The organism is Kribbella kalugense (genome assembly GCF_004365875.1).
Lineage (GTDB): Bacteria > Actinomycetota > Actinomycetes > Propionibacteriales > Kribbellaceae > Kribbella > Kribbella kalugense.
Genome location: NZ_SODF01000003.1, coordinates 1 through 56,282 on the forward strand (window position 1 = coordinate 1; position 56,282 = coordinate 56,282).

Sequence of the window (56,282 nt, forward strand, 5' to 3'; positions counted from 1 at the left end):
GTGTGTGTCAAGTGTCGAAGATCCCGCAGGGACGCCGAAGGCGCACTTGACTCACACCGCCACGACTAGCACCCTCACGCAGCCCGGAGACGCAATCACACCCCATCCAAAGGCCCCACCGCACCACAGCAGACCCGAAGGCCCACGCGCTACAGCAACCCGAAGGCCCGGCGAACCGCAGTACTTCCAGAACCCGCTCGACCAGAGTCCCTATCCCTCCGGTCTGTGGATGGTTCCGGTGGAGCCGTTCATTGTGATGGGGGTGTCGTTGGGGAGGTCGGTTGTGGCGTTGGGTACGGCGACTATTGCGGGGATGCCGCGTTCGCGGGCGACGATGGCGGCGTGCGACAGGATCCCGCCGGTCTCGGTGATGACGCCGGCCGCGATCCCGAGAAGAGGCGTCCAGGCCGGGTCGGTGAAGCGGCACACGAGGATGTCGCCGGGACGAACCCGACCGAAGTCGGCCGGCCCGAGAACGATTCTGACGGGACCGCTCGCCGTACCGTGGCTGGCCGGTGCGCCGGTCAGGACTCGGCCACGAAGACCGCCAACAACGGGCTGACCAGCGCTGCCGGGGACGCCGCTTCGGAGACCGCTGGCGGCGGCCTGACCGACACTGGCCGGGACGCCGCTTCGGAGACTGCTAGCGGCGGGCTGACCGGCGCTGCTGGGTGACGCGGTTGGGGGTTGGGCGGTGATTGGGCGGGACTGTAGGAGCCAGAGGTGGTCTGCGGTGAGCGCCCACTCGATGTCCTGGGCGTTGCCTAGGACGGCGGTGACCTCTTGGCCGAGTTGCGCCAGGCGTGTGGCGGTTGCATCGGTGAGGGTGGCTTGAGTACGCCGGCTGGTGGGTACGGCGTGTGATCCGTGGCGGTCGAGCGACGTTGGCTTGTCCGCGATCGTGCGGGTGACGGAGCCGTCCGCGGTGACCCAGTACCGGTCGGGAGTCACTCGACCCTCGACGACGCTTGGCCCGAGCCCCCAGGACGCCTCGATGACCGTCGTACCGGTGGCATCGGCGGGTGTGAACATGACCCCGGATACCTCGGAATCCACCTGGCGCTGGACGATCACGGCCATCGACGCGTCACCACCTGAGGCGTCCCGGTAGGCGGTCGCGCGGTCGGACCAGAGGGACGCCCAGCAGGCACGTACGGCGGCCTCGACCGCCGCGACCCCTTGTACTCCGAGGAAGCTGTCGTGCTGCCCAGCAGCCGATGCGGAAGCGGTGTCCTCGTTCGCAGCCGACGATCGCACTGCAACGACCGGATCGCCGACGCTGTCGAGCCACCGCCCCAGTTCCTCAGTCAACTCGACGCTCTCGAGCCGGCTCAGGTCCTCAGTCAGCACCTTCGGTGGGCGGTGTTCGCCGCGCGCGACTCGGCGGGCGAGGAGCGGGTGAGCGTCGTGCGTCGGGAACGGTACGACGACTCCCTCGGGGACCGGGAGGTTGGCTCGGATCAGGGCGCCGAGTGCGGCGGCCTTGCCGCCGCATAGGTCTGCGGTCGCTGCCGCTAGCGGCACCAGCATGCGATCCTCCTATCAACACAACGTTGACAACAAAACGTTGATGATCCACTGTATGCGGATGCGACGCAAGCAAGACGCGAATCAGGCCCAGGCCGAGCGTCAGCACGAGGCCCGTGAGCAACTTCTCGACCGAGGCGCGAAGGACCTGGCCCGGCGACCGTGGCGGCCGGCGCCGATCCCGTTGTCGGCGGTGGATCTCACTCAGTTCGCGGTCTGGCGATCCGCAGACCTGACCAACGACGACCTGCTGGCCGCGCTCGTGCTGTTGCCGGCCGCGCGAGCCGAGGTCGAGGAGGTCGAGTCCGGCCTGCTGTTCCTGGCCAGGAGTTCGGGGCTGACCTGGGCGGAGATGGCCGACGCGATGGGGTTCAGCTCTCCGCAGGCCTGTCAGCAGCGGTTCAACCGGCTGACTTCCCGGCACGACTCATGATGCTCCTCGTGCTGCACGCCGTACGGCTGAAGGGATTCGCCGACACCACGGCGATCGCTGAGCGTTTCAACCTCCAGCAAGGACAAACGGAGGAAGCGTTGCACGACGCCGAGGCCCGAGGATGGACGACCTACACCGAGTTCGCAGGTACGGCGGGATGGTCGCTGACCGAGAGCGGTCGCGCGGAGAACGAGCGCCTGCTCGCACAAGAGCTCGACAACACCGACGTCGTCCGCAAGGTGTACGACGACTTCCTGCCGCTCAACACCCTTCTGCAACAGGCCTGCACCGACTGGCAACTGCGGCCGGTCGGTGCGGATCCGTTGGCAGCAAATGATCACACTGACGCTGCCTGGGATGCCGGGGTGTTGCATGAACTCAAGGTGATCGAGCGGGCGCTCGGAAGCATCGCGCGGCGGTTGACAGCGGTGCTGCCGCGGTTCGGCGGGTATGACCTGCGGTTCTCACGGGCGCTCACCAACGCCACCGCAGGCGAGTCAGCCTGGGTCGACCGCAGCGAGGTCGACTCCTGCCACCGCGTCTGGTTCGAGCTCCACGAAGACCTGCTCGCCACCCTCAACCTGCACCGCGGCGACTAGTTGCCTATGGCATCCAGATAGGCAGCACCTCGGGGCGTGAGCCGGTAGCCGACCTCGAGACTGTAGGTCAGACCAAGGTTCTTCAGCTTGCGGACATCCAACTTGAACGGCGCGGTCTGACGCCCCACGGACGCGGCGAGATCGCCCGCCCGGGTGGCGGGACTGGTCTGGATGAGCCGGAGAGTCTCGGTTGTCCACGAGCCGTGGTGGCTGGAGTTGTCGAAGGCGGCCAGCCGGGCGCGGAGGTCGGCCAGGTCAGCCTCGCTGAGCTCGGTCTGCGCGGCCAGCTGCTCGCGCGGATCCGGCTCGTCGACCAGGTGGAAGCGGATCAGGAACGTCGGCATCGAATCGTCGCCACGGAGCCGGCGCCGTACGTCCTTGGCGTTCTGGCGGTCGGCGAGGGCGACGTCGGCGTCGGTGTCCGCGATCAGCTCGGGGTTGACCTCGCGGATGCTCTCGATCTCGATCCGGCCCGCGTTCGTGCGGTAGATCCGCCCCTCGACCACTCGCGACTCGGCCCATCGCCGATACGCCACGGTGATCTTTCCGTCCGCGACCCCGTCGCGATCCGATCCGGCAAACAACATGACTAACTCCCCAACGCCTTCGCCACCATCGGCGCCAGGGTGCGAAGTGCCTTGCCCCGGTGGCTGATGGCGTCTTTTTCTTCGATCGACAGTTCGGCCGTGGTGCGGTCGTACCCCTCGGCCTGGAACAGTACGTCGTACCCGAATCCGCCGGTGCCACGCAACGAGCGGATCACCGACCCGCGCATCTCGCCGATCACGATCTCGTCCTCGGCATCCGGCCGTACGAACGCCACCGCAGCCACGAACGACGCACCGCGCCGCTCGTCCGGCACGTCCTCCAGCTGGCCGAGCAGCAGCACGTTGTTGGCGTGGTTGTCCTTCGCCGGCCCGGACCAGCGCGCCGACAGCACGCCCGGCATCCCGTTCAGCGCGTCGACGCAGATCCCGCTGTCGTCCGCGATCGACGGCAGCCCGGTCGCGGCCAGCGCGGCGTGCGCCTTCAGCAGCGCGTTCCCCTCGAACGTCGGCTCCGTCTCGGCCGGTTCGTCGTACGCCGGTACGTCGCCGAGCCCGAGCACCTCGATCCCGGGCACGATCGGGGTCAGGATCCGCCGCAGCTCCTCGAGCTTCTTCTTGTTGTTCGATGCCAGTAAGACTCGACTCACGCCAGCGCCTCCTGCTGCAGCTTCGCGAGGTCGGCGCAGCCGGAAATACCCAGCTCCAGCAGGCTGTCCAGCTCGGTGCGGTCGAACGGCGCGCCCTCAGCCGTGCCCTGCACCTCGATGAACTTCCCGTCGCCGGTGATCACCAGGTTCATGTCCGTCTCGGCCCGGACGTCCTCCTCGTAGCAGAGGTCGAGCATCGGCGTCCCGTCGATGATCCCGACCGAGACCGCGGACACCGTCCCGGTCAGCGGCTCGCTCTTCAGCAGCTTCCGCTCCCGCAGGAACGACACCGCGTCCGCCAACGCGACGTACGCGCCGGTGATCGCCGCCGTCCGGGTGCCACCATCGGCCTGCAGTACGTCGCAGTCGAGCACGATCGTGTTCTCGCCGAGCGCCTTGTAGTCGATCACGGCCCGCAGCGAGCGCCCGATCAGCCGGGAGATCTCGTGGGTCCGGCCACCGATCTTGCCCTTGACCGACTCCCGGTCCGAGCGGGTGTTGGTCGCCCGCGGCAGCATCGCGTACTCCGCGCTGACCCAGCCGAGCCCGCTGCCCTTGCGCCAGCGCGGCACGCCCTCGGTCACGCTCGCCGCGCACAGCACCCGGGTCCGCCCGAACTCGACCAGCACCGAGCCCTCGGCGTGGTCGAGCCAGTTCCTGGTGATCGTCACCGGGCGGAGCTGGTCAGTGGTACGTCCATCGATACGGGCCATGAATCAGACCCTATGCCTCCAGACGCTGCACCTCCGCATTGGACGACGGCGGAAGAGCGATAGGCGAGGGCGGCAAGGCGAGCGGTCCGGACGGCCGGACCTGCGTGACCGCCATCCGCGCTGCCCACGGCAGCAGGTCGTTGGCCCGGCGCCCGACCCACGGGATGCCTTCCTTGACCAGCCAGACCGCGTCGGCCCACTTGCCCGGCGACCGATAGGCACAGTCCAGCTCCGGCCGTACGTCGATCCGCACGCCACGGATCGCCAGTTCGTCGGCGAACGCGCGGGCGAGCGTGCGATGCCCGCGCTCCCCCGGGTGCAACCGGTCGATGCTCCAGAAGTCCCGCCGGTACACCTCCGGGTAGTCGGCCATGTCCAGCCGGATCCCGCCGTACCGCGCGTGCAGGTCGTCGTACGCGACGTTGACCTGCTCGATCCGCTGCCACAGCGGCCGCCGCAGCCATCTCGGCAGGCCGAACACCTTGCCGTGGTCGTGGAACCGGACCGTCAGCAGCAGCGCGCCCCGAGCGGTCAACTGCTCCGCACAGAACTGCAGGTGCTCACGGATCCGGCCGGCGTCGAAGGTCGACCGCAGGGTGTCGTTCACCCCGACGATCAGCGAGGCGATGTCGATCGGACCGTCACCGGTCTCGGGCAGTTGCTCGGTCGCGACGATCGGCACGGTGGCGCCGCTGGTCGCGAAATTGGAGAACGTCACACGGTGGGAGCTGGCCAGGGAGTCGGCGAGCAGCGAGGCCCAGCCCCGCCACCCCTCGCCCGGGCGCGCACCGGCACCGGACAGGTCGGTTGTACTGCTGCCGTTCATCGGGTCCCCGACACCTACGGTGGTCGAGTCCCCCAGTGCCACGTAGTGGAGGCTCACATTCCGCCATGGTGGGCGCACGGAGCGAGACTGTGATGTTCGGCGGATGACGAGTGGGGCAACGTCATGTCAAAGGCAGGTGATTGAGGATCAGAACTGCTCGGAGTTAGGCTACTGGAAACAACTATGCGCAGGAGTGCCTGGTATGAGTGATCTTCGGTTTGGCGTGGTCGGACTTGGTGCCCGGAGTCGGATCGCGAAGTACGCACACCGTCCTGGTGAAGGGTCGGAGGTCGTGGCCTTCGCCGACCCGGCCGCGGGCCAGCGGGACGCCACCCTCGAGCTGTACCCGCAGGCGACGGGGTACGCCGATCACACCGAGCTCCTCGACCAGAAGCTGGACGGGGTGTTCCTGACCACGCCGGACGACCTGCACGAGGGGCCGGCGATCGACTTCCTCGCCGCCGGGGTCAACGTGTTCGTGGAGAAGCCGCTGGCGATCACCACCGAGGGCTGCGACCGGGTCCTGCAGGCGGCGTACGACTCCGGCGCCCGGCTGTACGTCGGCCACAACATGCGGCACATGCCCGTCGTCCTGACCATGCGCAAGCTGATCCAGGACGGTGCGATCGGCGACGTGAAGGCGATCTGGTGCCGGCACTTCGTCGGCCACGGCGGCGACTTCTACTTCAAGGACTGGCACGCCGACCGGAGCCGGACCACCGGACTGCTGCTGCAGAAGGGTGCCCACGACCTCGACGTGATGCACTGGCTGGCCGGCGGCTACACGACCCGGGTCAACGCGATGGGTGCGCTCACGCTGTACGGCGGGATCACCGACCGGCTGGACCGGTCGGGCCAGCGGTTCGGCGACTTCGTCTCGGAGCAGAACTGGCCGCCGCTGGAGCAGAAGGGCCTGGCGCCGGTGATGGACGTCGAGGACCTGTCGATGGCGAATCTCCTGCTGGACAACGGGGTCTTCATGACCTACGAGCAGTGCCACTACACGCCGGACTACTGGCGCAACTACACGGTGATCGGCACCCACGGCCGGCTGGAGAACTTCGGCGACACCGCCGGCGGTGTGGTGAAGGTCTGGAACAGCCGCCGTTCCGGGTACCGCGAGGACGCCGACCAGGTCGTCGAGATCGCCGGCGAGACCGAGCACCACGGCGGCGCGGACCCGCACCTGGTGGCCGAGTTCGTGAACTTCGTCCGCGACGGTGGTCTGACGCTCACTTCCCCGGTCGCCGCCCGGGCCGCGGTGGCCGCCGGCTACGCCGCAACCCAGTCCCTGCGCGCGAACGGCGTACCGCAGGACATCCCAGCCCTTGACCCGACCTTGGTGAGGTATTTCGACAATGGCCAGGTGCGCTGAGTGCTATCCTCCACGTCGTGACCTGGTACGCCGCACTGCGAATGCTGAGCCCTCGATGCGGAGGACTCTAGCGGCGTAGGCACGTGTGCTTGCAGCGAGAGGCCCCCGATGTCGGGGGCCTCTTTCGTTTCCACAGACTGCAACCCACACGGAGCTTGATATGTACCCGATCACCTACATCACCGACTGTTTCGACGGCAACGCCCGGGCCAGACTCAGCACCCGGATCGGCGCCCTGTTCGGCCAGTCGCCGACCATCGTCGCCGCCGACGGACCCGATCCGGAGACGTTCGCCGCACTGACCCTGCTCGACTGTCTGCTCGCCACCTCGGCGCTCGGCGAGGACGGCCATCCGACCATCACATTGCTCAACATCGCGCCCCGCGACGGCGTCTGGCCGAACGGCGTCCCGTTCGGCTACTTCTGGTACGGCGAGCACCTGGTCGCGACCACCTTCAACGCCCGCGTCCTGTCCCTGGTACGGCGTGAGCTCGGGATCGACCGGGTCTACGTCACGGACATCCGCGAGGCCGTGACCGCGGCCGGATTCCCGCCGGCCGAGATCGACAAGATCGCCGGCACCCAGTTCCGCAGCCTGTGGTACCTGCCGCTGCTGGCCAAGTGGGTCGCCGACGGGCGGACCGTCCCCGCGGTCGAAACCGCCGTACCCGAGCTCGACGACGAGGACCCGGTCGTTGCCGTCGTCGACAACTTCGGCAACTGCAAACTCGACCGCGACCTCGGGCTCGCCCCCGGCGATGTCGTGACGGTTGCCCAGAGCAAGGACGTGACCTGCTACCCGCACCTGACCGCCGTGCCGCGGAACTCCCCCGGCATCATCCCGGGCAGCTCCGGCACCGGCTTCACCGAGCTCGTCATCCGCGGCGGCTCGGCAGCCTCGGCGTTCGGCTTGCAGCCTGGCGATCCGGTGTCGGTATCGGTCGCAGAGAAGGTGGCCTGAGGCGACTACGGTTCCAGCGGGAGCCCTGCGAGTTGGTCGAAGGCGAGGTCCATGGTTGCGAGGTACTTCGGGAGCGTGTCGTCGACATCCAGGTGCTGGTACGTCGCCATGACGACGCCGACGACCGCTCCGGCCCAGGCGCGGACGGCGATGTCCTCGGGGGAACGACCGGTCCGTTCGGCGGCCAGGCCGGCGAGCAGGTCGATGCCTTCGTACAGTTGGTCGAGCATGCGGGCCCGCAGCTCGGGGGCGTTCATCACCAACTGCTGGCGTTCGGACTCCAGCACCCACTCGGCCTCGGAGAGGGTGTCCATGCTTTGCCGGATCGCTCCCCGGAGGGCCTCGGTCGGACTCAGCTCGGGCGGCTGACTCCGGAACAGTTCGATCAGCACCGGGTCGAGCCGGTCGAAGACGATGGTGTCCTCTTTGGTCGCGAAGTACCGGAAGAACGTTGCCGGCGACACCTCGGCCGCGGCCGCGATCTCCTGGACCGTCGTCGCGGCGTACCCCTGCTTCCGGAACAACCGCAGCGCATGCTCCTGGATCGCCGCCCGGGTCTTCGCCTTCTTCCGCTCCCGCAAACCACTCATACGCCGATTGTGGCAACTTTCTCCTGGCTGGCGTCGGCGGCGCGGGTACGGCGGGGCAGGAAAGCCAGCGCGAGCACGATCGACACCACCGCGAGCCCGCTGCACACCCACAACGTCACGTCCATCCCGTTGACGAACGCCGCCCGAGCGGAGCGCACGAGTCCGGGCGAACCGATCGCGACCGCCGCCGACGCACTGTCGCGAGCCGCAGCCGCCGCTGCGGGCGGCAGTCCGCTGACGTCCAGGTGGTTCCGGTACGCCGCATTGAGCACCGTCCCGAGGATCGCGACCCCGAGCGTGCCACCGACCTGACGCGAGGCCTGGATCAGCGCGGACCCGGATCCACTGCGCTCGATCGGCAACGCGGCGAGCGCGAGCCCGTTCATCGGCGGCAGGGTGAACCCGATGCTCACACCGACCAGGCTGACCCAGATCGCCGTCACGCCGTACCCGTCGCCGACTCTCGTGAACGCACCGATCGCCAGCCCGATCAGCATCAACGAGAACCCGATCGCCACCGAGACCCGCGCCCCGGCCACCTCGACCAACCGCTCGGCAACCTTCGCGCCGATTAGCATCCCGCCGATGATCGGCAGCAACCGCAATCCGGCCTGGAACGCATCCGCACCCTGCACCGCCTGGAACAACTGCGGCAGCACGAACAGCAAGCCCACCAAGGCGAACGACGCCAACGTCGCGAGCACCGTCCCCCAGGTGAAGCCCGCCGACCGGAACAACTTCAAGTCGATCAACGGATCCGCCGCACGCCGTGCCCAGGCCCAGAACGCGACCAGGAAGACCACTCCACCCCCGATCCCGCCGAGCGCCCAGGCCGAGCCCCATCCATGCTCCCCGGCCGCGATGAACCCGTACGTCAGCGCGACCAACCCGGCCGCGGTGAGCAGGATCCCCGGTACGTCGATCCGCCGCGACCGGTGGCCGGCCGTCCGCGGGATCAGCAGGGCGACTGCAACTAGTCCGATTGCAACTAGTGGCAGGTTGATCAGGAAGATCGAACCCCAGCGGTAGTGGTCCAGCAGCCAGCCACCGAGCAGCGGGCCGAGCGGGATCCCGAGCGAGTTCGCCATCAGCCAGATCGTCATCGCGCGCTGGCGCTCTTCCGGGGCGAACAGGATGTTCAGCAACGACATCGACAGCGGAATCAGGAATGCCGAGCCGATCCCGAGCGCCGCCCGGGCCGCGATCAGCTGACCGGGCGAGTTCGCGAACGCACACGCCGCCGACGCCAGTCCGAACACCACCAGCGCGCCGAGCATCAGCCACTTCGGCCCGAACCGGTCGCCGAGCAGGCCGGCCGGAAGCAGCAGCGAGGCGAGCACCAGCGTGTACGCGTTCGCGAACCACTGGAGCTGACTGGTCGACGCGTTCAGATCGGTCGCGAGCGTCGGCAGCGCGACGTTCAGCACGGTCAGATCCAGCCCGATCACGATCAGGCTGATGGACATCGCACCCAGCGCCCACCACCGGCGCGGATCGAGCGAGACGGTCATGACGAATCACCTTTCTGAGATCAACTCTAATTTGAGAGTAAATCTCAGAATCACGATCTGTCTAGCTGCGATGCGCCGCCAGACCGTCCAGCACATGCCCGAGGCTCCGTTCGAAGAGCCGGTCGAACCGGTCGGCAGCATGTGGCGTCTCGGCCTCGAGCATCATCCGGCTCAGATGTGGATAGTCGCCGCTCCCGATCACCCGCTCGCCGTACTGCGCCTGTTTCGCCAGCCAGTCGGACATCGCCGCCTGGTCACCACGCGCCGCCTCGAGCTCAGCGATCTCCTCGAGGGCATGACCGCGAACGAAGGTCAGCAACGTGGCCGCCTGCGCCAGCACCTCGTCGGCATCCAGCCCCGGCACGTCGACCGCGGCGTACGTCGCTTCCAACCAGGCAAGGGTGTTCGGCCCGAGGACTGGCCTGGTCGCCGGCAGTCGAACGAGCCACGGATGACGCAGCATGAGCGCCCGCTGTTCGTGGGCGACCGCTGTCAGGTCGGCACGCCAGTCGCCCGTCGGGGCCGGCGGCCTGCCGTCACCCATGGCGTGATCGACCATCAGGTCGAAGAGTTCGTCCTTGCCATCGACGTACCGGTAGAGCGAGGTGGTGCCGGTGGCGAGCTCGGTCGCGATCCGCCGCATCGACACCGCCGTGAGCCCTTCGGCATCCGCGACCCGGACGGCGGCCGCGGCGATCTCGGCGCGACTGTGCGCCGGCCGGGGCCCGCGGGCGGCTCGCTCCGGTCGGAGCCAGATCGGTGGTCGGTCCATGGGCAGGAGTTTACTGCGCACGCTGTTCGCAGTACGGTTACTGCGAACAGTGTGCCCGGGTTTGGGGAGGACAGATGTACCGCAAGGGATCGGTGGTGTCGGCCGACGGCACGGTGATCGGTTATCGGCAGGTCGGGAGTGGGCCGGGCGTGATCCTGCTGCACGGTTCGATGCTGGCCGCGCAGAACTTCATGAAGCTGGCCTCGGCCCTCGATACGGACTTCACCGTCACCGTGCCCGACCGCCGAGGACGCGGGCTGAGCGGTCCCTATGGACCGGACTTCGGCATCGATCGCGAGGTCGAGGATCTGCAGGCTCTGCTCAAGGAGACCGGCGCAGCCAAGGTCTTCGGACTGAGCTCAGGGGCTTTGATCGGGCTGCGGACCGCGATGGTCACGCCGGCCATCGACCAGCTCGCCCTCTACGAACCACCGCTGTCGATCAACGGCTCCGTACCGCTCGAATGGGGGCAGCGCTACCGGCGCGAGCTCGCCGCCGGCCGATCAGGCGCTGCGCTGGCGACCGTGTTCAAAGGCCTCGGGGTCGATCCACTCTTCCGGGCCATCCCACGGTTTCTGCTCGTCCCGCTGCTGACTCTCGGCATGCGTTTCCAGTCGAAGGCCAACGGCGACGACGTGCCGATCCCCGACCTGATCCCGACGATGACAGGCGACCTTCGCATCCTCGAGCAGCTGGCGGACACCGGCAAGGAGTACGCGACCGTCGACGCCGACGTCCTGCTCCTCACGGGCTCCCGGAGTCCGGCGTACTTCGGGATCTCGCTGGACGAACTCACCGCAGTACTCCCGCACTCGACGCTCCGCACCCTCCCGAAACTCGACCACTCCGGTCCTGAAGACGACGGCGATCCGAGCACGGTGGGCGAAGTCCTACGCCCCTTCTTCGCCTGAGACCACGCGCCGAAGGAGGACTCTTACCGCTTCCGGATCCTCGCGCCAGGGCGAGTGGCCGGCGTTCGGGATCAGCTCGAAGGCGTGGTTCGGGGCGTGGTCGGCCAGCTCGCGGACTGCGGATGCCGGGCGGGGATCGCCCTCGCCATGGATGAAGGTGATCGGAGCTTGGATGGTCGCCGCGAGGCTTGCGACGTACCCATCGGGCCAGCCGTGCGTCTCCTTCGCTAGCGCGCGGTTGGCCGCGAAGTTGATCGGAAGGTCGACGGACGCGCTCTCGTACGCCCAGGCCATCGCCTGCTCGCGGTCGGCGTAATCGGTGAACCACGACAGCACGCGGAACTCGGTCTCCTCGGCCGGGGTCCGCGGCCGCCGTTCGGACAGGTCGTCGAGTCGCTCGCGCTGTTCCACGGTCATCCGGCGCTCCTGCTCCGCCTGACACGGCGTACGCCAGTCGCCGATCCCGACACCGTCCAGGTAAACGACTCCGGCCACCTGGTCGCCGTACGACGCGGCGTACATCAGCGCGAGCGAGGCGCCGAAGGAATGGCCGAGGACGACGATCCGCTCATGACCCCAGTACGCACGGAGTTCGTCGATGTCCTGGGCGAGACGGGCCATGGTCTGGGTGTCGGACGGATCCGAGCGGCCGCAACCGCGTTGGTCGAAGCGATGGACGACGGTGAGGTCGTCGATCATCTCCGCGAGTACGGCGTAGTCGTCCCACAAGCCCGGTCCACCGTGCAGGATCACGACCGCCGGCGCGGAGCTGGCAGAACCGGTGGTTGCGGTCCACAACCGAACGCCGTCAGATGTCGAAAACGGCATGCGGGGTAGCGATCTCGACCGGACCGGGGAAGGTACGACGGGCATTGTCGGCTTGCGTGACGCGGTCGTACCAGGGCGGGACGTGGGTGATGACCAGCTTCTTCACGCCGGCCCTCTTGGCGTGCTCGCCGGCGTCGGCCGGAGTCAGGTGCAGGTCGGTCGGGTTGTTCGGATCGTTGTCCGGAAGCGCCGCCTCGGACAGCAGGATGTCGGCGCCGCGAGCGAGCTCGATCAACGCGTCGTTCGGCCCGGTGTCGCCGGTGTAGACGAGCGACGTACCGCCGTGCTCGACCCGGATCGCGTATGCCGGCACCGGGTGCACCATCGGCGCGGTCCTGATCGTGAACGGCCCGACGGTCTGGACTTGCTGCCAGGCATAGAAGTCCAGCTGCTCCTCCATCCCCGGGTCGAGCGGCAGGTCGTAGGCCAGCGCCATCCGCGCGGACGTACCGGGCGGGCCGAAGACGGGGATCCGCGGAATCGGTGCGCCCGGCGCGTACTTCGCCGCGACGTACAGGCCGCACAGATCCATGCAGTGGTCAGGATGCAGGTGAGACAGGCCGATCGCCCCGATCTCCGGTACGGCGAGGTGCCGCTGGAGCGAACCGAGCGCACCACTGCCGAGATCGAGGATCAGGTTGAACCCCTCGGCCGTGACCAGATAACTCGAGGCGGCCGAGTCCGGCCCGGGCACAGACCCGGAGCAACCGATCACGGTGAGCTTCATACCTTGAACACTACCGGCGAGTTCCGTCACTCGCAGGACCACCGGACGCGTCGATCGGGTTGCTACACAGGCATTCCGCCGTCGACCGATGCCTCCGACAACGTCCCGGGATGCTCGGTGCGATCCAAGTCACACTCATCGGACCCACGCGAACTGATCGACGGACGAGAGCACCGGGCCGAGGAAGCGGGAGCCGATGGCCGCGAACTCGTCGGGGCTTCCGGTGGTGACGAAGCGGTGCTGCGGGGCCGGAAGGTTGTCCGGGCGGAGCAGGCCCGTCTTGGTCAGGACGCTGTAGACGTCCTTCGCGCATTCGTCGGCGCTGCTGACCAGCGTGACGTTGTCGCCCATCACGTACGAGATCACGCCGGTGAGCAGCGGATAGTGCGTGCAGCCGAGGATCAACGTGTCGACGCCGGCCTCGACCATCGGATCCAGGTACTCGTGCGCTGCCTCGATCAGCTCCGGCCCGGACGTCACGCCGGCCTCGACGAACGGCACGAACTTCGGGCACGCCTGCGTGAACAGCTCGATCTGCGGAGCGGCAGCGAAGCCGTCGTCGTAGGCAAGCGACTGTGCCGTTGCCTTGGTACAGATCACGCCGACGCGCTGATTCCGCGTCGCGGCAACCGCTCGCCGTGCGGCGGGCAGGATCACCTCGACGACAGGTACGTCGTACCGTTCGCGGGCGTCTCGCAGCATCGCGGCGCTCGCGGAGTTGCACGCGATCACGACCATCTTCACGCCGGCCTCGACCAGATGGTCCAGGCACTCGAGCGCGTACTCACGCACCTCGGCGATCGGTTTGGGACCATACGGCTGCCGCGCGGTGTCACCCAGATACAGGATCGGTTCGTGCGGCAACTGATCGAGTACCGCGCGGGCGACGGTGAGTCCCCCGAAGCCTGAGTCGAAGATCCCCACCGGTGCGTCAGTCACACCGAAGAGCTTATACAGGTCCACTTCCGGGCAGGTCCGAAGCCAGCCTTACCTAACTCCACCAACCGACACGCCGGGGTTATCCACATCTTTACGTTATGGAATTGCCTTTTCGCGTGATGCACGCCACTCTGGAGCGATGTTTGTTCGACCGCCCCTCGGAACGCCATGAACCTGGCGCACCACATCGCGGTGGTACTGGGCACCGCACCAACTCCACAGCCTGATCACGTGACCGCTGCAGGACAGGCGGCCAACCAGGCCACGGATTCCAACACGGGCACTGCCGCGGACGTGCTGACGGCCATCGGGCCGACCGGCATGCTGTTGCTGCTCCTGATCGCGGCGTTCGTTCTGTACGTCGTCTCACTGTCCCTGCACCCGAACGCGAAATGCGGCCGATGCAAGGGTGCCGGCCGGCACCACGGCAGCATTTTCAGCTACGCCCAACGCCCCTGCAGCAGCTGCAAGGGCCGCGGGATCCAGCCCCGGCTCGGCCGCAAGCTCTTCTTCAAAGAGTCCTAGCCGGAATCAGATTTAGGTGCCCAAGGCAACGACAGGCACTCGCCCGGACCGGCCTCCGCCCGCCGGCCCGGACCATCCCTTGCCGCCTCAGGCCCAGAGTTGGCCGTCGAGGCGATCCTCGGCCTCGTCGATCGTGCCTTCGTAGGCGCCGGTCGACAGGTACTTCCAGCCGCCGTCCGCGACCACGAACGCGATATCCGCGGTCTCGCCCTCACGCACGCACTTCGCGGCCTGACCGAGCGCCGCGTGCAGGATCGCGCCGGTCGAGATGCCGGCGAAGATGCCCTCGTTGTCGAGCAGCTCGCGAACCCGTCGTACGGCGTCCCGCGGTCCGACCGAGAACCGCGCGTCGATCAGCGTCGCGTCGTACAGCTCCGGGACGAAGCCCTCGTCGAGGTTGCGCAGGCCGTAGACGAGTTCGCCGTACCGCGGCTCGGCGGCGACGATCTTCACGTCCGGCTTGTGCTCCCGGAAGAACCGGCCGGCGCCCATCAACGTGCCGGTCGTGCCGAGTCCGGCGACGAAGTGGGTCACGGACGGGAGGTCGTCGAGGATCTCACGGGCGGTGCCGTCGTAGTGGGCGAGCGCGTTCGACGGGTTGCCGTACTGGTACAGCATCACCCAGTCGGGATGGTCCTCCGCGACCTGCTTCGCGACCCGGACGGCCTCGTTCGAACCGCCGGCCGCCGGCGAGGAGATGATCTCGGCGCCCCACATCCGCAGGATCTGGCGGCGCTCCTCGGAGGTGTTCTCCGGCATCACGCAGACCATCCGGTAGCCGCGCAGCTTGGCCGCCATCGCCAGCGAGATGCCGGTGTTGCCCGACGTCGGCTCCAGGATCGTGTTGCCCGGCCGGAGCCGGCCGTCCTTCTCGGCGTCCAGCAACATCCGCAGCGCGGCCCGGTCCTTGATCGAACCGGTCGGGTTGTGGTCCTCGAGCTTGGCCCAGAGGCGTACGTCGCCTGACGGCGAGAGCTTCGGCAGCCCGACCAGCGGCGTACCTCCGACCGAATCCAGCAGGCTGTCGAAGCGCATGATCAGCCGCCGGCGACCGCGGGCAGCACGACGACCACGTCGCCGTCCTTGATCCCGGTCTTCAGGCCGCCGGTGAACCGGACGTCCTCGTCGTTCACGTAGACGTTCACGAACCGGCGCAGTTCCTCCGGCTCGCCCTCCACGATGCGCTCCTTGAGGCCCGGGTGGGCGCCGTTCACGTTGTCGATGAACTCGGCCAGGGTCGCGCCGTCACCGTTGACCGCCTTCGCGCCACCGGTGTAGGTGCGCAGGATCGTCGGCACGCGCAGCTCGATCGCCATCTCAGTGCTCTCCTTCAGAGGTGTCTTCATAGGAACCAACGACGCGTACTTCTTCTTCCGTGACCTCGCCGTCGACGATCCGGTACGAGCGGAACTCGACCGGCCCGTCGTACGCCGGGGAGTCCGCACCGTCCCGCGTCGACACCAGCACGTAGTGCGCGCCGGGCTCCTGGGCCAGGTTGATGTCGGTCCGCGACGGGTACGCCTCGGTGGCAGTGTGCGAGTGGTAGATCACCACCGGCTCCTCGTCGCGCTCGTCCATCTCCTTGTACAGCTGGAACAGATCTCCGGAGTCGAACTCGTAGAACGTCGGCGACATGGCCGCATTCAGCATCGGCACGAACCGAGTCCCCCGATCCGACCCAGCCACCCCGGCAACCACGCCGCACGCCTCGTCCGGATGATCCTTCCGGGCATGCTCAACGATCGCGTCGTACGTCCCCTGTTCGATGACCAGCACAAGACCACGGTACGGCGACCGTGAGACCCACCCCGCCAACCCGGGACTCGGTCCACAATGCGGACAGAGCGTTACCAGCGGTCGTGGATCTGGGGGCGGATCAGGTCGTCGTAGGTGTCGCGGACGACCGCTAGCTGGTCGTTGGTCAGGGGTGGGAGGGTGGCGGCCGAGATGTTGCCGGTGACCTGGGCCGGGTTGCGGGCGCCGGGGATGACGACCGAGACGCCGGGCTGGTCGAGGATCCAGCGGAGGGCGAACTGGGCCATCGTGGTGCCGGCGGACAGGGCCGGGGTCAGGCGGCGTACGGCGTCCAGCCCGGTGGCGAAGTCGACGCCGGAGAAGGTCTCGCCCACGTCGAAGGCCTCGCCGTGGCGGTTGTAGGTCCGGTGGTCGTCAGCGGAGAACGTGGTGTGCTCGTCGTACTTGCCGGACAGCAGACCGCTCGCCAGCGGAACCCGGGCGATGATCCCGACGCCGGCCTCGCGCGCGGCGGGGAGCACCTCGTCGAGCGGCTTCAACCGGAACGCGTTCAGGATGATCTGCACCGAGGCGACGTTCGGCCGGGCGATCGCGGTGAGCGCTTCCGCACAGGTCTCCACGCTCACGCCGTACGCCGCGATCCGTCCCTCGTCGACCATCGAATCGAGCGCGTCAAAGACGGCATCGTTCGAGTAGACCGGCGTCGGCGGGCAGTGCAGCTGGACCAGGTCGATCGTGTCGACGCCAAGATTCTGGCGAGACCGGTCGTTCCAGGCCCGGAAGTTCTCCAGCGTGTAGTTCTCAGGCGCCTGATCAACCCGCCGACCCATCTTGGTCGCCACAGTCAGACCTTCATGCGACTTCAACACCTGCCCGACAAGCCGCTCACTCCGCCCATCGCCATACACGTCAGCGGTATCGATGAACGTGACCCCACCCTCGACAGCCGCCCGCAGTACGCCCAGCGCATCACTCTCGTCGACGTCACCCCAGTCCGCCCCCAACTGCCACGCACCAAGCCCAACCACACCAACATCCCGCCCAGTCCGCCCAAGCCGCCGAGTCTCCATGCCCGACACCTTAGTCAGCGCATGTTGTGGAGGAGGGCTGATTGGAGGTAGCCGAGCCAGTCGTAGAGGTCGTAGGTGAGGCGGCGGGGGTCGTCGTCGGGGAGTTTTTCCCAGGTGGTGTAGTCGTCCTCGTCCTTGATCTCGAGACGGGTGCCGATGGCCAGGCGGAGGTCGTTCAGGGCTCGGAGCCAGGAGAGCTGTTCGTCCGGTTCGAGGGCGATCTCGTCGGCGCCGGACTCTTCCAGGGCGGACAGGACACGCCGGGCGTCGGTGACCTTGCCTTCGCGCAGGCCGCGCTCGGTGAAGCGGCGGAACTCGGACGACGCCATGTCGTCGGACTTGTACGCGTCCGGCAGCAGCCGCTGGAGTACGACGTCCTCCGGCGGCTCGGTCGGCCCGTCGGATTCGAGTAGCGCGGCGAGCGGGTCGCTGGACTGGGTCGTGCGCGGCGGCAGGCCGTCGTACAGGAGCTCGACCAGATTGCGGAGCAGGTTCGCGAGGATGTCGGCCTCGTGCTCGGCGAAGCTGACGACGACGGTCTTGCGGCGCTTGCGGAACCGGGTCACGACTTCTCGCAGGTGGCCCAGAGGCCGTAGGTGTGCATCGCTTCCACGTCGCGTTCCATCGCTTCCCGATTCCCGTTCGAGACCGCCGACTTGCCGTCGGTGTGCACCTGCATCATCAGCTTCTCCGCCTTCTGCTTGGAGTAGCCGAAGTACGTCTGGAAGACGAACGTCACGTAGTCCATCAGGTTCACCGGGTCGTTCCAGACGATGGTCACCCAGGGCGGGCTCAGCTCGATCGCCTCGTCGACCTGAGGGCTGTCGAGCTCGCTTGGTGCGGTGGTCACCTGTCCATTCTCTCCATCATCGGTTCCGGTCTCGCAATAGGCTGCTCCTGTGACGCACTCGACCGCGCTCCTGACAGACCACTACGAGCTGACCATGCTGCAGGCCAGCCTGGCCGACGGCACGGCGCAGCGCCGCTCGGTCTTCGAGCTGTTCGCCCGCCGCCTGCCGGACGGCCGCCGGTACGGCGTGGTGGCCGGCGTCAACCGGCTCCTCGACGCGCTCGAGCAGTTCCGGTTCGACGAGCAGACGATCGCCTTCCTGGCCGATCACGGCATCGTGGACCAGGCTACCCGGGACTGGCTGGTGAACTACCGGTTCACCGGAGACATCTCCGGATACGCCGACGGGGAGATCTTCTTCCCCGGGTCCCCGGTGCTCGTGGTCGAGTCGTCGTTCGCCGAGGCCGTGCTCCTGGAAACCGTTTTCTTGTCGATCCTGAACCACGACTCCGCGGTCGCCTCGGCGGCGTCGAGGATGACCTGGTGGGCCGGCGGACGGCCCTGTATCGAGATGGGCTCACGCCGTACCCACGAAGAGGCCGCGGTCGCCTCGGCGCTGGCGGCGTACATCGCGGGCTTCACCGCGACCTCGAACCTTGAGGCGGCCCGCCGGTTCGGCATCCCGAGCACCGGGACCGCGGCCCACTCGTTCACGCTGCTCCACGACCAGGAGCGCGAGGCGTTCCGGTCCCAGGTCGACGCGCTCGGCAAGGGCACCACGCTGCTGGTCGACACGTACGACGTTGCCGAGGCGGTCCGGATCGCGATCGAGCTGACCGGTCCCGAGCTGGGCGCAGTACGGCTGGATTCCGGTGACCTGCCGTCGCTGGCCGGGCAGGTCCGCGAGCAGCTGGACTCGCTCGGCGCGACCAAGACCCGGATCATCGTGACGAGCGACCTGGACGAGTACCAGATCGCGGCGCTCGCTCCGGCGCCGGTGGATGGGTACGGCGTGGGTACGTCGCTGGTGACCGGGTCCGGGTACCCGACCTGCGGGTTCGTGTACAAGCTGGTCGCCCGGGAGGACTCGAGCGGCGAACTGGTCCCGGTGGCGAAGAAGAGCCCGGACAAGATCTCGATCGGCGGCCGGAAGTGGGCGCTGCGACGACGCTCACCGGCCGGGGTCGCGGAGGTCGAGCTGATCGGAGTCGGCGAGCAACCGGTCGACGACGGCGACGACCGGCTGCTGCTGAAGCAACTGGTCGAGGCCGGCAAGATCGTCGGCCGTACGACGCCCGCCGAGTCGCAGGCGCACCACGACAAGGTCCGCGCCGAACTCCCCCGCTCCGCCAGCCAACTGAGCCGCGGCGAACCCGTCATCCCGACCGAGTACGAAGGCGACTACGACGCCCGCAACCCCTTCCGCTCCCGGAGCCACACATGACGGAGCTTTTGGCCGGGCCTTCGGCGCCGGCGTGGTCATGGGGCTATGACTCCCGGTCTTCCCTCGTCGCTCCGCTCCTCAGTCCAGACCGGGAGGCCCCATGACCGGCGGGTCGGGCGAACAGGCGGAGTGGTCCGAGGACGCGCCGGCGGATGAGGCTGATGTGCTGGTGGCGTTGCGGTTCGCGGACCGGGCGGCGCGGAAGGCCGTCGCCGAAGAACTAGCGGGGACCGGGTTGCACACCGGGCAGGAGTTGGTGCTCGCCAAGCTGCTGCACCACGGCTCGCTGCCGGTCGCGCGGCTCGCGAAAGTACTCGACGTCGAGGTCCCGACCGCGACCAAGACCACCCAGCGGATGGAAGCCGCCGGCCTGGTTCGCCGGGTGAAGAGCGCAGCCGACGCCCGCCAGGTCGGCATCGAACTCACCGACCGCGGCATCGAGCTCGCCCACACGGTCCAGCAGATCTACGACCGCGCCGGCCGCCGAGCCCTGGCCCACCTCACCCCCGAAGACCGCCGCGTCCTCCGCAACCTCCTCTGGACCATCACCTCGACCCTCGAGGACGTCACCCAGCTCTAGCCCCGCGGCAGGAACGTGTCGAGGTACTCGTTCCGGAACTTCCCGGCCGGGTCGTACTTCGCCGCCAGCTCGATGAAGTCCTTCACCTTCGGGTAGCGCTCGGCCAACGTCGCGGCGTCGGCTGCGAAGACCTTGCCCCAGTGCGGTCGTACGTCGAGTGGCGCGAGCGCCTCCTCGAGGGTGGCGACGACCGGCCGGACGACCGCCTCGTCCTGGATCCAGGTGAAGTGGAGGGCGACCGTGTCGCGGCCCTGGCTCGGGCTGAGCCAGAGGTCGTCGGCGGCGATCGTCCGTACCTCGGAGACCTGGATGATCGGGGCAAACTTGTTGCCCAAGGCCCGCAACACCTCGAACGCCTCCGCCGCCCGTTCCCGCGGCACGAAGTACTCCGACTGCAGCTCATCCCCGTTGCTCGGCGTGAACTCAAGGCGGAAGTGCGGCAGTCGCTCGTTCCAGGCTCCAGGTACGCCGCCCTGCTGGGTCGCGTAATCAGCAGGCATCACCTTGATCGGATGCCGCGGCCCGTCCGCCAGACGAGCACCCAGCCACTCCGGATCCGGAGTCCCCAGCTCGCGCCGCTTCCGCCAAACCATCACGTCCGGATCGACCCAGTCCGTGAAAGCGCTGACGCTGTACGCGCTCCCCATCACCTCGTCGAAATCCGTCCCGAGCCGCTCCACCGGCAACCCGTCGTACACCACCTGGCTGATCTGGTACGACGGCTGTACGTCGAGCGTCAAGCTGACCGTGACCCCGAGCGCCCCGAGCGAGATGATCGACCCGGCGAAGTCCGGGTCCTCGCGGGTCAGCGTGACGAGCTCGCCGCGCGCATCCACGAACGTGATCGCGTTGACCGCATCGGCCAGCGGCCCGTTCCCATCCCCCGACCCGTGCGTCCCGGTCGAACACGCGCCGGCCACCGAGATGTGCGGCAGCGAACCGAGGTTGTGCAACGCCAGCCCTTCAGCCTGCAGAGCCGCCGTAATCTCGCCGTACCGCAGACCAGCCGACACAGTCACACCACGAGGGCCGACCTCGATGACGCCAGGCAGGTCCGCGACGCTGACCAAGGTGCCAGAAGTATCCGCGATCCGGTTGAACGAGTGTCCGGTCCCGAGCACCCGTACCTTCTCGGCCGCCGCGACCAGCTCCTGCAGTTCCGGCACCGATCGCGGCCGCTGGAGCTCGCTCGCAAAGCTGACGTTCCCCGCCCAGTTCGTCACACCACTCACGTCGACCTCACCACTCCTCGACCCACTCGATCCGTCCCCAGCAGCCTCGCACACGACCGCCCGAACCGCCCCCGGCCGTCCATCCCCCGAGCCTCCCCCAACTGGACGATGGAGCGTGCTTTGATGACGCCCGATGGTCATCTGTTTCGGCATCGCCGGGTTCTGGTTCCTCGTCTTCGGCGCAAGCTTCCTCCGCGATCGGCGGCTGTTCAAGAACGGGATCTTCCTGGTCCTGACGCTGATGTTCGCCGGCCTCGGCGTGATCTTCGCGGTCGAGACCGTCAACCAGACCGCGGCCCGGCTGCTGGTGCTCGCGATCCTGGCCGCGATCCCGCTGGCGATCGCCGTACTCGCGGTGTTCCTGGTGATCAACGGGGTCACGATGCTCCGCCGCGAGCGCCGCCGGCTGTCGAACCTGCTGTCGCTGCTGGTCGGCCTCGGGATCATCGGGTTCGTCATCTTCAGCGTGCTGGTGCAGACGATCGGCTGGGAGCCGCTGGCCGTGGTCCGCTCGGTGCTGCTCGGCGTACTGACCTACATCTCGTTCCTGTTCCTCTGCTTCCTGGTCTACGCGTTCGTCTACAGCCGGATGCGGTCGTCACGGAAGGTGGACTTCGTCGTCGTACTCGGCTCCGGCCTGATCGGCTCGCGCGTCCCGCCGCTGCTGGCCAGCCGCCTCGACCGCGGACAGCAGGTGTACGAGCGCGCTCTCAGGAAGGGCCGTTCTCCGCGAATGGTGACGTCCGGCGGCCAGGGTCCGAACGAGGACGTGTCCGAGTCCGACGCGATGGCGGCGTACCTGGTCGAACACGGCGTACCCGAGGACCAGATCCTCCGCGAGGACAAGTCGACCAACACCTGGGAGAACCTGACCTTCAGTCGAGACCTGATGGTCCAGCTGCGTCCGCAGTACCGCTGCCTGATCGTGACGAACAACTTCCACGCGTTCCGGGCCGCCCTCACCGCCCGCAAGGCCAAGGTCAACGGCCAGGTGATCGGCTCCCCGACCGCGGCCTACTACTGGCCGACGGCAACGATCCGCGAGTTCGTCGCGATCCTCCGCAGCCACCCGTACCTGAACGGCGGCATCTGCCTCCTGATCGCAGCTGCTGCGATCACGCAGCACGTCTAACGCAACATGAGTACGGCGGCGATCACACCGGCCAGGACGATCAGAACACGCAGCAGGGTGGCGGGGAGTCGGCGGCCGATGTGGGAGCCGGCGTACCCGCCGACGATGGAGCCGGCGGCGAGCAGGCCGGATGCAGCCAGGTCGAGGTCGGCGATGAAGACGAAGATGATGCTCGCGACCAGGTTCGCCGCGAGCAGCGCGAGTGTCTTGAGGCCGTTGACGATCCGGAGCTCCAGATCGAGCCCGAGACCGAGGACCGCCATCATCATCACACCGGCGCCGGCCCCGAAGTACCCGCCGTACACGCCGGTCAGTGCGGTGAACCCAATGGTTGCCGGGGACATCGATCGCGGAGTGCCGTGCGGATGGTCGGACCGGGATCGCAGCCAGCGGGAGATCAACGGCTGGACGCCGACGATCAGGCAGGTGAAGAGGATCAGCCACGGCGCGGCCGATGCGAACACCTTCGACGGCAGCGCCAGCAACAGCGCGGCACCACCGATCGCGCCGACGGCACAGATCACCACGACGGCGATGGTCTGGTGGCGCGGGACCTCGCGCAGTTCGCGCCGGTAGCCGAACGCGCCGCTCAGCGCGCCCGGCAGCAGACCGAGAGTGTTCGACGCGTTGGCCACCACGGGCGGGATCCCCAACGCAATCAGCACCGGAAAGCTCAGCAACGAGGCGACCCCAACGGTCGAGGTCAGAATCCCCGCACCTAGTCCGGCCCCGATCACAGCCAGTTGCTGCGGGCCCGTCACGTGTCTCTCACTCGGCCAGACTACGGCGGAGCCGCGTGAGGCACAGTGGCGAAAGGAACAGTCCGGCCGTTGCTGCGAGCAGCGCCGTACGCACGCCGGCCGCACCAGCCACCGCCCCGCCCAGCAACGCGCCGAACGGCGTCAGCCCCATTCCGAGAAAGTTGATCGTGGCAACGACCCGGCCCTGGACCGCAAGCGGAGTGACCATCTGGCGGACGGCCGTCACGGCAACGTCGACGGCTTGGCTCAAGGCGCCGTACAGCACGTTGATCACGATCAGCGCCGCGATCGAGGCCGCGCCGGAGCCGTGCAGGGTCGACGTGACCAACATCACCATGTCCGAGATCAGGGCGGCGAAGACCATTACCCGGCCGTAACCGAAACGCCTCGGTAGCCAGGCCGACAGCAGCGAGCCGACCAGCACTCCCGGGCCGAAGGACGCGAGCACCAGGCCGACGACCGCACTCGGCAGGTCGAGCGTGCGGCTCAGGAAGAGCAGGTAGATCGTGGTCAGCGCGGTGAAGGAGAACTGATACGCGCAGGTCGCCGCCGCGATCGCCCGCAACGAAGCATCGCGGCGGACGATCCGCAGACCCTCGCCGATCTGCTGCACCAGGCCTGTCGCCGGAATCCCACTGCTGCTCCGGCTCCGGATCCGGGAAACGGACAGACTCGAGACCGCGAACAGGACCGCGCTGGCGAGCACCGCGATCGGCGCGGTCAGCAGTGACACGAGTCCGCCACCGATCGCCGGCCCGGAGATCTGCGCGGCCGACTTCGCCGTCTCCAACATACTGTTGCCCTGGGCAAGCTGATCGCGCGCCACCAGGTGCGGCAAAGCGGCCATGCACGCGACATCGAAGCACACCGTGAACACGCCGGCCACGAAGCCCGCGACGTACAGGAACGGTAACCCGAGCCCCACTCCCAGCGGCACGGAGGCGAACACCAGGGCGCGGCCGAGATCCGCGACAACGACCACGGTCCGCGATCGCCAACGGTCGACGAGCACGCCCACCAGCAGTGAAAACAGCAAGACCGGGAGTTGCTCGACGGCACGCAGTACGCCGAGTTGCCCGGCGCTGGCGCCGAGCGAGGTGACCGCGACCAACGGCAGCGTCACCTGGGCGGCAAAGCTTGCGAGTTGTGAGGCAGTATGGCCGATCCAGAGCGGGACGAAATCACGATGCGTCCACAGCGACACGAGAAGGTCCTATGAGTCGAGCCCGGGCATACCAGTCCCCGGGAATGGAGAAGGTGCCACTCGGCGCGCGCCGGACCGACGCGATCACTCTGCAAGCGGCACGCGATGACGGTCTGCGGTCAGCGCGGGCCCGGTTGACCGGGCATCCCCAACTCCTCGAAGGTTTCGACTGGACGGTTTCGACTCATCGGGCAGGCTAGTTCATCGGCGGCGCGGTTGCACCAGGTTTGACTCGTAGGCGGCGATGACCAGCTGGGCCCGGTCGCGGGCGTGCAGCTTGGCGAGGAGGTGGCCGATGTGGGTCTTGACCGTGCCGTGGCCGACGTGCAGGTGATCACAGATCTCTTTGTTCGACAGGCCGCGCGCGATCAGCGACAACACTTCGCGCTCCCGATCCGTCACGCCGTCGAGCCCGGCGAGCGGCGACTGACCGGGCTCTGCCAGGCGCGCGAACTCGGCGATGAGTCGTCGCGTGACGGACGGCGCGAGCAATCCCTCGCCCGCGGCCACGACTCTGATCGCCTGCAGCAACTCGACCGGCGGGACGTCCTTCAGCAGGAACCCGCTCGCTCCGGCTCGCAGCGCTGCGTAGACCGAGTCATCCAAGTCGAACATCGTCAGGATCAGCACCCGGGGACCGCCGTCGGCCGCACAGATCTGCCGGGTCGCCTCGATGCCGTCCAAGCGTGGCATCCGGACATCCATGAGGACCACGTCCGGCCGCTCCTGCCGGGTCAGCTCGACCGCCTCCGCGCCGTCCGCCGCCTCGCCGACCGTCGTCAGCCCGGGCGTGGTGTCGATCAGCACCCGGAAGCTGCCCCGCAACAACGCCTGGTCGTCCGCGACCAGCACCCGGATGTCGTTCACGCGCTCACCGGCAGCCGTACGACGACCTCGAAGCCGCCACCGTCGTACGGTCCGGCTCGATACGTCCCGCCGTACATGCTGACCCGCTCGCGGATGCCGATCAGCCCATGCCCTTCCACAGCAGCTCCACCAATCCCGTCATCGGTCACCTGCACTTGTACGGCGTTCGCGTCGCCGCGGACTGTCACGTGGCACTGGTGGGCGTGCGCGTGTTTTGTCACGTTGGTCAGGCACTCCTGGACGATTCGATGGACGGTCAGCTCGACCGCCTCCGGCAGCGGCTCTGGTACGTCGACGGCGAGCTCGACTCGGACCCCGGTCGACTCGACGCGGGCGACCAAGTCCGGCAACGCGGCCAGGCCCGCCGGCGGAGCGAGGTCTGCCGGCTCGTTCGACGTACGCAGGAGGCCGAGCATGTGCCGCAGTTCGACGAGTGCGTCGCGGCTCGTCGACTCGATCACCGACAACGCATCGGCGACCTCCTCGGGGCGTACCTGCAGAACGTGGTTGGCGACGCCGGCCTTGACCGCGATCAGGCCCATGCTGTGGGCAACGATGTCGTGCAGCTCGCGCGCGATCCGCAACCGCTCGTCGGCCACCGCCTGCTCGGCCAGCGCCTGTGCCGCGCGAGCCGCCGCCGCACGTCGGTCCCGGACGACGCGGCCCAGCATCCAGGCGCCGTACATCGCCGCGACCCCGGTCAGCACCAGGGTCACATCCGACCGGCCCGCCGGGGCACCCGCGACCATCGCCAGGACCAGCACGACGAGGCCGACACTGCCCGCGAGGCCGAACAAGCGCCGGTTGGACAGCGGTCTTGATGAGGCGCAAGTCAGGGCGACGATGTAGAGGACGTAGGCCGTGGCGAGGAGCGGATCGCGGAGGGCGCCGACGGCGACGGCGATCGCCGAGACCACGACGACGACGCCGAGGGCGGGGATCGGCCACAAGCGTCGTACTGCTGCCGGAAGCGCTAGACCGACCACGATCAGGGCGTCGGACGGCATGCTCAGCAGGAGGAGTACGGCGTACGCGACCGCGACGACCACGTCGGCGATGATCAGCTGCCGGCGGCTCAGCCCGTACTCCGTCACCCTGTGAACCTAACGGATTCGCTGGACCACAGCCTCTGACCGAGGTCCGTCGGCCCGTGGTCCGATGTGCCGGCCACGGATCCGCGCAACTCTCGATCGCATGCTGAAACTACTTTCCCTCGCGGTGAGCGGCCTGATGGCGGTCAACGGCCTCACCCCGCCTGCGCCCCAAGCTCTCAGGTGGGGTGAATGCCCCGGCGGACCGGGTGACGTCGGCATCGAATGCGCCACCCTGCAGGTCCCGGTCGACTGGTCACAACCCGACGGCCGGAAGCTCACCCTCATGCTCGGCCGACTCCGCTCGACGGCGGCCACGTCGAAGGGATCCGTGCTGGTCAACTTCGGCGGGCCGGTCGGGATCAGCATCGACCTGATGCGCTCGTACGGCGGCGGCCAGGCCTTCGCGGGGTTGCGGCAGAAGATGGACATCGTCACCTGGGACCTCCGCGGCGGACCCAACAACCCGGGCCTGAGTACGAATCTGCCCTGCGACTGGTCGTACCAGCGGATGCCGCGCGTGCCGCGCAACCAGGCCGAATTCGACCAGCTCGCCGCCACCAACCGCGCGACGGCTGTGAAATGCCAGGAGAAGGATCCACAACTGTTCGGAACGATGGACTCCGCGAGTCACGCCCGCGATATGGAGGCGATCCGGCGCGCTCTCGGTGAGACCAAGGTCAACTTCTACGGAGCCTCGTACGGCGGTTTCATCGGGCAGACGTACGCGCGGCTCTTCCCACGGAACGTACGGTCGATGGTGCTCGACGGCACGTGGAACCACAGCACGGACAACTGGGACCGCGAGCTGCCGCTCCTCGCGCGGGACGTGCAGACCTTCGTCACCCGCTTCTTCGATTGGTGCCGTAGGCAAGGAAACTGCGCGGATGCGCCGGCCCTGTGGCAGCGGGTCGTTGCCCAGGCGCAACGCAATCCGATGCCGGCCGGGAGTACGACGTACGACGGCAACGAGATCCGCTGGTCCGGTGTGACCATGGCACGGGCCGGCGAGGCGTCGTACCCGACGTTGCTGGCCGCGCTACGGAAGGCCGCGACCACTGGTGACGCGTCCGGCTTCGTCACGGCGAACGCTCCGTTCCCCGGGGCAGCGTCACCCGGCGTGGTTGAGTGCACCGACTGGCCGCATCCGGCTAATCAGCGCCAACTCGAACAGCAGATCCGCCGGACCGAGGCCGCCGCGCCCTACACCGGGATTGCCGGCACGATTCAGCTCGCCATCTTGTCGTGTGTCGGCTGGCCCGTTGCCGTTCGCAACGAACCCGCCGCGCTCCCCCACGGCCTGCCTCCGTTGCTGATGGCCGGTAACTGGAGCGAGTACGAGACCGGGTCGCGGGTGATCGACCAGGTGCCGGGCAGCGGGTCGATCTATCACGACGGCCCGGGACACACGCTCTACATGGCCAACGAGTGCGCCAAGGCGAAGATCGACGCGTATCTGTCCGATCTCGTCGTTCCGCGGCGCGGCACTCGCTGCTGAATCAGCGCACCTTGACCGTGGTTGCAGGACTCTTCTGGACGTTGCGTCCGTCACTGACCTCGACGCGGTATGACAGCGTCTGACCGCTGGTCAGACCGGAGTCGGTGACGGACGTGACGGCCGCCTTCGTCCAGGAGTTCGACGAGCGCGACCAGCTGCCGATCCGCGTGCTGCCGCGGTAGACGAGGTAGGTCAGGCTGATGTTGTCCCGGTCGAGCACGGTCGGGAACGCGATCGTCACCTTGTTGGCTCGCGCGCTCGCGACCTTCGGCGCGGCCGGTCGGGCCGGCGCGGCTCCACCCGGGGTGCTGGTGAACCGCGTCAGCCCCTCCTGCGGTACGCCGTTCACCTCGGTGAAGTCACCGCCGGCCCACAGGTCGTTGCCGCCGGACGCGAACGACAGCGGGCCGACCAGAGTCTCGCCGCCGGCGTCGGTGTTCGGGAACCACGGGCCGAGCTTGCCGGTGGTCGTGCTGTAGACGAGCAGGTGGTGCATCCCGGTCTTGTCCGGGAACTCGCCGTCCGCGCTGCAGTCATGCGCGTGCGAACCCTTGTACAACCAGTTGCCGATGGCCTTGATCGCCTCGGTCGCACCCCGGCAGTGGCTCTGCCAGATCAGCTTGCCGGTCGTCGCATCCGCGGCGAGTACTCCGTCGTAGCACGAGATGCTGCCGGTCCCGGCGTTGGACGCGAACACCTTGTTTCCTTGGACTTCCAGGTCCTTCACGCGACTGTCGCAGCCCTTGGTCTTCGCCGGGATCGCTGCGACCGCGGGCATCGAGAGCAGGGCGCCGGTGGTGGCGTTCACGGTCGCGAGCGCGTGATCGTTCCCGCCGCCGATCCGGGTGAAGCCGCCCCCAACGAACACCCGCTTGCCGTCCGTGGACACCTCGATCGCATGGACGTCGTCGTTCGCGTCCGGACTCCACGGCAGCAGCGTGCCGGTGTCGAGCCTGACCGCGGCGACCCGGCTGCGGGCCATCTTGTCCACGGTGCCGAACGAGCCGCCCAGATAGACCGTCTTGTCCGTGATCTTCAGTGCCGCGACACGGTAGTTCACGACCGGATCCCAACCGGCGACAAGCTTGCCGGTGGCTACATCGAACATCGCGACGTGCGACCGTGCCACCCCGTCGACGGTGGTGAAGTCACCACCGATCACGACCCGCTTGCCGTCGGGAGACGTCGCGACACTCCACACCGGCCCGTCGACCTGCGGCGCGAACCGCGTCGGTACGCCGGTGGTCCGGTTCAGCACCACGAAGTACTTCCGCGACGCATCGTCGATACCGCGGGCCCTCCCCGGCGGCCGGACCCGGGTGAACAGTCCGCCCACGAACACCAGATTCCCCGCGACCGCGACCGAGTTCACGCTCGCGTTCGTCTGCCAGGACGTCTGCTGCACCGACGACAACGCGGATCCGAACCCCCGCGGCGCACTGTGAGCCTCTGTCGCGGCCTGCACCACCGGCCCCGATGGAACCAGCGCCGCAGCCACAACGGCCGCACCGGTGACAACTGCCAAAACAGCCTTCTTCATGCCCGAACCCCCTGGGGCCCGCCCCGACGGAAGCTGCCGACCCACACTCGATGACTATGCGCCACCAAACGATAACTGTCAGCTCATCGAGTAGCGAACCCAGGGCCTGAGCTTGCCGGGGTTGCGGATCCCCCAGATGTGTTTGATCCGGTCGCCCGAGACCTCGAACGCGTACACCGTCACAGTGACGCCACCGCGCTGCGCCACCAGACCGGGCTGACCGTTGACCGTCCGCTCGAGGATCGTCAGGTCGCGGAGCTTGCCGCCGAAGTTGATCAGTGAGCGCGCGATCCGCTCGGCGCCGGCGATCGGGCGGAGCAGGGCACTAGTGAGGCCGCCGCTGTCGGCGATCACCGTGGCGTCGGGGTCGAGCAGGCTCATCAGCGCGGCGATGTCCTTGGCCTCCCAGGCCTGCTTGAACTCCCTGATGATGGCGGCCTGCCGGTCCGCCGGGGTCGCGGGCGCCTGCGCCGTGCGGATCCGGCGGCGGGCCGAGGAGGCCAACTGGCGACAGGCCGCCGGTGACCGGCCGACGATGTCGGCGACTTCGGCAAAGGGGTAGCGGAAGACATCGTGCAGGATGAACGTCACCCGCTCGGCCGGCGTCATCGATTCGAGGACGACGAGGAACGCCATGTTGACCGACTCGTCGAGGGTGACCCGGTCGGCCGGGTCCGGGCTGTCCCACTCGGCGGGCTCGGGCAGCGGCTCGGGGATCCACTCTCCGACGTACGTCTCCCGCCGTACCCGTGCCGACGACAACTGGTTGAGGCACAGCCGGCTGGTGACCGTGGTCAGCCAGGCGCCCGGGGATGCGATGGCGTCCTGCTGCTCTCCGGACATGGCGTACCAGCGGGCGTAGGCCTCCTGGACGACATCTTCGGCGTCGGCCAGGGAACCGAGCAGCCGGTAGGCGAGATTGATCAGCTGGCGCTGTTCCTTCATGACTCTTCGACCAGACAGCGCGGCGATTTGTGACGCCTCACGTTATGAACGGGTCGCTTGTCGGACTGGTGTGACCAGAAAGGAACCCACCATGTCCGAGAAACTGCACCAGGTCGTCGTCATCGGCGGCGGGTACGCCGGAACTCTTGCCGCCAACCGTCTCCGGGTGAACGCCGACGTTGCCATCACCTTGATCAACCCCCGTCCGAAGTTCGTCGAACGCATCCGGCTGCACCAGTTCGTGGCACGTACCGGCGACGCCACGATCGACTACGGCACGCTACTCGGCGAGGGGATCGAGCTCGTCGTCGACAGCGCAACGGATATCGACACCACCGCCCGTACAGTGCGACTGGCGTCGGGCCGCGCGCTGGACTACGACTACGTCATCTATGCGGTCGGCAGCACTGCGGCGATTCCGTCCTCGGTGCCTGGCGCGGCCGAGTTCGCCTTCGACATTGCCGAGTTCGAGTCCGCGCAGCGGCTCCGCGCCAAGCTGGACGATCTGCCCCTCGATGCCCCGATCACCGTGGTCGGCGGCGGACTGACGGGCATCGAGACGGCCGCCGAGCTGGCCGAACGAGGACGCGCGGTCACGCTGGTATGCGGCGGATCCCTGGCGCCGACGTTCAGCACGAAGGCTCGCCGATACATCGGCAAGTGGCTGGCCCGGCACGGCGTCGACGTACGTTTCGTGGACAAGGTGACCGAGGTTCGGCCGGATGCGATCGTCCTCTCCGACGGCGGGACCCGACCCAGCGCGCTGACGATCTGGACGACCGGTTTCGGCGTACCGGAGCTGGCGGCCGCGAGTGGACTGCACACCGACGCGCTCGGTCGGCTGCTCACCGACGAGACGCTGACCAGCGTCGACGACGACCGCATCGTCGCGACCGGCGACGCGGCCGCCCCGTCCGGACAGCCGCTTCGGATGAGCACGTACGCCGCTGGTCCGCTCGGGGCGCAGGCCGCGAACACCGTGCTGAGCCGCATCGCCGGGACCGAGCCGGCGGTGATCGACCTGGCCTTCACGGGAGCCTGTGTCAGCCTCGGCCGGCAGGCCGGGATCCGGCAGCTCGCCCGCAAGGACGACACCGCGGTGAACGTCTACATCGCCGGTCGGCTGGGCGCGGTGATCAAGGAGACGGCCTGCACGTTCGTGGTGGAGAAGCGGATCCGCCGCGAGGCCCGCGAGCCGGGCTCGATGGGCTGGCCGAAGGGCGGTCCCCGCGCTGTGAAAGAGGGCTTGCCTCAGGTTAGTTAGTCGGCTAAGTTTTCTGCTTAGCCGACTAAACAATACTGGGAGGACGGGTCATGGACCTGGGATTCAAGGACGCCGCGGTGCTGGTGACGGGCGGGTCGTCGGGGATCGGGCGGGCCACCGCGATCGCGTACGGGCGGGAAGGTGCGCGGGTCGCGATCACCTACAACACCCGGAAGGACGCGGCCGAATCAGTCGCCGCGGAGATCGAGGCGTCCGGCGGTACGGCATACGTCGTACCGCTGGATCTGGGTGAGCCGGAGACGATCGCGGCTGCGGTCGCGTCGACCGTCGAGCATTGGGGCGGTCTCGATGCCGTGGTCGCGAACGCGGTCAGCTGGGGGACGCTCGGGTACGACGAACGGCCGGAGAAGATCGAGGATTCCAGGCCGGAGTGGTGGACCGGGATCCTGCGAGCGAATCTCGAGGGGAACTTCCACCTTGTCCAGCAGGTCGCACCGGCGCTGCGGCGGTCGGAGCACGGCCGGCTCGTGCTGATCTCGACAGACCTGGCCGAGCGCGGAATGAAGGGTTCCTGGGCGTACGGCGCCGCGAAGGCCGGACTGCACGGCCTGGCCGCGAGCCTGCAGCACGACCTGGGCGCGGACGGCGTCCTGGTCAACGTCGTACTCCCCGGCATCACGCTGGAGAACGGCGAACACCGGGTCATCCCCCGGCCGGTGCTGGACCGGATCGCGGCCGGATTCACCGCCCGGCACCTGCCCGACACGACCGAGCTGGCCGACGCGATCCTGTTCCTGACGTCGCCACGCACCAAGGCGATCCAGGGACAACTGCTCCACGTCACCGGCGGCAACCTGATTCCGGGGTGATCGCAATGCGGCCCTGACGGCGCCGACGCTTGTACGGTGGGCTCAGGGAGTACTCCGATGAAGGAGCGTCGCGATGGCTCGGGCACTGATCGTGGTGGATGTGCAGAACGACTTCTGCGAGGGCGGAAGCCTGGCCGTCAGCGGTGGCGCCGATGTCGCGTTCCGGATCGGTGAGCTGCTGCACAAGTGGCACGAGGCCGAGGTCGACGACCGCGAGTACGCGTACGTCGTGGCCACCCGGGACCACCACATCGACCCGGGTGACCACTTCTCCAACAACCCCGACTACGTGAACTCCTGGCCGCGGCACTGCGTCGCCGGCACCGACGGCGTCAGCTTCCACCCGAACCTGGACCCGCAGCCGTTCGACGCGATCTTCGACAAGGGCGAGTACGCAGCGGCGTACTCCGGCTTCGAGGGCAAGTCCCACGAGGGCGGTCACGCACTCGCCGACTGGCTCCGCGGCAAGGGCGTCACCAGCGTCGACGTCTGCGGACTCGCAACCGACTACTGCGTCCGCGCAACCGCCCTCGACGCCCGCAAAGAAGGCTTCGGTACGACGGTCCTCACCGAACTCACCGCTGGCGTAGCTCCCTCCAGCACCGAACAAGCCCTCACCGACCTCCGCACCGCCGGCGTCGCCCTTACCTGACTGGGGCTCCTGGGCCGAGGGGGATGCCTAGCGCCCACCAGGCCAGGAACAGGAGGGTCCACGCGACGGTCATCGCGATGGCTAGTGGGACGGTGTACGACGCGAGGGTGCCGACGCCGGCGTCCTTGCGGTAGCGCTGCAGGAAGCCCAGCGCCATCACGAAGTACGGACTCATCGGGGTGATCGCGGTCGACCCCGAGTCGGCGATCCGGAAGAGTGCCTGCGTGGTCTCGGCCGGGACGCTGAGCAGGAGCATCATCGGCACCAGGATCGGCGCGGTCAGCGACCACATCGCCGAACCACTCGTCACCAGCACGTTGATCACCGTCAGCAGCACCAGGATGCCGAGGAAGATCACCACCTTCGGCGCACCGAGATCGCCGAGCCAGCGCGCGGATTCCGCGGACAGCAGGTCGCCGATGTTGCTCCAGTCGAAGTACGCGAGGAACTGCGCGATCGCGAAGAACAGCACCAGCACCGGCGCCATCTGCTTGATCCCCTCGCCCATCAGCCTCGGTACGTCGGCGGCGCGCTCGATCGCCTTCACAGTAACGCCGTACGTGATTCCGACCAGGCCGAACAGGACGGCGACGACCATCGCGATCCCGTCCAGGAAAGGCGAGTCGACGATGCTGCCGTCCTTGCCGCGCAACGGGGATCCGTGGGGGATCAGGATCGCGACGATCGCCAGCGCGGCGACCAGGAAGACGAGGCCGGCCCGGCGTAGACCCTTGCGCTCGGCAACCGATACGGCCAGCTGATCTGCGTCGTCGCCGGGTGCGTCCGGGTCGGCCTCGAGGTCGGTCCGCTTGCTCAGCACAAGCCGGGTGACCAGCGTGATCACCAACGCCAGCAGGACCGACGACGCGATGTTGAAGAACCAGTTCGACAACACCGAGATGTGCGCGTTCGGGTCGATCGTCTTCGCGGCTGCGGTGGTGATGCCGGCGAAGATCGCGTCGTTCGGGGTCGGGATCGGACTGGCGTCGTACCCGGACGCGATCGCGGTGTACGCGACCACGATGCCGAGGATCGGCGACCGGCCGACCGCGCGGAACGCGAGCCCGCCGAGCGGGACCAGGATGATGTACGCCGCGGCCGACGCGACGTGCGCCATCGTGCCGGCGAACGCGACCGCGAACACCACCATCGACTGCGGCACCCGGGACACGCTGACCCGCATCAACGTCTGCAGGAAGCCGGTCCGCTCCGCCAGCGCGACGCCCATGATCACGACCACGATCGTCGCCATCGGCGGGAACTCGGCGAAGTTCGAGATCGCCGTCGACACCGCCATCTGCAGGCCGTCGCCGGAGAGCAGGTTCTGCACCGCGACGATCTTGCCGTCCTTCGGCGAGGCCACGGTCACGTCCAGCGCGGACAGGATCGTGCTGACCACGGCCAGGATCGCGGACAGGATCCAGAACAGCCAGAACGGGTGCGGTAGCGCGTTCCCGATCCGCTCGATGACCGCCATCGCGCGGACCAGGCGCGGCAGCTCCCTCGTGTCGGTCGCCGTACTCATGAGAGCTTGTGGGCTTTGAAGAAGGCGCCGATCAGCTCGTGCGCCTCGAACGTCTGGGTGACGTAGCCCGGTCCGGACGTCGAGTCCGAGCCCGGCCAGCTGTGCCCGCCGTCGGTGACCGCGACGTGCACGACGTCGGCCTTGCAGCCCTTGTAGGTGAACTTGAGTACGTCGTCACCGAGCTGACTGGTCTTCGGGTCGGGCTTGCAGTGGTCGCGGACCGTCCAGTCGCGGACCCAGGTCTGGATACTCGGCAGGTCCCGCTCGCCGTCGCCGCCGTACGGGATCGTCGTGTCGCCGGTGCCGTGGATGTCGAGGACCGGGATCGGGCGGCTGGGACTGCAGTGGGTGCCCTCGATGTAGAACGCGCCGGAGACCGGGGCGATCGCGGCGAACCGGTCGGCCATTTGACAGGCCAGGATGCCGGTGAAGCCGGCGCCGTTGGACTTGCCGGTGGCGTAGACCGCGCGCGCGTCGACGCAGTACTTCGATTCAAGGTCGTCGAGGAGGTCCTTGGTGAACTTCACGTCGTCGACTCCCTTGGCGGCGTACGGCGCTCCTTGCCAGGCCTGCTTGTCCTCGTCGCCGATCACGCCGTTGGGATAGGCAACGATCGCGTCGAGTTTCGAGAGGTCGGAGAACGCTTCGGTCTGGGCGCCGGTCTTGCCTCGACCGTGGTATACCAAAATCAGCGAGGTCGCCTTGGAGCTCTTGTAGTTGTCCGGCACGTGCAGGCGATAGGTGCGGGTGAGACCGCCGCTTGCCACGGTGTAGTCGCCGCTCGGGGCGGCCTGCTTGCCGCAACCAAGGGTGGATGTGGTGGATGCGGTTGCCGTCGGCAACGTGGTGGCGGCGGTCACCAGAGCCGCCGACGCCACGATTGCGGCCAGGGTTTTCGGGCGTGCGAGGTTCATCAGGGGTGCCTCCTCGGGCAGGCGGCCTGCAGGCGGGCAGGCGCGCGCTGGACCTCCCTGAGCGAAGGTCCAGTGTTCGGGGGTGGTACTGCGTCAGGCCGAGAGGAGCTCGTCGGCGAAGGCGGCTATCCGGTCGGCGGCGGTCTCGATGAGGAGACGGCCGTCCTCGGCTGTGGCGCGGCGGGGATCGCCCAGCACGCCACGCTTGTGGTACGCGTCGAACCCGACGGAGAGTCGCGGACCCCGCGACTCCCGGGACAGCCGGGCCGTTGTGGTCAGTTCGTCGAGCGTGGTGGCACCCGGCTCCAGGCGATCGGCCTGGACCAACTCCGGAGCCAGGTAGAGCATCTGCGCGGTCTCCGCCTCACCGGCGTGACCGTGCAGCTCGCTGACTCCTTCGATCAGGTCCGACACCACCGACGTGACCGGGGTCCACGCGAACGTGAGCTCGCTACGGACGTACTCCTGCGCGAGCACAGACAGGGCAGCGTTGTTCCCTCCGTGCCCGGTGATCACCAGGAACTGACGCCAGCCGTGCTCCCGCAGTCCGCCAACGAGATCCCGGAGTACCTGCATGAACGTTGCCGGAGACAACGTCATCGTGCCGGCGAAGGCCATGTGGTGCGGAGAGACGCCGTACGGCACGGCCGGTGCGATCACCGCGCGACCGGCCAGCCGCTCGGCGACCCGCTCGGCCACACCGATCGCACGAACGGTGTCGGTCGACATCGCCATCCCGCCACCGTGCTGCTCCTGCGCCCCCACCGGAATGATCACCAACGGCGCATCCCGCACCGCCTCCGCAGCCTCGTCCGTCGTCATCTCCGCCAGTTTCCGGAAGCTCCTGGTCACCTGGCGACTGTTTCGTTCCGGAAAGGTGCTCATGACCACTCCGGCGCGGATTCGACGGTACGGCGGATGTTGTCGAGGTGCTCGCGGGTGAGCCGCTCGGCCAACCCGGCGTCCTGTGCGCGGACGGCCGCCACGATCGCTTGGTGTTCCTCGTGATCACGCCCGCGGTTGTCGTACAGCGCGCGGATCTGCTGCTGCTCGCGGACCCGGACCTTCAGCAGCGAGGCCAGAACCTCTTGCAGCAAAGGGTTCCCGGACGCGGCCGCGAGCTCGACGTGGAAGTTGAGCGCGAACGCCGGACCGCCGGGCGGGACGAGCGCATTGGTGACCGCGGCCTCCAGACGCTCCAGATTCTCCGGTCGGCGCGCGATCGCGGACTGCGCTGCGACGGCCGGCTCGATCACGAGCCGCGCGCTGATCAGCTGCAGCACCGAGTCCTTGGTGATCGGCGGCCGATGCGGGTTCGCCAGTACGACGTTGTTGATCGTCGGACCGACGTACGTCCCGGACCCGTGCCGGAACTCGACCGCCCCGGTGGCCTCGAGCTTCCGCAATGCCTCGCGCACCGTCGGCGTGGTGATCGCGAACCGCTTCGCCAGCTCCCGGGCCGACGGAATCGCGTCGCCGGTCCGCAAGCCACCGTCCCGGATGATCCCGAGGATCGACTCGGTCAACCGGTCCGACAGGCTAGGCGGCAACTCCGCAGCTGAGTAACTCACAAAGTGACTAAATCACTTAGCCATTCCCCCGGTCAAGACCTCGCCGCGACTGCGATCACCAGCAGCGTGATCGCAGCGCGCCGTACCGCTCGGGGATCTGCAGGCAGCACCCGGTAGGCCAGGCGAGTTCCGGGAGGAGGATCCGCTACCGACTCCTCCCGGGCCTTGCTCAGAATTCCTCGATCTCAGGCCGTGACGGTGATCGGGGCGCCGTTGGAGGTCAGCGACCAGTCGACGGTGTGGAAGGTGTTCGGGTCTACCTCGCCGGTGGCGGTGACGTAGTCGATCATCAGTTGGCGGATCTCGACCTGGCGGTTGTAGACGACCGGGGCGGTCGAAACGTGCGGGAAGTTGCCGCCGCCGGACTGGCGGTAGTTGTTGACCGCGACAACGAATTCCTGGTCGGCGGTCACCGCGGTGCCGTCGTACGCGAGGTCCGTGATCCGCGAGCCGGTTGCCTTGGCGATGTCGATCTTGTAGGTCAGCGGCTTGGTCAGCCCGCCGAGGATGTCGTAGTTGTAGTCCGGCGTACCGGTCGGCGCGGTCGGAGTCGGCGCGTTGGTGACTTGGTCGGACGGGAACGGGCCGGTCCCGGTGACCTGCTTGAAGTACTGCGCGGAGAACTCGAGGTAGTCCTTGATCTGCGTGCCCGTCATCGTCACCGCGAGCAGCGTGTTGTCGAAGACGTACAGCCCGGCCACGTCGCGGACCGACACGTCGCCGGCCGGGATCGCGGCGTCCCGGTTGAAGGGGGCCGCGATCGCGAGTACGGGCAGCGAGGCCTGCGGCGTACCGACGAGCGCCTTCGACACCGCGTCGGCCTGGATGAAGTTGACGAAGTCGAGCGCGGCGGTGTCCTCCCACGGCGCGGTGGCCGCGGACATCGCCTCGGTGCAGGTGCCGATCTTGCCGTTGACGTACTCGACGACCTTGTCGTGATCCTTCTGCAGCAGCGCGACGACCTTGGGGTCGGCGTCGACGGTGTTCGCGTTCAGGACCTGGCTGTGCCGCCCGACGACCTTCCACTGACCGCGAACCTTCTGCAGGTCGAGGTCGATCAGCGACAGCCGCATGCCCCACTTCAGCGGCTCGGTCAGCACGACCTGCTCGCCGCTGGTCTTGTTGGTGACGAGTCGCTCCGGGATCTCCAGGTGGGCGTGGCCGACCAGGACGGCGTCGATGCCGGGAACGGTCTCGGCCATCAGGACGGACGCGTTCTCCGGGTACGGCAGTGCGTCGCCGTACGACGAGGACAGGTCCATGCCCGAGTGCGCGGACACGATCACGATGTCGGCGCCGGCCTTGCGGACCCGCGGCACCCAGAGCTTCGCCAGCTCGACGATGCCACCGAACTTCAGCTTGTTCTCGACGTTCGCCTTGTCCCAGATCGCGATCCCCGGGTTGGTCAGGCCGAGGATACCGACGGTGATCGGCTTCTCCCCCGGCACGTGCACCTTCTTCAGCACGTACGGCGGGAAGGCGGGCAGACCCGTGGTCCAGTCCTGGGCGTTGGCCCCGAGCAGCGGAAAGCGCAGCTGCTGCTGGAACTTGCGGAGGATGTCGATGCCGTAGTTGAACTCGTGGTTGCCGAGCGCGGCCGCGTCGTACCCGATCCGGTTCATCGCCGCGGCCATCGGGTGGATGTGGCCGCCGGTGATGGGCTCGATCTTGGCGAAGTAGTACGACAGCGGGGTGCCCTGGATAGTGTCGCCGGCGTCCAGCATCAGCGGACGCGGCGCACGGCGGTCGGCGGCGATCCGGTCGCGGACCGCGGTGACCAGCGTGGAGATCTTGGCCAGGCCGATGTCGTTGTGCGCGGTGTCGTCGTACTCGGCGTTCTTGAAGTAGTCCCAGTTGAAGACGTTGCCGTGCAGGTCGGTCGTCCCCATCACGGTCAGCCGCACGGTCTTGTCATGCCCGTGCCCGGGACCTCCGGCGTACGCCGGGATTGCCTCGAAGCCGGCCGCCGCCAGCGCCGCGGCGCCGCCGATCACGGTTCGTCTGGTCATCGTCGTCCGCTCACCGCTGTCGGTCATCAGCCGCCTCACTGGTCTGCCGGCCGGGATCTCCGGCACGAGAGCACACGATACGGCCGACCCGGTGCCTCGATGAACCACCCGGCACGAGAGGATGCACTGCATGACCGCCCTCATGCCACGCCTTCGGCGCGGCGGGTCACGGGGCTGTAACTCCCGCCCTTCCCTCGTCACTCCGGTCGCTCCGCTCCCTCCGCTCCTCAGTCCAGGGCGGGAGGCCCCGTGACCAGGCCGCCCGGCAAGCTCCTGCCGTTGGTCGCCGCCCTGCTTTGCGGTGCCGTCCTCGCCCAGACCGCCAACCCGTCCGCACACTCGACCACGTCCGCCAAACCCGTCGTCCAAGCGCCAAGCCACGGCCTGTTGAGTACGTCGACCACCTCCAAGCGGGGCGAGCCGTCGTCGACGAAGCAGCCCATTCAACCGCCCGCGAAGCCGGCGGTCGCCAAGCCGCCCGCGGACGACTGGAATCTGACCGGCCACGGCAAGGTCCTGTACCTGACGTTCGACGACGGACCGCAGCACGAGTGGACGCCGAAGGTACTGGCGGTACTGCGCAAGCACCACGCGCAGGCGACGTTCTTCGTGCTCGGGATCCAGGTCGCGCAGTTCCCGGAGCTGGTCACGGCCGAGCGGGCCGCCGGGCATCACGTCGGCAATCACACGTACGACCACAAGACGCTGACGACCTTGCCGGACGCGAAGATCCGCCAGGAGATCGCGATGGGCGTCAAGTCGAAGTGCCTCCGCCCGCCGACCGGCGCCACGAACGCCAAGATCCAGGCGATCGCGGCGTCGTACCACCAGCGTCAGGTCCTCTGGGACGTCGACACCGAGGACTGGGAGAAGCCCGGCACGGCGCGCGTCGAGCACGCGATCATGTCCGGTGCTCGCCCCGGCGCGATCATCCTGATGCACGACGGCGGCGGCAACCGCTCCGAAACCGTCGCCGCGCTCGACCAGGCCCTGACCAAACTGACCAAGCTGGGCTACACGTACCGCTCGCTGCCCTGCTAGCGCTTGATCTGAGCGGTGCCGCCGGAGAAGTGCTTCATGGCCTCGTCGATGATGTGCACCGGCTGGTCCAGGGCCTTCACCAGGAAGAGGCCCGTCGGGCGAAGTAGCGGGTTGGGCTTGACGACGCTGCGGACCGAGGCCTGGTCGAGACCGCGGACGCCGGCCGTGGTGGCGCCCACACCGCGGGCCAGATCGAGGTCGAGCACGTACTGCCCGAGGAGCTTCTGCTGCCGGAAGCCGCGGACGGCCTTCCACTGCAGGACAACGGGGTACGCCGCTCCGTCGCAAGCGAGCTCGAGTCCTTTGAGTGACATCCGCATCGCGACCTGTTGCAGGTCGTTGGCGTCGTACCACTGCTGCCGCTCGGACTGCAGCCGGAACACCATCACCGTGCTGAGTAGCAGCGGGATCATTGCCAGGATCAACAAGATCGCGAACGGCCACATCCCGGCGCCGTGGAACGCGACCAGCGCGTACAGCGCTGCGGCGATGCCGACCACGGCGATCGCCAGCGTCACCCAGGCGCCACGCCGCTCGACGGTCCGCACGACCTCGCGCCGCCGCAGCACCGCCTCCCGGTCCACAAGCACCACGAACGGCACCTCGGGCGCCGCCGATGCCGATGGTGCCGCCGGTGTCACGCCAAACGGCACCTCTGGCGCGGCCGGCGGAACGATGGCCGGTGCCTCTGGCGTTACCTGTGGAGTTGCGTCCCCGTCCTCACTCACCCGGAAAGAATCCCACACGGGCGTGTCTCCCGCTCCCCTGCCGTTGCGAGCAGGTGCTCGGCGGAGTGCCTCGGTGTGCTGGAGCGGAGGGATCGATGTGGTTTCATCGTTCCCTTCGCTCCAGTGCAGCGAGGTGCCCGCCGAGTGCCGCGCAGTAGGCAGGGGAGCGGGAGACACGCCCTACCCTCAGCTCTTGTGACGGCCCGCCCAGGTCCAGGCGTAGACGCCGTCGTCGACGGCCTGGCCGCCCTCGCCCAGTTCGAGCGGCCGGAAGGTGTCGACCATGACGGCCAGTTCCTCGAACCGCTCCGCGCCGAGCGACGCCTCGATCGCCGACGGCTGCGGCCCGTGCGCGTACCCGCCAGGGTGCAGCGAGATCGACCCGAGCCCGATCCCGGAACCCTTCCGCGCCTCGTAGTCGCCGCCGCAGTAGAACATCACCTCGTCCGAGTCGACGTTCGAGTGGTAGTACGGCACGGGCACCGACAGCGGGTGATAGTCGACCTTCCGCGGCACGAAGTTGCAGACCACGAAGTTGTAGCCCTCGAACACCTGGTGAATGGGCGGCGGCTGGTGCACCCGCCCGGTGATCGGCTCGAAGTCGCTCACGTTGAACGTGTACGGATACAGGCACCCGTCCCACCCGACCACGTCGAACGGATGCGTCGCGTACGTCATCCGGCTACCGACGATCCCGCCGGCCCCGTTGCCACGGTGCTTGACCAGCACCTCGACATCGGTCCCCTCGACCACGAGCGGCTCAGTGGTGGGGTGCAGGTCGCGTTCGCAGTACGGCGAGTGCTCGAGGAACTGCCCGTACCGGGACAGGTAGCGCTTCGGCGGCGCGATGTGCGAGTTGCCCTCGATCGCGTACGCGTGCACGCCGTCCGGGCCGGGCAGCCAGCGGTGCGTGGTCGCGCGCGGGATGATCACGTAGTCGCCCTGGACCGCGTTCAGCACGCCGAAGATCGTCTCGACGGTCGCCGAGCCCTTCTCGACGTACACGCACTCGTCGCCGATCGCGTTCCGGTAGTACGGCGAGGGCTGCTCGGCCACGACGTACGAGATCCGGACGTCACCGTTGCCGAGCACCAGCCGCCGGTCGTCGACCGCGTTCGTCTTCGACGTGTCGGTGAACAGGTCGTGCAGCTTGAGGTGCCGCGGGGTGAGCGGGTGGTTGGCGACGGTGGCGAGGTCGGGGAGGTCCCACACCTGCGAGTCGACGATCGCGGACGGTACGCCGGCGTGGTACAGCAACGACGAGTCTGACGAGAACCCCTCCTCGCCCATCAGCTCCTCGTAGTACAGCCCGCCGTCCGGTTTCCGGAACTGGGTGTGTCGCTTCGGCGGAACTTCCCCGACCTGCCGGTAGAACGCCATCAGAATTGCTCCATCGTATCCGATAATCGAACGCGTGCGTCCGCTTACCGAAAGCATCCGTTAGGCTCTGGGCCATGTCAACCGTCCCTGCCCTGTACCGGCACCTGGTCGACGACGCCTCGATGTTCCCGCCCGGCGACCTGCCGCTGACCGAGGCCGTCACCGCGCACCGAGCGCACCTCGCCGCGCCGTACGCCGAGCTCGTCGGAGCATTCGTGTGTACCGACGACGACCTGATGAAGGTCCCAACCGAGGCCGCCCGCATCGGCGGCGGTCCGCTCCGCGTGTCCGTGGTGATCTCCGGCGGCGCCGGCGGGATCGAGCCGGTGATCCGCTGGGGCGACCGCTCGAAAGACGTCGAGGTGACCGCGGTCGAGGTCCGGCTGCGCGACGAGGACGACCTGTCCCGCAACGCGCTGCGCGTGGTCCGTGCCTGCGATGACTGCTTCGACGAAGAGTCGGCGTACGTCGAGATCGGTCTGGGCGGAGCGTGGGAGCGCGCGCTCGACGTGGTCGCCGACGCCGGGTACGCCGCCAAGCTGCGGACCGGCGGACTCGACGCGGCGCTCTTCCCGTCGGAGGACCAGGTCGCGTCGTTCATCACGGCTTGTCTCGACCGGGAGGTCGCGTTCAAGTGCACGGCGGGTCTGCATAACGCGGTGCGCCATACGGCTGAGGACACGGGCTTCGAGCATCACGGGTTCCTCAACGTGCTACTCGCTACTCGGGCATCACTCGACGGCGCGTCGCAGGACGAGCTGATCGCCGTACTGGCGTCTCGCGACGGGGCCGACCTTGCTGCGCGGGCTCGGGAACTGTCGGATGACCAGGCCGCGAACACCCGCAAGTGGTTCACGTCCTTCGGCTCGTGCAGCATCGATGAGCCGCGCGAGGACCTCACCGCTTTGAGCTTGCTGGAGACGCTGTGAGCTGGATCGACATCCCGGCCGGTTCTCCGTTCACGCCGGACAACCTGCCGCTGGGCGTGTTCCGGCACGGCGACGAGGAGCCGCGGGTGGGTGCCGCGATCGGCGACCAGATCATCGATCTCGCGCCGGTCGCGTCGGCGCAGATGCTGGACGGCGCGCAACTGTTCGCCGAGCCGACGCTGAACGCGTTCCTCGCGCTCGGCCGCCCGGCCTGGCGCGCGACCCGCAGCTGGCTGCTCGAGCTGGTCCGCAACGCGAACGACCGGGACACCGTCGAGCCGCATCTGATCCCGCAGTCCGCGGTCACCATGCTGCTGCCGTTCGAGGTCGCGGACTACGTCGACTTCTACGCCTCCGAGCAGCACGCGACGAACCTCGGCCGGCTGTTCCGCCCGGACTCCGAGCCGCTACTGCCGAACTGGAAACACCTCCCGGTCGGCTACCACGGCCGGGCCGGCACAATCGTTGCCAGCGGCACCGACATCGTCCGCCCGTCGGGTCAGCGCAAGCCGCCGGACGCGGCGGTTCCGGTCTTCGGTCCGTCCCAGCGGCTCGACATCGAGGTCGAGCTCGGCTACGTCGTCGGTACGCCGTCAACGCTCGGAAAGCCTGTGTCCGTTGACGATTTCGAGGACCACGTGTACGGCGTGGTGCTCGTGAACGACTGGTCGGCGCGGGACCTGCAGGCCTGGGAGTACGTACCCCTCGGCCCGTTCCTCGGCAAGTCGTTCGCTACGTCGATCTCGCCGTGGGTGGTCTCGCTCGACGCACTCGCGGCATCCGCTGTACCGCTGCCGACCCAGGACCCGCCGGTCCTCCCGTACCTGGCCGGCTCGGCCTTGGTGAACTACGACATCACCTTCGAGGTCTACCTCAACGGCCACCTCGTCAGCAGCCCGCCGTACCGCGACATCTACTGGTCCCCCGCCCAGATGCTCGCCCACATGACAGTCAACGGCGCCACCCTCCGCACCGGCGACCTCTACGCCTCCGGCACCATCAGCGGCCCCGAAAAGACCCAACGAGGCTCCTTCATAGAGCTGACCTGGGCCGGCCGCGAACCCCTAGTCGTAGCCGGCAAAGAACACACGTTCTTGGAAGACGGCGACCAGGTAACCATCACCGCCTGGGCCCAGTCACCAGACGGAACCCGCCTAGGCCTCGGCGAAGTCACCGGCCGAATCCTCCCCGCCTGACCCCCTCGCTTGCGACAGGCGCGCTGCATTTGAACAGGAGGTGTCAGCCGCCCAGGTAGTACACCTGAGCGTGATTGCGTCCGCGCGTACAGCGTCCCGCAAGTGCACTACCTGTCGAACTGCACACTCACCAGCCGCCGCCCCCCGTGCCCGCGAGACTGAGCCAGCAGCCACCCGCCCGGGCACTCCGGCCGCCCGCGCCCGCACCGCCAGCCGAGCCCACCGGCCGCCGGCCTGATCCGCCTCACCGTCCCCCTGGCCAACGCCGGAGGCGACCTCACCCGACCCGCCTCCCTCTGACCAGCCCCGGAGGCGGCCTCCGTCCACTCCGCCTTTCCTTTGCCGATGCCGGAGGCGAGGCGAATCTTGTTCATTAGTGTTTGTTTCTCTTGACCTGTTGGCTGTTACGTGCGAACTTTTGGCGCATGAAACGTTCAGTGGGGTGTGGAGTACTGGCTGTAGCGTTGACCGCCGGTGTGCTGAGCGTGCCCGCCGGGGCGCACGCTGACAGCACCGCCGGCGACCTGACGCTGCGGACGCAGGAATTGACGGTCACCGTCGGGGCGGACTTTCCCCGGGTGATCAAGTACGTCGACAACGCCTCCGGGCAATCCCTCGGCGGCCAGCCGGACTCGATCGCGACCGTGACGATCGACGGCGTGGCCCGGACCGCCCACCTGACCGCGCCGGCCACGGTCGGTGCCGGCAAGGCGTCGTACACGCTCGCCTTCGACGCCCTGCCAGATGTCCAGCTCGACGCCAGCCTCAGCGTGGCCGGGCGGGTCACCAAGTTTGCGATCGACGCCGTCCGTGACACCGAGACGAGTCGCGTGCACACGATCGACATCCCGAACCAGGATCTGGTCTCGGTCGCGAGTACGGACGCGGGCGCGACCACCGCGTTCACCAAGCTCGACCCGGACTCGACCCGGACCGCCGACAAGATCACCCCGGTCACCGCCGCCACTCCGGCCGAGACCGCCGCCACCGGAGCGGCGTACGCGTTCGTCAACACGAGCGGCCTGGCTGCGGGCATCGAGTCGAACTCGACGTACGACAAGCCCTCCGGCCCCACGGTCGACGACGGCGCCCGCTTCTGGCACCAGGCCCGTAAGAGCGCCGACGGCAGCACCCGCGTCGGCGTGTGGAGCGGCCAGTGGACGTACCGCGCCGACACCTCGCCGTATACCGAACCACTCCCCTGGGCGAAGGTCGTGGTGACGCCGGACGCGAACCACGACAAGACCGTCGACTGGGAGGACGGTGCGGTCGCGTTCCGCTCGATCATGGTCGAGCCGAAGGGCGGCGACCAGGTCAAGGACCGGGTCGTCACGCATATCCCGTTCAACTTCGCCAGCCAGGCCACCCACCCGTTCCTGCGGACGCTCGACGACGTCAAGCGGATCTCGCTCGCGACCGACGGTCTCGGTCAGTTGGCCCTCCTCAAGGGGTACGCCGGTGAGGGCCACGACTCGGCCCACCCGGACTACGGCGGCGACTACAACCTCCGGGCCGGCGGACTGACCGACCTCAACACCCTGCTCAAGCAGGGCAAATCCTGGAACGCGGCCTTCGGCGTCCACGTCAACGCGACCGAGTCCTACCCGGAGGCGAACGCGTTCAGTGAAGATCTGGTCGACAAGACCGCCAAGGGCTGGAACTGGCTGAACCAGAGCTACTACATCAAGCAGCGCCCGGATCTTGCCTCCGGCAACATCATCAAGCGGTTCCAGCAGCTCCGCGACGAGACCGACAAGAATCTGCAGGAGCTGTACATCGACGTGTACTACCAGTCCGGCTGGCTGGCCGACGGCCTGACCCGGCAGCTCGCCGACCAGGGCTGGCAGATCGCCACCGAGTGGGCCAACCGGAACGAGCGCACCTCGCTGTGGTCGCACTGGGCCAACGACCTCGACTACGGCGACGCGACGAACAAGGGCCTGAACTCGCAGATCATCCGGTTCGTCCGTAACCACGAGAAGGATGTCTGGAACAACGACCCGATCCTCGGCCAGTCCGCGATCGTCGAGTTCGAGGGCTGGACCGGCGAGACCGACTGGAACACGTTCTACAGCAACATCTGGCAGCGCAACCTGCCGGCGAAGTTCCTTCAACAGCAGAAGATCCAGGACTGGAACGCGAACGACATCACCTTTACCGGCGGCGTCCGCGGCGCGGTCGAGAACGGCAAGCGGACGGTGTACGTCGGGAACGCGAAGGTCCTCGACGGAGACAAGTACCTGCTCCCGTGGGACAACAACAAGAAGCTCTACCACTACAACCCAACCGGTGGCCAGACGACCTGGAAGGTCCCCTCAGCCTTTGCTGGAGCACGCACCTTCTCCGTCTACAAGCTGACGGACACCGGCCGGGTCAAGGTCGCGACCGCGCCCGTCCACCAGGGCAGCATCACGCTGAACGCCACGGCCGGTCAGCCGTACGTCATCTACCCGGACGCCGCACCCAAGCCTCGCCCGGCTGAATGGGGTGCAGGCACGCATCTCCAGGTCCCCGGCTTCAACGCCGGCAACCTCACCGCCTGGAACGCCACCGGCGGCGCGACGATCGCGACGCTCGAGAACGGCCAGCACGTCGCCTCGCTCGGCACCCGTCAGTCGTCGATCAAGCAGCGGATCACCGGCCTCACTCGCGGTCGGACCTACAGCGCCTCCGCCTGGATCGAGGTCGAGCCCGGCAAGTCGCGCCCGACCACGCTCTCCGTCGACGGCGTCAAGAACGTGCTGACCAGATCCACCGCGCAGAACATGGTTGCCTCTGACGACAAACATGGCGCGAACTACCAACGCGTCCGCGTCGTCTTCGACGCGAAGGGCAGTACTGCGGACTTCGCGATCGCGGCCGGTGCCGGGAAGGCCGCCGTACGGATCGACGACGTCCGTGTGGTCGAGACCAAGCGGCCCACGGCCGGACTGGTGGACGACTTCGAGAACGTCGACCAGGGCTGGGGACCGTTCGTGAAGGGTGACGCCGGCGGGGTCACGGACCCACGGACGGTGCTCGCGAAGAAGCACGCGCCGTACACGCAGGCGGGCTGGAACGGGAAGCTCGTCGACGACGTCCTCGACGGCGGCTGGTCGCTCAAGTCGCACGAAGAGAACGCGGGTTTGGTATACCGGACCACGCCATCGACGGTGAACTTCCAGCCGGGGCACAAGTACAAGGTCAGCTTCGACTACGAGAGCGGTCGGGCTGGCCAGTACTCATGGGTCCAGGGCGTCGACCGTCCGGACTCGGTCGAGGTCAAGGCGACCCCGATCGGCGAGCAGCGGACCAAGGCGACGTTCAACCAGGAGTTCGTGGCCGGATGCGGTGGCGACTACTGGGTCGGTCTGCGCAAACTGACCGACGGTGGCGATCAGACCGACTTCATCATGGACAACTTCGCCGTCACCGATCTCGGTACGACGTCGGAGCCGGCGGACTGCACGTCCGTCGCGGTGTCCGGGCTGACCGGTCTCGTCTCCGGAGAGGCGAACACGGTCACGACCACGTTCACCAACAACGATGTGGTTGCCGCCGACAACATCATGCTAGGCCTGACGGCACCGGACGGATGGACCGTCACGGCAACCACTCCGGCAACTCACGCAACCGTTGCCGCAGGCACCAGTGCGACGACCACCTGGGACGTGACACCGCCGGCCGGTACACCGGAAGGCCAGTACCCGTTGACGGCATCGGGTGGTCAAGCAACGATCAGCGCGGAGGCGACCGTACTCCCGCCGGGCATCGTCCCGCAGTCCCGGATCAAGGTCGCGGACGTGGACAGCGAGGACGTTGGCACCGGAGGCGCCGCGACGATGGCGCTCGACGGAAACCCCAGCACCATTTGGCATTCCGCCTGGTCCGAGGTCCCCACCCCGGCAGGCTTCCCGCACCACATGACGCTCGACCTCGGGTCGACGTACCAGGTGAACGGGTTCAGCTACCTGCCCCGGCAGAGTGGGACGAACGGGATGTTCAAGGGGTACGAGATCTACGTCAGCGCCGACGGCCAAGACTGGGGTACGCCGGTCGCCAGCGGTGAGTTCCCGAACTCCATCGCGGTACAGCGGGTCGACTTCACCGCCAAGCCCGGCCGCTACGTGAAGTTCGTCGGCACCAGCTCCCTCAATGGCGCAGTCTTCGGTTCCGCATCCGAGTTCAACGTCTACGGCACCCACTAAACAAAGCGGCGCCACTCTCCGCCCCTTGGGGAGTGGCGCCGCTTCGCGTCTTACTTGGTGATGGTCACCGAGATCGGCGCGGAGGCGGTGTTCGCTGCGACTACGCGGAACTTGTTGACGCCGACGCGGCCGCTCTCCACCCAGACCGAGTAGGTCGCGCGGCTGGTCACCTTGGTGCTGGCCGGGAACTTGACCCACTTGCCGTTCTCGAGCCGCTGCACCTGGACGACGGTGTTCTTCGCGATGCCGGCGGTCTTGCCGGTGAAGGAGACCTTGGCCCACGCCTTCGCGGTGGCCTTGTCCGACTTGATCGTGATCGACTTCGCCGCGACCGAAGCGCTCGCCACGGTGGTGTGCGTCGTGGCCGCGTTGGCCTGCAGGGCTCCGGCGATGCCGAGGCCTCCACCGGCCAGTGCGAGACCGGCGACGACGGCAGCGGAACGGCGAATGAACTGAGTACGCATGATGTTCTGGTTTCCCCTCGTTTTGTTGGTGTTACGGAGGGGAAGACGCGACGGCAGCAGGAAAGGTTGTGTTACGACTGCGTCTCAGGTTCGGACGGCAGCACCAGACGAGCCAGTGCACCACCGCCCGGAGCCTCACCAAAGGTCAGCTCAGCACCGAGAACCTTGGCATGACCGGCCGCGATGGTCAGCCCCAGACCGTGCCCGACACCGCGCTCGGCCATCCCGGACCGGAACCGGCGCGGGCCCTCGGCAATCAACTCCTCCGGGTAACCGTTGCCGTGGTCAACCACCTCGACGGTCCGCCCGCTGACCGTGACCTCGACCGGCGGCTTGCCGTGCCGCAGTCCGTTGACGATCAGGTTGGCCAGGATCCGCTCGATCCGCCGCGAGTCGGTCGACACGGTCTGGTCCGGCCCGAGCTGGTGGACGATCACGCTGTCCGGCGCCAGCGACTGCTGCATCCGCAACCGAGCCACAGCCGATCCGACGAACGCGCCGAGGCCGAGCAGCTCCAGGTCGGCCTGCTCGACACCCGAGTCGAACCGCGCGATCTCGAGCAGGTCCTCGACCAGTCGCCGCAGTACCTTGGCCCGGTCGCGGACCAGCTCGCTCGGTCGGCCCGGCGGCAGCAGCTCGGCCGCGGTGGTCAGACCGGTCACCGGCGTACGAAGGTCATGCGCCACATCCGCGGTGAACCGGCGCTCGGCCTCGAGCTGGCCGCGCAACGAGCTGGCCATCGTGTCGATCGCGGTCGCCAGCGACTGCACCTCATCCTTGCCTTTGCCAACGGCCTGGGCCGCCGACGCGTCCAGGTCACCGGCGGCGATGCGCCGTGCCGCACCGGCCACTGCGACGATCCGCTTGGACAGGCTGCCGGCCAGGATCACGCTGACCAGGGCGACCAGCGCGACCGTGCCGATCCCGCCGAGCAGGAGCGCCCGCTGGAGCGCCTTCATCGAGTCGTCGCTGGTCTGGTAGTCCTGCTCGATCGAAAGGATCTTGCCGTCCTTGACCGCGACCGCCGCCCACATCTTCGCGTGCGGCGATCCGGTCTTGAACGTGGCCCGCTTGCCCTCGAGCACGGCGTCGCGCAGCTGCGGCGGCAGATCCGGATCGTCCACCTTCGCTCCGAACACCGGTACGTCGTTGGTGTCGTAGCTCTGCGCCGCGAGCTGGATCCGCTCGTCCGCGAAGCTGCGCGTGCGGTCCAGCCTGGCCGACTGGGCCTGGGTGTAGACCGCGACGCACAGCACCAGGATCGCGAGCGAGGAGACCAGCAGGAAGATGAGACCTAGCTTGCCCCGCAGCCCCATCTAGGCCCGCAGCTTGTACCCGAAGCCGCGGACGGTTTCGATGCGGTCGGCACCGATCTTGGTCCGCAGCCGCTGCAGGTGGACGTCGACCAGCCGGCCGTCGCCGCCCCACTCGTAGTCCCAGACCCGCTGCAGCAGCGTCGAACGGCTGAGCACCACACCGGGGTTGTTGGCGAACTCGATCAGCAGCTTGAGCTCGGTCGGCGTCAGCTGGACGGTCTGTCCACTCCGCCGTACCTCCAGCGCCTCCCGATCCAGCTCGAGGTCGCCGAACGACTCCACGCCGGAGCCGGCCGCCGGCGCCGGACGCTCCGGATCGGACACCGCCCGGCGCATCACCGCCCGCAGTCGCGCCACCAGCACCTGGGTGTCGAACGGTTTGGTCACATAGTCGTCGGCGCCTGCTTCCAGACCGAGTACGACGTCGAGCGCGTCACCGCGGGCCGAGACCATCACGATCGGAACCGTGCTGGTCTCGCGGACCCGTCGGCAGACCGAGATGCCGTCCAGGCCGGGCAGCATGATGTCGAGCATCACGACGTCCGGATGGATCTTCTCGAATCGCTCGATCGCTTCCAGGCCGTCTTCTGCCGTGGTCACGTCGTAGCCGTGTCGCTCGAGGGTCAACTGGGTCGCCTCACGGATCACCGCGTCGTCCTCGACCATGAGAATGCGCGCTGCCGGTTCTTCCGGTACCACCGAACTTCAGTCTCCCTACTGGTCCGTCGAGCTCACCTTGATCATCTGCCGACCGTTCCAACGGTAGACCTCGACCCGTCGGCCCGACGGGCAGCAGACCGGGTCGTTGATCGTAAAGATCTTCGACTCGACCACCAGGTTCCCATCGGGGCTGGCGTTCACGGTCGGTTGCTCGACGTTCAGGTTCCAGATCGGTCGCGGGCCCGAGGGCTCCACGGCGATCAGGAAGATACCGAAGACGAACTTCTCCAAGGTGTGGAGCAGGACGATCTGCTGAGGTGTACCGCTGTGTAATACATCAACGGTCTTACCCCTGCTGAGGCAACGCGAAATCACGGTGCAATTCGAAAGTACTGTCCGCGCGTAGCTGGACAGGTGCTGATCGGCGAGCAATCTGACCCGGACCTTGGCCAGGTCGACGGCCACCTCGGGGGTGCGTTCGGGGGTCGTCGGGGTGCCATTGGTGCCCAGGACAACCGATGGCGTCGGGGTCGACGGGGGCGGCGATTCGGGGCCTTCGACCCGCAGTCCGCCGCCGTTCGCACACCCGGAGAGCGCCGCCAGCGCGGCGAAAGCCGTCACGGCAGGCAGCACGGTACGGCGCCACAGACCCATCGGGCGCCTCCTACCCTGCATCCAGTCCCCCCGCGAGTTCAGACAACTACCTTCCATAGTGCTGGGCCGACGTCACATTCGACGGGCACGGACGTCGAGCGGCCGCGACAGTTCTATTGCGGTTGGATCACAGCCTCACCCGGCGACGATCTTGCCGGGATTGAGCAGGTTTTTCGGGTCCAGCGCGTTCTTGATCGCCCGGTGTACGTCGAGCGCGACCGGGCCGATCTCCTCGGCCAGCCAGGTCCGCTTCAGCAGCCCGACCCCGTGCTCGCCGGTGATGGTGCCGCCGAGCTCCAGCCCGATCTCCATCACCCGGTCGAACGCGACCTGGGCCCGCTCGGCCTGCGCCGGATCGGTCTGGTCGAAGACCACCGTCGGGTGCATGTTGCCGTCGCCGGCGTGACCAAGAACACCGATGGTGATGTCGAGCTCCGCCGACAGCTCCTCGATCCGGCCGATGAACTCCGCCAGCCGCGACCGGGGTACGGCGACGTCGTCGATCATCGTCGTACCGAGCTCCTCCAACGCGGTCAGCGCGGCCCGGCGGCCCTCAAGCAGCAGCTCGCCCTCGGCGTCGTCGTCGGCCTCGATGCACTCCAGCGCGCCGTGGTCGCGGCACAGCTTGGCCACCGCGGCGATATCGGCCGCGCCCGCTTCACCGCCGGCATCGGACTGCGCGATCAGCATCGCGGCCGCGTCGTCCGGCAGGTCCATCCGCTTGTACTTGTTCACCGCGCGGATCGTGGTCCGGTCCATGATCTCCAGCAGGCTGAGCGAGACGCCGCTGCGGATGATCTCCAGGATCGCGTTGCCGGCCTCGACGCCGGAGCCGAACAGGGCCGCCATCGTCCGCGGCTTAGCGGCCTGCGGTCGCAGCGCGAGGGTCGCCTCGGTGATGATGCCGAGCGTGCCTTCGCTGCCGACGATCAGCTTGGCCAGGTCGTACCCGGCGACACCCTTCACGGTCTTCCGGCCGGTCCGCAGTACCCGGCCGTCGGCGAGCACGACCTCCAGGCCGAGCACGTAGTCCGTGGTCACGCCGTACTTCACGCAGCACAGGCCGCCCGAGTTCGTGGACAGGTTGCCGCCGATCGAGCAGAACTCCCAGCTGGACGGGTCCGGCGGGTAGAACAGCCCGTGCTCGGCCACCGCGCGGGAGAGGACCGCGTTGTAGACGCCCGGCTGCGTGACGACGTACCGGTCGATCGGCTCGATGGCCAGGATGCGGTCCATCTTCTCCAGCGAGATGACGATGCAGCCGTCGAGCGCGTTGGCGGCGCCGGACAGCCCGGACCTCGCACCCTGCGGCACGATCGGTACGCCGGCCTCGGCCGCGATCCGCACCGTCGCCTGGACGTGCGCGGTCTCCCGGGCCAGTACGACGGCAAGTGGTATCCCGGCCGGGCAGAACATCGCCCGGTCGTACCGGTAGCTCTCCATCCGGTCCGGATCGGTCACCAGCGCTTCGGGCGGAAGCACCTTGCGCAACTGCTCGACAACCTCACTCATAGTGCGAGCCTATGCACTACTGCGCAGTACTGTGCACCCCTCCGGCGTCGCCGTGAGACAGCTCAGCGGGTGCGCTTGGTGGCATTCTCCGAGATCTCCTGGTAGCCGCCGCCGTAGTTGTGGTACTCCCGGCCGATCGCGGCGAACGTGATACTCCCGCTCGTCGCCTTGACCTTCGGAGTCCGGCAGGTGCGCTGGCCCTGGATCACCGACCCGTTGCCGCCGCTGCTGTCGCAGCTGAGCACCCGGCCGTCGTTGCCGCCGCCGTACTGCACCAGGAAGGCGTTGGCCTTCGCGTTGGCCACCAGCGGCGACGCCATGGTGATCTCGGCCCAGTACTGCGAACAACCGTCCCGGACGAGCCGGATCGTGCCCCAGCTCGGCGGCTGGTGATCACGCAGCATCGGCGCCGATGAGATGGACCTCGCACCAGAGCAGCTGGCGGCCGTGGAGTCCACAGCGGCCTCGGCAGGTACGGCGGAAAGGGCGATCACGCCCACCCCAGCCAGACCCGCGGTGCTGAGCAGAATGCCCAGAGTCTTCATGACGAAACCCTTCCTGAGTGCACGCCCCGACGCACACTCAGGAAGGCACACTACGCGAACGGAGCCTGCCCGGACAGTCATTCCGGTAATCGGACGACGACACGCCGTGTTCAGTTGCACCGGGCAAGGTTCTCGGCGTCGGCGCCCCGGCTCAGAGGTTGCCGCGACGCTCTTGTTCGCGCTCGATGGCCTCGAACAGGGCCTTGAAGTTGCCCTTGCCGAAGCCGAGCGAGCCGTGCCGCTCGATCAACTCGTAGAACACCGTCGGCCGGTCGCCGATCGGGGCGGTGAAGATCTGCAGCAGGTAGCCGTCCTCGTCGCGGTCGACCAGGATGCCACGCGACTGCAGGTCCTCGATCGGCACGCGTACGTTGCCGATCCGGGCCCGCAGCTCCGGGTCCTCGTAGTACGAGTCGGGCGTGTTGAGGAACTCGACGCCGTTGGCCCGCATGATGTCGACGGTGCGCAGGATGTCGTTGGTCGCGAGCGCGATGTGTTGCGCGCCGGCGCCGTCGTAGAACTCCAGGAACTCGTCGATCTGTGACTTCTTCTTCGCCACGGCCGGCTCGTTCAGCGGGAACTTGACCCGGTGGTTGCCGTTGGCGACGACCTTGCTCATCAGCGCCGAGTAGTCGGTGGCGATGTCGTCACCGATGAACTCCGCCATGTTCACGAAGCCCATCACTTTGTTGTAGAAGGCAACCCACTCGTCCATCTTGCCGAGCTCGACGTTGCCGACGACGTGGTCGACCGCCTGGAACAGCCGCTTCGGGTGACCCTCGGGCCGGGTGACCCGGGTGGTCGCCTCGATGAACCCGGGCAGGTACGGGCCGTCGTACTTGCTCCGGTCGATCAGCGTGTGCCGGGTGTCGCCGTACGCCGCGATGGCGGCCCGGCGGATCGTGCCGTGCTCGTCGGTGACGTCGTTCGGCTCCTCGAGTACGACGGCGCCGACCTTGCGGGCGTGCTCGATGCACTTGTCCACGTCCGGCACCTCGAGCGCGATGTCAGACACGCCGTCGCCGTGCTTGCGGTGGTGATCGAGCAACGGGCTCTTCGGGCTGACTCCGCCGCTGATGACGAAGCGGGCCGAGCCGGCCTTGAGGACGAACGACTTGCTGTCCTTGCTGCCGGTCTCGGGACCGGAGTACGCGACCAGGTCCATGCCGAACGCGAGCTGGTACCACTTCGCGGTCTGGGTCGCGTTGCCCACGATGAAGACCAGGGCATCCATCGAGGTGACCGGGAACGGGTCGGTGCTCTCGTCGTACGGCACCAGGCCGACGAGCTGCTTCAGCTGGTCGAGGTCGAGATCGGCGTCGAGCTCTGCGGGTGTGAGGTCGGTGCTGGTCATCGGGGTCCTCCCGGGTCGGGTACGTGCACCGAGCCTCGCGGGAGGGCGACAGGTTGTGCAACAGTTCGTTATTTCATCGAACAGGTTGCATAGTATTCTGGCAACTTCACTGGACTATTTGGTCAGGCTGACTATTGACGGAGGGGTCCTATGTCAGTGGACGCTTTGGACGCCCGGATCCTGGGGTTGTTCGCGGCCGAGCCGCGGGTGGGCGTGCTGGAGGCGTCCCGGCGGCTGGGGGTCGCGCGCGGCACAGTGCAGGCGCGGCTCGACCGGTTGCAGCGCGACGGCGTGGTCCGCGGCTGGGGTCCGGACGTCGACACGACGGCGATCGGCTACCCGGTGACGGCGTTCGCGACCCTCCAGATCGAGCAGGGCTCGGGCCACACGACGGTTGCGGAGGCGCTGGCCCGCATCCCCGAAGTACTCGAGGTCCACACGATCACCGGCGCGGAGGACTTGTGGTGCCGCATCGTGGCCCGCTCGAACGCCGACCTCCAACGCGTCATCGACCAGGTAGTCAAAGTCCGAGGCATCCAACGCGCCTCCACCGTCATCGCCCTGGCCGAGCAGATCCCCCACCGGGTGATGCCTTTGGTAGAAGCAGCCACCAAGAACTAGGCGAGGCGTTTGGCTACTTCTACTGCGGCTCGGGCTACTCGGGGGCCCACGAAGTCTCGGTCCAGTTTGCCTAGGACTACTACGCCGATGGAGGCTTCGACGCCTGGTACGCCGAGGACCGGGGACGAGACGCCTTGGGCGCCGGCCTGCAACTCCCCCGACGTGACGACGAAGGGGCGGCCGGCGGGGTCGGGTTTGCGACGTCCGGCCAGGATCGCCTTGCCTGCTGCACCCTGGTCGAGCGCGTGCCGGGAACCCATCCGGTAAGACACGTGGAAGTCGGTCCAGCTCGGCTCGATGACGGCGATGGCGAGCGCTTCCTCCCCGTCCGCGACGGTCAGGTGCGCGGTGGCACCGGTGTCTTCGGCGAGCGAACGCAGTACCGGAAGTGCGGCGTCACGCAGCGTGGGCTGCACACGCCGGCTGTAGTGCAGTACGGCGAGACCGAGCCGGGCTCGTCCCTCGCTGTCGCGACGCACCAGCCGATGCAGCTCGAGCGTGTTCACCAGGCGGTACACGACTGTCCGGCTGACTCCCAGCGCCGCGGCGAGCTCAGTGATGGAGAGCCCGTCCGGAGCGTCCGCCAGCA

At 67.9% G+C, this 56,282-nt stretch carries 57 protein-coding genes (1 of these 57 running past the window's edge); 18 read left to right on the forward strand and 39 right to left on the reverse strand.

The features are described 5' to 3' along the window. Positions 1-210 precede the first annotated feature (210 nt). Entirely contained in the window at positions 211-1,530 is a 1,320-nt protein-coding gene (locus EV650_RS41195; RefSeq protein WP_134122779.1) for a PEP/pyruvate-binding domain-containing protein, read from the reverse strand. Between the two features lie 58 nt (positions 1,531-1,588). Between EV650_RS41195 and EV650_RS31275 the strand changes: the two genes are divergently transcribed. Together EV650_RS31275 and EV650_RS31280 are read left to right on the forward strand one after the other, a co-directional pair. Next, positions 1,589-1,960, forward strand: coding sequence for a DNA-binding protein (locus EV650_RS31275; protein WP_134122780.1), 372 nt, complete (start codon positions 1,589-1,591; stop codon positions 1,958-1,960). Further along, the gene (locus tag EV650_RS31280) at positions 1,957-2,559 is read left to right on the forward strand and encodes a transcriptional regulator (protein ID WP_134122781.1); all 603 of its coding nucleotides are present in this window, start codon (positions 1,957-1,959) and stop codon (positions 2,557-2,559) included. Before EV650_RS31275 ends, EV650_RS31280 begins: the two co-directional genes overlap by 4 nt. Here the strand turns inward: EV650_RS31280 and EV650_RS31285 are convergent. From EV650_RS31285 to EV650_RS31300, 4 genes are read right to left on the reverse strand one after another with little or no spacing between them, the layout of a single operon-like run. Next, complete coding sequence (locus tag EV650_RS31285; protein WP_134122782.1) at positions 2,556-3,146, reverse strand: ASCH domain-containing protein; 591 nt, start codon at positions 3,144-3,146, stop codon at positions 2,556-2,558. The genes EV650_RS31280 and EV650_RS31285 overlap by 4 nt on opposite strands. A gap of 2 nt (positions 3,147-3,148) precedes the next feature. After that, positions 3,149-3,754 (reverse strand): RdgB/HAM1 family non-canonical purine NTP pyrophosphatase, encoded by a 606-nt coding sequence (gene rdgB, locus EV650_RS31290; protein ID WP_134122783.1) that lies wholly within the window; start codon positions 3,752-3,754, stop codon positions 3,149-3,151. Continuing rightward, the gene (rph, locus tag EV650_RS31295) at positions 3,751-4,467 is read right to left on the reverse strand and encodes a ribonuclease PH (RefSeq protein WP_134122784.1); all 717 of its coding nucleotides are present in this window, start codon (positions 4,465-4,467) and stop codon (positions 3,751-3,753) included. The genes rdgB and rph overlap by 4 nt, the downstream gene beginning before the upstream one ends. A gap of 10 nt (positions 4,468-4,477) precedes the next feature. After that, entirely contained in the window at positions 4,478-5,350 is an 873-nt protein-coding gene (locus tag EV650_RS31300; protein WP_134122785.1) for an SGNH/GDSL hydrolase family protein, read from the reverse strand. A gap of 145 nt (positions 5,351-5,495) precedes the next feature. Here EV650_RS31300 and EV650_RS31305 point away from each other — a divergent pair, with 145 nt between their 5' ends. Together EV650_RS31305 and EV650_RS31310 are read left to right on the forward strand one after the other, a co-directional pair. Beyond that, positions 5,496-6,668, forward strand: a complete 1,173-nt coding sequence (locus EV650_RS31305; RefSeq protein WP_134122786.1) for a Gfo/Idh/MocA family protein — start codon at positions 5,496-5,498, stop codon at positions 6,666-6,668. Between the two features lie 160 nt (positions 6,669-6,828). Further along, positions 6,829-7,629 (forward strand): SAM hydroxide adenosyltransferase, encoded by an 801-nt coding sequence (locus EV650_RS31310; protein ID WP_134122787.1) that lies wholly within the window; start codon positions 6,829-6,831, stop codon positions 7,627-7,629. 5 nt (positions 7,630-7,634) lie between these two features. On the opposite strand, the gene EV650_RS31315 is transcribed toward EV650_RS31310, so the two are convergent. From EV650_RS31315 to EV650_RS31325, 3 genes are all read right to left on the reverse strand, one after another. Further along, complete coding sequence (locus EV650_RS31315) at positions 7,635-8,219, reverse strand: acyl-CoA-like ligand-binding transcription factor (RefSeq protein WP_134122788.1); 585 nt, start codon at positions 8,217-8,219, stop codon at positions 7,635-7,637. Beyond that, positions 8,216-9,730 carry a DHA2 family efflux MFS transporter permease subunit gene (locus EV650_RS31320; protein WP_202875129.1) on the reverse strand — a complete coding sequence of 505 codons (1,515 nt, stop codon included), beginning with the start codon at positions 9,728-9,730 and terminating at the stop codon, positions 8,216-8,218. Before EV650_RS31320 ends, EV650_RS31315 begins: the two co-directional genes overlap by 4 nt. Positions 9,731-9,791: 61 nt before the next feature. After that, the gene (locus tag EV650_RS31325) at positions 9,792-10,502 is read right to left on the reverse strand and encodes a TetR/AcrR family transcriptional regulator C-terminal domain-containing protein (protein ID WP_134122789.1); all 711 of its coding nucleotides are present in this window, start codon (positions 10,500-10,502) and stop codon (positions 9,792-9,794) included. A gap of 74 nt (positions 10,503-10,576) precedes the next feature. On the opposite strand from EV650_RS31325, the gene EV650_RS31330 reads away from it, so the two are divergent. Beyond that, positions 10,577-11,413, forward strand: a complete 837-nt coding sequence (locus EV650_RS31330) for an alpha/beta fold hydrolase (RefSeq protein ID WP_134122790.1) — start codon at positions 10,577-10,579, stop codon at positions 11,411-11,413. Here the strand turns inward: EV650_RS31330 and EV650_RS31335 are convergent. The 3 genes from EV650_RS31335 to murI form a co-directional block, all read right to left on the reverse strand. Next, positions 11,393-12,241, reverse strand: a complete 849-nt coding sequence (locus EV650_RS31335) for an alpha/beta fold hydrolase (RefSeq protein ID WP_166678356.1) — start codon at positions 12,239-12,241, stop codon at positions 11,393-11,395. The two genes, EV650_RS31330 and EV650_RS31335, sit on opposite strands and share 21 nt — an antisense overlap. Continuing rightward, positions 12,222-12,968 (reverse strand): MBL fold metallo-hydrolase, encoded by a 747-nt coding sequence (locus EV650_RS31340; RefSeq protein ID WP_134122792.1) that lies wholly within the window; start codon positions 12,966-12,968, stop codon positions 12,222-12,224. The genes EV650_RS31335 and EV650_RS31340 overlap by 20 nt, the downstream gene beginning before the upstream one ends. 135 nt (positions 12,969-13,103) lie before the next feature. Continuing rightward, positions 13,104-13,907: a glutamate racemase gene (murI, locus tag EV650_RS31345; RefSeq protein ID WP_134122793.1), complete on the reverse strand. Its 804-nt coding sequence runs from the start codon at positions 13,905-13,907 to the stop codon at positions 13,104-13,106. Between the two features lie 231 nt (positions 13,908-14,138). On the opposite strand from murI, the gene EV650_RS31350 reads away from it, so the two are divergent. Beyond that, the gene (locus tag EV650_RS31350) at positions 14,139-14,432 is read left to right on the forward strand and encodes a hypothetical protein (protein ID WP_238174596.1); all 294 of its coding nucleotides are present in this window, start codon (positions 14,139-14,141) and stop codon (positions 14,430-14,432) included. A gap of 87 nt (positions 14,433-14,519) precedes the next feature. Here the strand turns inward: EV650_RS31350 and EV650_RS31355 are convergent, their stop codons facing one another. The 6 genes from EV650_RS31355 to clpS form a co-directional block, all read right to left on the reverse strand. Further along, a complete protein-coding gene (locus EV650_RS31355; protein WP_134122795.1) occupies positions 14,520-15,467 on the reverse strand; it encodes a PLP-dependent cysteine synthase family protein in 948 nt (315 codons plus the stop codon). 2 nt (positions 15,468-15,469) lie between these two features. Then, positions 15,470-15,748, reverse strand: a complete 279-nt coding sequence (locus tag EV650_RS31360) for a MoaD/ThiS family protein (RefSeq protein ID WP_134122796.1) — start codon at positions 15,746-15,748, stop codon at positions 15,470-15,472. Between the two features lies 1 nt (position 15,749). Further along, complete coding sequence (locus EV650_RS31365; protein WP_134122797.1) at positions 15,750-16,208, reverse strand: M67 family metallopeptidase; 459 nt, start codon at positions 16,206-16,208, stop codon at positions 15,750-15,752. A gap of 71 nt (positions 16,209-16,279) precedes the next feature. After that, positions 16,280-17,257 (reverse strand): aldo/keto reductase, encoded by a 978-nt coding sequence (locus tag EV650_RS31370; RefSeq protein ID WP_134122798.1) that lies wholly within the window; start codon positions 17,255-17,257, stop codon positions 16,280-16,282. 14 nt (positions 17,258-17,271) lie between these two features. Continuing rightward, the gene (locus EV650_RS31375; protein ID WP_134122799.1) at positions 17,272-17,823 is read right to left on the reverse strand and encodes a DUF2017 domain-containing protein; all 552 of its coding nucleotides are present in this window, start codon (positions 17,821-17,823) and stop codon (positions 17,272-17,274) included. Beyond that, positions 17,820-18,107 carry an ATP-dependent Clp protease adapter ClpS gene (clpS, locus tag EV650_RS31380; protein WP_134122800.1) on the reverse strand — a complete coding sequence of 96 codons (288 nt, stop codon included), beginning with the start codon at positions 18,105-18,107 and terminating at the stop codon, positions 17,820-17,822. The genes EV650_RS31375 and clpS overlap by 4 nt, the downstream gene beginning before the upstream one ends. Positions 18,108-18,156: 49 nt before the next feature. On the opposite strand from clpS, the gene EV650_RS31385 reads away from it, so the two are divergent. Together EV650_RS31385 and EV650_RS31390 are read left to right on the forward strand one after the other, a co-directional pair. Then, complete coding sequence (locus EV650_RS31385; protein WP_134122801.1) at positions 18,157-19,491, forward strand: nicotinate phosphoribosyltransferase; 1,335 nt, start codon at positions 18,157-18,159, stop codon at positions 19,489-19,491. A 100-nt stretch (positions 19,492-19,591) separates the two neighbouring features. Beyond that, positions 19,592-20,071 carry a MarR family winged helix-turn-helix transcriptional regulator gene (locus EV650_RS31390; RefSeq protein WP_134122802.1) on the forward strand — a complete coding sequence of 160 codons (480 nt, stop codon included), beginning with the start codon at positions 19,592-19,594 and terminating at the stop codon, positions 20,069-20,071. Here the strand turns inward: EV650_RS31390 and EV650_RS31395 are convergent. After that, positions 20,068-21,303, reverse strand: a complete 1,236-nt coding sequence (locus tag EV650_RS31395) for a D-arabinono-1,4-lactone oxidase (protein ID WP_238174597.1) — start codon at positions 21,301-21,303, stop codon at positions 20,068-20,070. The genes EV650_RS31390 and EV650_RS31395 overlap by 4 nt on opposite strands. 133 nt (positions 21,304-21,436) lie before the next feature. Between EV650_RS31395 and EV650_RS31400 the strand changes: the two genes are divergently transcribed. Beyond that, positions 21,437-22,435, forward strand: coding sequence for a YdcF family protein (locus EV650_RS31400; RefSeq protein WP_134122803.1), 999 nt, complete (start codon positions 21,437-21,439; stop codon positions 22,433-22,435). On the opposite strand, the gene EV650_RS31405 is transcribed toward EV650_RS31400, so the two are convergent. From EV650_RS31405 to EV650_RS31420, 4 genes are all read right to left on the reverse strand, one after another. Next, positions 22,432-23,196 (reverse strand): sulfite exporter TauE/SafE family protein, encoded by a 765-nt coding sequence (locus EV650_RS31405; RefSeq protein WP_134122804.1) that lies wholly within the window; start codon positions 23,194-23,196, stop codon positions 22,432-22,434. The genes EV650_RS31400 and EV650_RS31405 overlap by 4 nt on opposite strands. A 7-nt stretch (positions 23,197-23,203) precedes the next feature. After that, complete coding sequence (locus EV650_RS31410) at positions 23,204-24,400, reverse strand: MFS transporter (protein ID WP_134122805.1); 1,197 nt, start codon at positions 24,398-24,400, stop codon at positions 23,204-23,206. Positions 24,401-24,601: 201 nt separating this feature from the next. Further along, positions 24,602-25,267 (reverse strand): response regulator, encoded by a 666-nt coding sequence (locus EV650_RS31415; RefSeq protein ID WP_134122806.1) that lies wholly within the window; start codon positions 25,265-25,267, stop codon positions 24,602-24,604. Continuing rightward, on the reverse strand, positions 25,264-26,361 hold the full coding sequence (locus EV650_RS31420) for a sensor histidine kinase (protein ID WP_202875130.1): 1,098 nt from the start codon (positions 26,359-26,361) through the stop codon (positions 25,264-25,266). The genes EV650_RS31415 and EV650_RS31420 overlap by 4 nt, the downstream gene beginning before the upstream one ends. A 100-nt stretch (positions 26,362-26,461) precedes the next feature. Here EV650_RS31420 and EV650_RS31425 point away from each other — a divergent pair, with 100 nt between their 5' ends. Further along, positions 26,462-27,856, forward strand: a complete 1,395-nt coding sequence (locus EV650_RS31425; RefSeq protein ID WP_166678357.1) for an alpha/beta fold hydrolase — start codon at positions 26,462-26,464, stop codon at positions 27,854-27,856. Between the two features lies 1 nt (position 27,857). Here EV650_RS31425 and EV650_RS31430 read toward each other — a convergent pair whose 3' ends face one another. Continuing rightward, positions 27,858-29,396: a WD40 repeat domain-containing protein gene (locus EV650_RS31430; RefSeq protein ID WP_134122808.1), complete on the reverse strand. Its 1,539-nt coding sequence runs from the start codon at positions 29,394-29,396 to the stop codon at positions 27,858-27,860. Positions 29,397-29,474: 78 nt separating this feature from the next. Then, a complete protein-coding gene (gene sigJ / locus EV650_RS31435) occupies positions 29,475-30,341 on the reverse strand; it encodes an RNA polymerase sigma factor SigJ (protein ID WP_134122809.1) in 867 nt (288 codons plus the stop codon). Between the two features lie 91 nt (positions 30,342-30,432). Here sigJ and EV650_RS31440 point away from each other — a divergent pair, with 91 nt between their 5' ends. From EV650_RS31440 to EV650_RS31450, 3 genes are all read left to right on the forward strand, one after another. Beyond that, the gene (locus tag EV650_RS31440) at positions 30,433-31,605 is read left to right on the forward strand and encodes an NAD(P)/FAD-dependent oxidoreductase (RefSeq protein WP_134122810.1); all 1,173 of its coding nucleotides are present in this window, start codon (positions 30,433-30,435) and stop codon (positions 31,603-31,605) included. A gap of 50 nt (positions 31,606-31,655) precedes the next feature. Next, complete coding sequence (locus EV650_RS31445; protein ID WP_134122811.1) at positions 31,656-32,435, forward strand: SDR family NAD(P)-dependent oxidoreductase; 780 nt, start codon at positions 31,656-31,658, stop codon at positions 32,433-32,435. Positions 32,436-32,508: 73 nt separating this feature from the next. Further along, a complete protein-coding gene (locus EV650_RS31450) occupies positions 32,509-33,087 on the forward strand; it encodes a nicotinamidase (protein WP_134122812.1) in 579 nt (192 codons plus the stop codon). On the opposite strand, the gene EV650_RS31455 is transcribed toward EV650_RS31450, so the two are convergent. The 5 genes from EV650_RS31455 to EV650_RS31475 form a co-directional block, all read right to left on the reverse strand. Beyond that, positions 33,080-34,612: an AbgT family transporter gene (locus EV650_RS31455; protein WP_134122813.1), complete on the reverse strand. Its 1,533-nt coding sequence runs from the start codon at positions 34,610-34,612 to the stop codon at positions 33,080-33,082. The genes EV650_RS31450 and EV650_RS31455 overlap by 8 nt on opposite strands. Further along, positions 34,609-35,526, reverse strand: coding sequence for a CE1 family esterase (locus EV650_RS31460; protein WP_134122814.1), 918 nt, complete (start codon positions 35,524-35,526; stop codon positions 34,609-34,611). Before EV650_RS31460 ends, EV650_RS31455 begins: the two co-directional genes overlap by 4 nt. Positions 35,527-35,619: 93 nt before the next feature. Beyond that, a complete protein-coding gene (locus EV650_RS31465) occupies positions 35,620-36,378 on the reverse strand; it encodes a creatininase family protein (RefSeq protein ID WP_238174598.1) in 759 nt (252 codons plus the stop codon). Between the two features lie 29 nt (positions 36,379-36,407). Beyond that, the gene (locus tag EV650_RS31470) at positions 36,408-37,097 is read right to left on the reverse strand and encodes a FadR/GntR family transcriptional regulator (RefSeq protein ID WP_238174599.1); all 690 of its coding nucleotides are present in this window, start codon (positions 37,095-37,097) and stop codon (positions 36,408-36,410) included. A gap of 185 nt (positions 37,098-37,282) precedes the next feature. Continuing rightward, positions 37,283-39,133 carry a bifunctional metallophosphatase/5'-nucleotidase gene (locus EV650_RS31475; protein ID WP_166678358.1) on the reverse strand — a complete coding sequence of 617 codons (1,851 nt, stop codon included), beginning with the start codon at positions 39,131-39,133 and terminating at the stop codon, positions 37,283-37,285. Positions 39,134-39,355: 222 nt separating this feature from the next. On the opposite strand from EV650_RS31475, the gene EV650_RS31480 reads away from it, so the two are divergent. Beyond that, positions 39,356-40,147 (forward strand): polysaccharide deacetylase family protein, encoded by a 792-nt coding sequence (locus EV650_RS31480; RefSeq protein ID WP_202875132.1) that lies wholly within the window; start codon positions 39,356-39,358, stop codon positions 40,145-40,147. Here EV650_RS31480 and EV650_RS31485 read toward each other — a convergent pair. Both EV650_RS31485 and EV650_RS31490 read right to left on the reverse strand, forming a co-directional pair. Next, a complete protein-coding gene (locus tag EV650_RS31485) occupies positions 40,144-40,740 on the reverse strand; it encodes a hypothetical protein (RefSeq protein WP_238174600.1) in 597 nt (198 codons plus the stop codon). The genes EV650_RS31480 and EV650_RS31485 overlap by 4 nt on opposite strands. A 321-nt stretch (positions 40,741-41,061) precedes the next feature. Further along, positions 41,062-42,255, reverse strand: coding sequence for a homogentisate 1,2-dioxygenase (locus tag EV650_RS31490; RefSeq protein WP_134122816.1), 1,194 nt, complete (start codon positions 42,253-42,255; stop codon positions 41,062-41,064). Positions 42,256-42,329: 74 nt separating this feature from the next. On the opposite strand from EV650_RS31490, the gene EV650_RS31495 reads away from it, so the two are divergent. From EV650_RS31495 to EV650_RS31505, 3 genes are all read left to right on the forward strand, one after another. Next, entirely contained in the window at positions 42,330-43,184 is an 855-nt protein-coding gene (locus EV650_RS31495) for a hypothetical protein (protein WP_134122817.1), read from the forward strand. Continuing rightward, positions 43,181-44,380: a fumarylacetoacetase gene (gene fahA / locus EV650_RS31500; RefSeq protein ID WP_134122818.1), complete on the forward strand. Its 1,200-nt coding sequence runs from the start codon at positions 43,181-43,183 to the stop codon at positions 44,378-44,380. The genes EV650_RS31495 and fahA overlap by 4 nt, the downstream gene beginning before the upstream one ends. A gap of 425 nt (positions 44,381-44,805) precedes the next feature. Further along, the gene (locus tag EV650_RS31505; protein ID WP_134122819.1) at positions 44,806-48,567 is read left to right on the forward strand and encodes an endo-alpha-N-acetylgalactosaminidase family protein; all 3,762 of its coding nucleotides are present in this window, start codon (positions 44,806-44,808) and stop codon (positions 48,565-48,567) included. A gap of 50 nt (positions 48,568-48,617) precedes the next feature. On the opposite strand, the gene EV650_RS31510 is transcribed toward EV650_RS31505, so the two are convergent. From EV650_RS31510 to hppD, 7 genes are all read right to left on the reverse strand, one after another. Further along, positions 48,618-49,031 (reverse strand): hypothetical protein, encoded by a 414-nt coding sequence (locus EV650_RS31510; RefSeq protein ID WP_134122820.1) that lies wholly within the window; start codon positions 49,029-49,031, stop codon positions 48,618-48,620. Between the two features lie 71 nt (positions 49,032-49,102). Further along, on the reverse strand, positions 49,103-50,347 hold the full coding sequence (locus tag EV650_RS31515) for a sensor histidine kinase (protein ID WP_134122821.1): 1,245 nt from the start codon (positions 50,345-50,347) through the stop codon (positions 49,103-49,105). Continuing rightward, positions 50,348-51,046 carry a two-component system response regulator CseB gene (gene cseB, locus EV650_RS31520; protein WP_134122822.1) on the reverse strand — a complete coding sequence of 233 codons (699 nt, stop codon included), beginning with the start codon at positions 51,044-51,046 and terminating at the stop codon, positions 50,348-50,350. A 15-nt stretch (positions 51,047-51,061) separates the two neighbouring features. Beyond that, positions 51,062-51,661: a hypothetical protein gene (locus EV650_RS31525; protein ID WP_134122823.1), complete on the reverse strand. Its 600-nt coding sequence runs from the start codon at positions 51,659-51,661 to the stop codon at positions 51,062-51,064. Positions 51,662-51,796: 135 nt separating this feature from the next. After that, positions 51,797-53,173, reverse strand: a complete 1,377-nt coding sequence (locus EV650_RS31530) for an FAD-binding oxidoreductase (protein ID WP_134122824.1) — start codon at positions 53,171-53,173, stop codon at positions 51,797-51,799. Positions 53,174-53,235: 62 nt separating this feature from the next. Continuing rightward, positions 53,236-53,718: a DUF2690 domain-containing protein gene (locus tag EV650_RS31535; protein ID WP_134122825.1), complete on the reverse strand. Its 483-nt coding sequence runs from the start codon at positions 53,716-53,718 to the stop codon at positions 53,236-53,238. A 151-nt stretch (positions 53,719-53,869) separates the two neighbouring features. Beyond that, positions 53,870-55,072 (reverse strand): 4-hydroxyphenylpyruvate dioxygenase, encoded by a 1,203-nt coding sequence (gene hppD, locus EV650_RS31540; protein WP_134122826.1) that lies wholly within the window; start codon positions 55,070-55,072, stop codon positions 53,870-53,872. 150 nt (positions 55,073-55,222) lie between these two features. On the opposite strand from hppD, the gene EV650_RS31545 reads away from it, so the two are divergent. Further along, on the forward strand, positions 55,223-55,693 hold the full coding sequence (locus EV650_RS31545; protein ID WP_134122827.1) for an Lrp/AsnC family transcriptional regulator: 471 nt from the start codon (positions 55,223-55,225) through the stop codon (positions 55,691-55,693). Here the strand turns inward: EV650_RS31545 and EV650_RS31550 are convergent. Beyond that, positions 55,690-56,282, reverse strand: partial view of an IclR family transcriptional regulator gene (locus tag EV650_RS31550; RefSeq protein WP_130444922.1) — the 3' portion only. Its footprint extends 52 nt past the window's final position; 593 of the gene's 645 nt are visible here — the last part of the coding sequence; the start codon falls outside the window, past its right edge; it ends in the stop codon at positions 55,690-55,692. The two genes, EV650_RS31545 and EV650_RS31550, sit on opposite strands and share 4 nt — an antisense overlap.

Bases quoted from the DNA above. Each gene is read 5' to 3' on its own strand.
- EV650_RS31440 (WP_134122810.1), top strand. From the start codon at position 30,433: ATGTCCGAGAAACTGCACCAGGTCGTCGTCATCGGCGGCGGGTACGCC.
- EV650_RS31525 (WP_134122823.1), bottom strand. From the start codon at position 51,661: ATGGGTCTGTGGCGCCGTACCGTGCTGCCTGCCGTGACGGCTTTCGCC.
- EV650_RS31515 (WP_134122821.1), bottom strand. From the start codon at position 50,347: ATGGGGCTGCGGGGCAAGCTAGGTCTCATCTTCCTGCTGGTCTCCTCG.
- EV650_RS31530 (WP_134122824.1), bottom strand. From the start codon at position 53,173: ATGAGTGAGGTTGTCGAGCAGTTGCGCAAGGTGCTTCCGCCCGAAGCG.
- EV650_RS41195 (WP_134122779.1), bottom strand. From the start codon at position 1,530: ATGCTGGTGCCGCTAGCGGCAGCGACCGCAGACCTATGCGGCGGCAAG.
- EV650_RS31445 (WP_134122811.1), top strand. From the start codon at position 31,656: ATGGACCTGGGATTCAAGGACGCCGCGGTGCTGGTGACGGGCGGGTCG.
- EV650_RS31510 (WP_134122820.1), bottom strand. From the start codon at position 49,031: ATGCGTACTCAGTTCATTCGCCGTTCCGCTGCCGTCGTCGCCGGTCTC.
- EV650_RS31505 (WP_134122819.1), top strand. From the start codon at position 44,806: ATGAAACGTTCAGTGGGGTGTGGAGTACTGGCTGTAGCGTTGACCGCC.
- EV650_RS31360 (WP_134122796.1), bottom strand. From the start codon at position 15,748: ATGGCGATCGAGCTGCGCGTGCCGACGATCCTGCGCACCTACACCGGT.
- hppD (WP_134122826.1), bottom strand. From the start codon at position 55,072: ATGACCAGCACCGACCTCACACCCGCAGAGCTCGACGCCGATCTCGAC.
- rph (WP_134122784.1), bottom strand. From the start codon at position 4,467: ATGGCCCGTATCGATGGACGTACCACTGACCAGCTCCGCCCGGTGACG.
- EV650_RS31315 (WP_134122788.1), bottom strand. From the start codon at position 8,219: ATGAGTGGTTTGCGGGAGCGGAAGAAGGCGAAGACCCGGGCGGCGATC.
- EV650_RS31330 (WP_134122790.1), top strand. From the start codon at position 10,577: ATGTACCGCAAGGGATCGGTGGTGTCGGCCGACGGCACGGTGATCGGT.
- EV650_RS31335 (WP_166678356.1), bottom strand. From the start codon at position 12,241: ATGCCGTTTTCGACATCTGACGGCGTTCGGTTGTGGACCGCAACCACC.
- EV650_RS31320 (WP_202875129.1), bottom strand. From the start codon at position 9,730: ATGACCGTCTCGCTCGATCCGCGCCGGTGGTGGGCGCTGGGTGCGATG.
- EV650_RS31450 (WP_134122812.1), top strand. From the start codon at position 32,509: ATGGCTCGGGCACTGATCGTGGTGGATGTGCAGAACGACTTCTGCGAG.
- EV650_RS31370 (WP_134122798.1), bottom strand. From the start codon at position 17,257: ATGGAGACTCGGCGGCTTGGGCGGACTGGGCGGGATGTTGGTGTGGTT.
- EV650_RS31285 (WP_134122782.1), bottom strand. From the start codon at position 3,146: ATGTTGTTTGCCGGATCGGATCGCGACGGGGTCGCGGACGGAAAGATC.
- EV650_RS31310 (WP_134122787.1), top strand. From the start codon at position 6,829: ATGTACCCGATCACCTACATCACCGACTGTTTCGACGGCAACGCCCGG.
- EV650_RS31355 (WP_134122795.1), bottom strand. From the start codon at position 15,467: ATGCGCTTCGACAGCCTGCTGGATTCGGTCGGAGGTACGCCGCTGGTC.
- EV650_RS31495 (WP_134122817.1), top strand. From the start codon at position 42,330: ATGTCAACCGTCCCTGCCCTGTACCGGCACCTGGTCGACGACGCCTCG.
- EV650_RS31400 (WP_134122803.1), top strand. From the start codon at position 21,437: ATGGTCATCTGTTTCGGCATCGCCGGGTTCTGGTTCCTCGTCTTCGGC.
- EV650_RS31430 (WP_134122808.1), bottom strand. From the start codon at position 29,396: ATGAAGAAGGCTGTTTTGGCAGTTGTCACCGGTGCGGCCGTTGTGGCT.
- EV650_RS31535 (WP_134122825.1), bottom strand. From the start codon at position 53,718: ATGAAGACTCTGGGCATTCTGCTCAGCACCGCGGGTCTGGCTGGGGTG.
- EV650_RS31325 (WP_134122789.1), bottom strand. From the start codon at position 10,502: ATGGACCGACCACCGATCTGGCTCCGACCGGAGCGAGCCGCCCGCGGG.
- EV650_RS31340 (WP_134122792.1), bottom strand. From the start codon at position 12,968: ATGAAGCTCACCGTGATCGGTTGCTCCGGGTCTGTGCCCGGGCCGGAC.
- EV650_RS31545 (WP_134122827.1), top strand. From the start codon at position 55,223: ATGTCAGTGGACGCTTTGGACGCCCGGATCCTGGGGTTGTTCGCGGCC.
- EV650_RS31280 (WP_134122781.1), top strand. From the start codon at position 1,957: ATGATGCTCCTCGTGCTGCACGCCGTACGGCTGAAGGGATTCGCCGAC.
- EV650_RS31305 (WP_134122786.1), top strand. From the start codon at position 5,496: ATGAGTGATCTTCGGTTTGGCGTGGTCGGACTTGGTGCCCGGAGTCGG.
- EV650_RS31460 (WP_134122814.1), bottom strand. From the start codon at position 35,526: ATGAACCTCGCACGCCCGAAAACCCTGGCCGCAATCGTGGCGTCGGCG.
- sigJ (WP_134122809.1), bottom strand. From the start codon at position 30,341: ATGAAGGAACAGCGCCAGCTGATCAATCTCGCCTACCGGCTGCTCGGT.
- EV650_RS31490 (WP_134122816.1), bottom strand. From the start codon at position 42,255: ATGGCGTTCTACCGGCAGGTCGGGGAAGTTCCGCCGAAGCGACACACC.
- EV650_RS31475 (WP_166678358.1), bottom strand. From the start codon at position 39,133: ATGACCGACAGCGGTGAGCGGACGACGATGACCAGACGAACCGTGATC.
- EV650_RS31390 (WP_134122802.1), top strand. From the start codon at position 19,592: ATGACCGGCGGGTCGGGCGAACAGGCGGAGTGGTCCGAGGACGCGCCG.
- EV650_RS31275 (WP_134122780.1), top strand. From the start codon at position 1,589: ATGCGACGCAAGCAAGACGCGAATCAGGCCCAGGCCGAGCGTCAGCAC.
- EV650_RS31425 (WP_166678357.1), top strand. From the start codon at position 26,462: ATGCTGAAACTACTTTCCCTCGCGGTGAGCGGCCTGATGGCGGTCAAC.
- EV650_RS31455 (WP_134122813.1), bottom strand. From the start codon at position 34,612: ATGAGTACGGCGACCGACACGAGGGAGCTGCCGCGCCTGGTCCGCGCG.